The sequence below is a fragment of the Micromonospora sp. NPDC000663 genome, assembly GCF_042898105.1.
Classification (GTDB): Bacteria; Actinomycetota; Actinomycetes; order Mycobacteriales; family Micromonosporaceae; genus Micromonospora.
On sequence record NZ_JBIAYR010000001.1, the window covers coordinates 282,206 to 338,946 of the forward strand.

The following is a 56,741-nucleotide window of genomic DNA, read 5'->3' on the forward strand; positions in this document are numbered from 1 at the left end:
CTGGGTGGTGGCCATCGCCGACGCCGGCCTGTCCACCCCGGCGGCGTACCGCGAGTTGGACAGGCTGCGTGAGGCGGGCACCGCCGGTGTGCCGCTGGGCAGCACCGACGCGCTGCTGGGCGCGCTGCGTCAGCGGGATCCCCGGGTGCTCGCCCGTACGCTCGGCAACGACCTTCAGGACGCCGCGCTGGCCATGCGCCCGGCGCTGGCCGACACCCTCAAGGCGGGCGAGGCGGCGGGCGCGCTCGCGGGTCTCGTCTCCGGCTCCGGCCCGACGTGCGTCTTCCTCGCCGCCGACGCGGCGAGCGCCGAACGGATCGCCGCCGAGCTGACCAGCGCAGGAGTGTGCCGGGAGGCCCGGGTCGCGCACGGTCCGGTCGCCGGCGCCCGGGTCGGCTGACGGCGGGTCCCGCCAGCCCGGCGCGGGCCGCGGGCGCGCGGCGCGGGTGACCGGGACGCCCGCGTACCCTTGGGTCAGGCGTCCCGAGGTGCCCGCCGGCACCCGGACGCCTTGATCTTGAAGGGTGGAACGTGGCCAACATCGTCAATCTGGACCGGGTGTCCAAGGGGTACGGCGCCGCCGGGCGGCTGCTCACGGACGTCTCGCTCGGCCTGGACGACGCCGACCGGATCGGTGTGGTCGGCCTCAACGGCGCCGGCAAGTCCACCCTGCTGCGCCTGCTCACCAAGCAGGAGGATCCCGACGACGGCCGGGTCACGCACCGCCGTGACCTGCGCGTGCTCTGGCTGCCCCAGCAACTCACCCTCGCCCCCGACGCCACCGTCCGGGACGTCGTGCTCGGCACCGCCTGGCTCGGCGAGGGCATGGGCGCCGAGCACGAGTGGGCGGGCGACGCTGGCGTCCGCAACATCCTCGACGGCCTCGGCATGCCGCACCTCGGCCTCGACCAGCCGGTCGGCCCGATGTCCGGTGGCGAACGGCGGCGGGTGGCGCTCGCCGCGCTGCTCGTCCGCGAATCCGACCTGCTCATCCTCGACGAGCCCACCAACCACCTCGACGTCGGTGGTGTCGACTGGCTGGCCCGGCACCTGGTCGGGCGCCGGGGCGCCCTGGTTGTGGTCACGCACGACAGGTGGTTCCTGGACGCGGTCTGCACCAACACCTGGGAGGTCGCCGACCAGACCGTGCGCGCGTACGAGGGCGGCTTCGCCGCCTGGACCCTCGCCCGCGCCGAACGTGAGCGCGTCGCCGCCGCCACCGAGGCCCGCCGGCAGAACCTGCTCCGCAAGGAGATCGCCTGGCTGCGCCGCGGCCCGCCGGCCCGTACCTCCAAGCCCCAGTTCCGCATCGACGCCGCGAACGCGCTGATCGCCGACGTGCCGCCGGCCCGCGACACCATGTCGTTGCAGCGGATGGCGGTGTCGCGCCTGGGCAAGCAGGTGTACGAGCTGGAGAACGTCGAGCTGCACGCCGGCCCGAAGGAGATCCTGCGCGACGTCACCTGGCTGGTCGGCCCCGGTGACCGGATCGCCATTCTCGGCGCCAACGGCGCCGGCAAGACCACCCTGCTGCGGATGCTCGCCGGCATCACCCGTCCGGACGGTGGGCGCCTCAACACCGGCTCCACGGTGCGGCCCGCGTTCCTCTCCCAGGAACTCGCCGAACTGCCCGGGCACCTGCGGGTCCTGGAGGCCGTCGAGGAGGTCGCCCGCCGGGTGCAGCTCGGCGACCGGGAGGTCTCCGCAGCCCAGCTCGCCGAGGTGTTCGGCTTCGACGACCGCCGCCTCTGGACCCCGGTCAGCGACCTCTCCGGCGGTGAACGTCGCCGGTTGCAGATGCTGCGGCTGCTCGCCGGCGAACCCAACGTGCTGCTCTTCGACGAGCCCACGAACGACCTGGACACCGACACCCTCGCCGCGCTGGAGGACCTGCTCGACTCGTGGCCGGGCACGATCATCGTGGCCAGCCACGACAGGTACCTGATCGAGAGGGTCACCGAGACGGCGTACGGGATGTTCGGCGACGGCCGGCTCGTGCACCTGCCGGGCGGCGTCGACGAATACCTCGCCAGGACCGCGGAACGGGCCGGCTCTCCTCGGGCGGGCGTGACCTCGACCTCCGAGCCCGCCGCCTCCTCGGGAGGCGGCATGTCCGCCGCCGAGGTGCGTCAGGCCCGCAAGGAGCTGACCCGCCTGGAACGCCAGCTCGGCAAGCTCGACCAGCGTGAGGCCACCCTGCTCGACCAGCTCGCCGCCGACGCCACCGACTACGCCCGGGTCGCCGAGCTGGACACCCAGCTCAAGGACCTGCGGGCCGAGCGGGAGCGGATCGAGGAGACCTGGATGACGCTCGCCGAGGAGCTTCCCGAGAGCTGATTCGGCCGGGCGCGCCGGGCCGGGGGCCGTGTGCGGCGTCACACCGCCACATGCGGGACAATCGTCGGCGACACCTCACCCCACGGCGTTGGAGACTCAGACATGGCCCACACCCCCGTCAACCACCCCGCGCGGCCGATCTACCGGGCGATCGGCGGGCTGACCGGTCTGTACCTGGTGGTCTTCGGTGTGCTCGGCATCATCGCGAGCGCCGGCAACGAGATCCTGGCGCAGGATGACACGAAGGTCCTCGGCCAGGGCACCAACCTTGGCTTCTCGCTGCTCAGCGTCCTGCTCGGGGTCGTCGTGCTGATCGGCACCGGTCTCGGCCGCAACATCGACGTGGCGATCAACCAGTGGCTGGCGTACGCCCTCATGGTGATCGGCCTGGCCGGTCTCGCGTTCATCCGGACCGACGCGAACATCTTCAACTTCAGCATCACCACTGTGGTCGTGGTGCTCTCGGCCGCCCTGGTGCTGCTCATGGTCGGCATGTACGGCAAGGTCGGGTCGGACGAGGAGGCGGAGGCCTTCCAGAAGGCCCGCCTGGTGCTCTGAGGTTGCTGTTGCGGTTTTCGCCGGAGCCCGAGCTGCTCCGGGCGGTCAGGCTTGATCCCTGCGCAGCTCGGGCTCCGGCGAAAACCTGACCTGGTCCTGCCATTCGGCGGACCGCCTCGGCTTTGTGGTTCCTCGGACAGTTGGCGCTGCCTCGGGGGACAATCCTCCTGAATCGGTCAATTCAGGGGGTCTGGGTATGCCGCACTTTCCGGTGAACCATCCGGCTCGGCCGATCTACCGGGTCCTCGCCGGTCTGATCGGCGTCTACATCCTGGTCTTCGGAGTCTGGGGTGTCGCCGAGACGTTGGGCGACCCGCTCTTCGACAGGGGCAGCCACTGGGCGCTCGGACTGCGCACCAACCTGGCCTTCTCGCTCGCCTCGGTGGTCTTCGGGGTGGTCCTGATCATCGGGGCGTCCCGGCGCACCAACCTCGGCCACTACATCAACCTCACCGCGGGTGTGGTGTTCCTGGTGACCAGCATCCTGATGATGTCGGTGCTCCAGACCGAGGCGAACTTCCTCAACTTCTCGATGTCGACGGTGGTCGTGTCGATGCTGTTCGGGTTGGTCCTGCTCGGCACCGGCCTGTACGACAAGGTGGGCCCCCCGGAACACGCCGAGGCGGAACTGGAACTGCGCAAACACCCGGTGGCCGACTCCCACCGCCGCTGAACGGGGTCAGCCCCGCCGAGTGGTGATCAGCGTCGGCTTCGCCTCCAGGTGCGACAACCCGTTCCACGCCAGGTTGACCAGATGCGCCGCAACCGTCTCCTTGCGCGGCTTGCGGACCTCCAGCCACCAGCGGCCGGTCAACGCGACCATGCCGACCAGCGCCTGCGAGTACAGCTCGGCGAGCTTGGGGTCGTACCCGCGGCTCTTGAACTCGGCGCCCAGGATGTGCTCGACCTGGTGCGCCACGTCGTTCATCACGCTGCTGAAGTTGGCGGTGCCGGACATCAACGGCGACTCGCGGACCAGCACCCGGAAACCGCTTGTCTCTTCCTCGATGTAGCCCAACAGCGCCAGCGCCGCCTGCTCCAGCAGCTCCCGGGGGTGCCCTGCGGTCAGCGCCGTGGTGATCCGGTCCAACAGGGCCCGCACCTCCCGGTCGACCACCACCGCGTAGAGCCCTTCCTTGCCGCCGAAGTGCTCGTACACCACAGGCTTGGAGACCTTGGCGCGGGCCGCCACCTCCTCGATGGAGGTGGCGTCGAAACCCCGCTCGGCGAAGAGCTGCCGGCCGGTCGCGATCAACTGCTCCCGCCGCTGGGCCGCCGGCATGCGGACCCGGGGGGTGGGCTTGGACTTCGGTGCCGGGACCGGCGGCGTCGCCCGGCCGTTGGCACCGTCACTGACCTCGGACATGTCGCCGCCTCGCTGGCGCTTGGTGACGCCCTGCCGTGGGATGGTGCCTCCGTCGTGCCCGTTCACGTCGTCGCCTCACCGGCGGGCGGTCCAGCCGCCCCGCCACGCCGTCCGACCGTGCCCGGATCGGGCTCGGCTCCCCGTCTGCCGAGCCGTCCGGTCCCCCCGCGTCGCTCGGTCACCCGGCCATCCTGCCAGGCGGCCTCCCCGTGCACCGCCCGCTTTACTGCGTTGCGACGGGCTTCACCAGCTTGGCCTCGAGGCGCTCCGGCTTCGGCCAGCGCACCTGCGAGGCCGCGCCGACCTTCTCGAACAGCCAGATCACCCGGGCGGAGATGTCCACCTGGCCGCGCAGCACGCCGTGCCGGGCGCAGGTCGGGTCCGCGTGGTGCAGGTTGTGCCAGCTCTCGCCGAAGGACAGGATCGCCAACGGCCAGAAGTTCGCGGCGCGGTCACCCTGACGCATCACGAACGGGCGCTCGCCGTACACGTGGCAGACCGAGTTGATCGCCCAGGTGACGTGGTGCAGCAGGCCGATCCGGACCAACCCGGCCCAGAAGAACGCGGTGAGCGCGCCCTGCCACGACCAGCTGATCAGGCCGCCCATCACCGCGGGGCCGAGCAGCGAGATGGCCACCAGCACCGGGAAGAGCCGGTCCACCCGGCTGATGTCGCGGTCGGCGATCAGGTCCGGTGCGAACCGCTGCCGGTTGGACAGCTCGCGCCGGAACAGCCAGCCCACGTGCGCGTGGAACAGGCCCCGGGTCAGCGCCCAGAAGCTGGTGCCGAAGCGCCACGGCGAGTGCGGGTCACCCTCCAGGTCGGAGAAGGCGTGGTGCCGACGGTGGTCGGCCACCCACTGGATGATTTCGCCCTGCACCGCGAGCGAACCCGCGACGGCCAGCGAGGCGCGCAGCCAGCGCTTGGCCTTGAACGACCCGTGGGTGAAGTAGCGGTGGAAGCCGACCGTGATGCCCAGCCCGGACACCACGTACCAGACCAGGGCGATGATCACGTCGGTCCAGCCCAGCCAGCCACCCCAGGCCACCGGGACGGCGACCAGCAGGGCCACGAAGGGGATCACCACGAACGCCCAGAGGGCGGCCAGGATCCCGGAGGACTGGCTGCCGTCGGTGAGCGGTTTCGGGCCGGGGGCGGCGGTGTTGGGTTCGAGCACGGTGGTCATGGAACCTCGCAGAGGGGGGAGAAAGCGATCACGAAGCTACGCCTACGTCACCGTAACTTACGGCACCGTAGATCGCACGGTGAAGTTCCGATTGGCCCCGACAAGCTGCCCAAATAACCAGGTCAGAAGCCTCTGGTGTGGAGCGGCCGACAGCGTCTCGTCTCGTCCAGGCCGCTCGCCCGGACGCTCCCCGCGCCTGTCGAGTTGGGCGGGACGAAATGAGCGGTGGCGTCCGACGCTCGGGGCGCTAAGGTGTAGCGCGGGATGCCCATCCCCTGACGCGACGCGCTCACGTCGATGATCGGCCGTGGTGTAATTGGCAACACCCGGGTCTTTGGTACCCGTATTTCAGGTTCGAACCCTGGCGGCCGAGCTGCTCCCCAAAGTCCGTTTTAGGTTCTACTGGGGGTAAGAGGGAACCGTGCCGGGCCCCGTGGTTAGCATGGCCGCGAGAGTGTCCGCCGTCCCGACGGGAGCCACACCGTGCCCCAGTCCCACAGTCGTACCGTCGTCGTGCTCGCCGCCGGTGAGGGCAAGCGGATGAAGTCGACACTGCCCAAGGTGCTGCACCCCCTGCTCGGTCGTACGCTGCTCGGCCACGTGCTGAGCGCGGCCGCGCCGCTGGCCGCGGACCGCACCGTCGTGGTGGTGGGGCACGGCGCCGACCAGGTCCGGGGCCACCTGGGCGAGATCGCCCCGGACGCCACCCCCGTGCTCCAGGCCGAGCAGCTCGGCACCGGTCACGCCGTACGCATCGCGCTGGAGGCCGTCCCGGAGGGCGCCGGCACCGTCGTGGTGATCAACGGGGACGTGCCGCTGCTGCGCCCCGAGACGGTTGGTGCGCTGGTGACCGCGCACGAGGAGGCCGCCGCCGCGGCGACGGTGCTGGCCGCCGAGGTCCCCGACCCGACGGGCCTCGGGCGGATCGTCAGGGACGCCGACGGGCGGCTGGAGCAGATCGTCGAGGAGCGCGACGCCGACCCGACGCAGCGCGCCATCCGGGAGATCAACGCCGGGATCTACGCGTTCGACGCGGCGCGGTTGCGCGATGCGCTCGGCAAGCTCTCCACCGACAACGACCAGGGCGAGGAGTACCTGACTGACGTCTTCGGCCTGCTGCGCTCGGCCGGGGAGCCGGTCGCGGTGCACGTGGCCGCCGACCACGTCGAGACGTTGGGCTGCAACGACCGGGTGGAGCTGGCGTCGCTGCGGGCTCTGCTGCGCGACCGGGTCAACGAGGCGTGGATGCGTACCGGAGTGAGCCTGCTCGACCCGGCGACCACCTGGATCGACGTGACCGTCGCGCTGGACCGCGACGCGGTGGTCGACCAGAACACCCAGCTGCGCGGCGCCACAGTGGTCGGCTCCGGCGCGCTGATCGGCCCGGACGTCACGCTCGTCGACACGATCGTCGGTCCGGGGGCGTCGGTGGTCCGCAGCCACGCCGTCGGCGCCGAGGTCGGCGAGGGCGCCAGCGTGGGGCCGTACGCGTACCTGCGGCCGGCGGCGCGACTGGCCGGCAAGGCGAAGGTCGGCACCTTCGTCGAGGTGAAGAACTCGCAGATCGGCACCGGCTCGAAGGTGCCGCACCTGACGTACGTCGGCGACGCCACGATCGGCGAGCAGACGAACATCGGGGCCGCCTCGGTCTTCGTGAACTACGACGGGGTCAACAAGCACCGCACGGTGATCGGCAACCACGCCCGTACGGGAGCGGACAACATGTTCGTGGCACCGGTCGAGGTGGGCGACGGCGCGTACACGGCGGCCGGCTCGGTGATCGTGGACGACGTGCCGGCGGGCGCGATGGGTGTCGCCCGGGCGCGCCAGCGCAACATCGAGGGTTGGGTGGTGAAGCGGCGGGCCGGTACGGCGGCGGCCGAGGCCGCGCAGCGGGCCGGCGACGCGAAGGGTGCGTCGGATGTGGCACCCGCCGCAAGCGACAGTGAGGCAATGCACGGGCGGGCCGAGACGGTGGGCGGTGCGTCCGGCGCGGGAGATACTGCAACCGACTAGTCCCCGACCCACCACCACCGGGCCGGGTACCGCCGACAAACGGGAGCAGACGGGCCCATGGGCAGCATCGTCGCCGAAAACCGCAAAAGCCTGATGCTCTTCTCCGGACGGGGTTTTCCGGAGCTGGCCAAGGAGATCGGCGAGGTGCTCGGCGTGGCGCCGACGCCGGCCGACGCGTACGAGTTCGCCAACGGCGAGATCTTCGTACGCTTCAAGGACTCGGTGCGTGGATCGGACGCCTTCGTGGTGCAGTCCGTGACGCACGGGGTGAACACCTGGGTCATGGAGACCCTGATCATGGTGGACGCGCTGAAGCGGGGTTCCGCCAAGCGGATCACCGTGGTGTTGCCGTTCTACCCGTACGCCAGGCAGGACAAGAAGCACCGTGGTCGGGAGCCGATCTCGGCCCGGCTCGTGGCGGATCTGCTGAAGACGGCAGGCGCGAACCGGATCCTCACCGTCGACCTGCACACCGCGCAGATCCAGGGCTTCTTCGACGGCCCGGTGGATCACCTCTTCGCGATGGACATCCTGGCGGAGTACGTGGAGCACCGGTACGCCGGCCGGCCGATGACAGTGGTGGCACCGGATTCGGGACGGGTGCGGGTGGCCGAGCGGTGGACCGACCGGCTGGGCGGCTGCCCGCTGGCGTTCATCCACAAGACCCGCGACCCGATGAAGCCGAACCAGGTGGTGGCGAACCGGGTGGTCGGTGAGGTGGAGGGCCGGGTCTGCCTGATCGTGGACGACATGATCGACACCGGTGGCACGATCGCCAAGGCGGCGGACATCCTCAAGGAGTCGGGCGCTGCGGAGATCGTGGTCGCCTCCACCCACGCGCTGCTGTCCGACCCGGCGATCGAGCGGCTGAAGAACAGCTCGATCAGCGAGATCGTGGTGACCAACACGCTGCCGTTGCCTCCGGAGAAGCAGCTGGACAAGCTGACAGTGCTGTCGATCGCGCCGCTGCTGGCGCGGGCGATCCGGGAGGTGTTCGACGACGGCTCGGTGACCACCCTCTTCGGTGGCCTGAGCTGATCGTGGCGTGCGGGCCCCGTTTCCGCCAGTTGCCGTGCCGGTACGGGTCCGGGCTGACAAACTGGTCGAAACGGGGCCGACTCGCTGGCGGGAACACCGCCGGCGCGCCGGCTTGGAGCTGTGATCGGGGACTGCCGGAAACCGTGGAATCAGCTCGGGTAGACTGGTGCGGTTGCCACGGCGAGGGTGCCCGGCGGGCCGCTGAATAGCGCCGCACGGAGGCACCGTCATCGACGCGGTGCTCCGGGCAGTCGTTCATGACGCATGAGCCCCAGCGAGCCCCTCGCCCCAGCACCGCCAGACGACAAGCCGCCGCAGCGAAAAGCATCAGGAGTTTCCCCGTGTCCGAGGTAAAGATCAGCGCCGAGCCCCGTACCGAGTTCGGCAAGGGTGGTGCCCGCCGTACCCGCCGGGCCGGCAAGGTGCCCGCCGTGCTGTACGGCCACGGCGAGAAGCCCAAGCACATCGCGCTGCCGTCGCGGGAGTTCGCCGCCGCGATCCGCAAGGGTGGTGCCAACCAGCTCTTCGCGATCGACATCACCGACGGCACCCAGGTGCTGGCGCTGCCGAAGGCGATCCAGCGTGACCCGATCAAGGACACCTTCGAGCACGTCGACCTGCTGCTGGTCCGTCGCGGCGAGAAGGTCACCGTCGAGGTCCCGGTCCAGCTGACCGGCGAGGCCGCACGGGACACCCTGATCGTGCACGACCACGACACCCTCTCGGTGACCGCCGACGCCACCAAGGTGCCGGACCACCTCGAGGCGTCGATCGAGGGCCTGGAGGCCGGTTCCCAGGTGACCGCCGGCGACGTGCAGTTGCCGGCCGGTGTCGAGCTGGTGGGTGACTCGGACCAGATGGTCGCCTCGGTGACCGCCGCCCCGACCGCCGAGCAGCTCGAGGCGACGCTGCCCGAGGTCGAGGCCGCCACCGACGAGGCCGAGGCCGAGGTCGGCGAGGGCACCGAGGGTTCCGAGGGCGCGGACGCCCCGGCCGCCGAGGGCGACGAGACGACCGAGGCGCGCACCGAGGCCTGATCGGTTCGTACTGTGCGACAGGCGTCCCCGGAGGATCGGGGGCGCCTGTCGGCGTATCGGGAGTCGGTGGGACGGGCGTCGGAAAGGACGGGTCGTGACGGACGAGGCGGGGCCGTGGCTGGTCGTCGGCTTGGGCAATCCGGGCCGGGAGTACGCCGGGAACCGGCACAACGTGGGTTTCATGGTGGCCGACCTGCTGGCCGGTCGGGTGAGCGCGCGGTTCGGTAGGCACAAGCGGGCGGTCGCCGAGGTGGCCGAGGGGCGGCTGGGTTTCGGTGGGCCGAAGCTGGTGCTGGCCAAGCCACTGACGTACATGAACCTCTCAGGTGGGCCGGTGGCGGCGCTGTCGCAGTTCTACAAGGTGCCGCCGGCGCAGGTGGTCGCGGTGCACGACGAGCTGGACATCGGTTTCGGCCAGGTGCGGGTCAAGTGCGGCGGCGGCGAGGGCGGGCACAACGGCCTGCGCTCGATGTCGAAGTCGTTGGGTACGAAGGACTACGTCCGGGTGCGGTTCGGCGTCGGCCGGCCACCGGGGCGGCAGGACCCGGCGGATTATGTGCTGTCGGATTTCGGCACGGCGGAGCGCAAGGAGCTGGATTTCCTGGTGGACCGTGCTGCCGACGTGGTGGAGTCGGTGATCCTCAAGGGCGTGGAGCCCACCCAGAACCTCTACCACGGGGCCTGAGCCGGGCGGGGCGTACCGGATCAGCCGCACCGGGCCGGTAGTCTGCGCCTCTTGGCGGGCCGCGACCGGCGAGTGCCTCGCGGTGGGTGCCCGTGCGGGTACGGACCGCGGCGAGGTGACGGGAGCGGACACAGATGGGCAGTCCTCCGATGATCGACGGCGCATTCGCCAGGTGGCTGGCGGCCCGGGCCGGTCAGGCGTTGCTCGACCTGCGTACGGAGTTGGGCTTCACGGACCCCGGCGCGCTCAAGTCGGCCGGGGACAAGGTGTCGCACGACCTGATCCGTACGGAGCTGGCGAAGTGGCGGCCGGGCGACGCGGTGCTCTCCGAGGAGGACGAGGGGTCGCGGCTGGCCTGGGCGGCGGAGGTCAACGCCGGGGCGGTGTCGCGGCTGACCGCCGACCGGGTGTGGATCGTCGACCCGTTGGACGGCACCCGGGAGTTCGCCGAGGAGGGCCGCTCGGACTGGGCCGTGCACATCGCGCTCTGGGCACGTAACGCGCCGAGTCCGCACGGGCTGGTCGCCGGGGCAGTGGGTCTGCCGGCGCAGCACCGGGTGCTGGGCACGGACTACCCGCCGGCGTACCCGCCGATGACTGTGGAGGCGGCCACCGCGGGTGCCCGGGTGATCCGGTTGGCGGCGAGCCGGAGCCGGCCGCCGGTGTTCCTCACCGACCTCGCCGAGGACGTGGGGGCGAAGTTGGTGCCGATGGGTTCGGCCGGAGCGAAGATCGCCGCGGTGGTCACCGGTGAGGTGGACGCGTACATCCACGCCGGCGGTCAGTACGAGTGGGACTCGGCGGCGCCTGTCGCTGTGGCGACGGCCACCGGACTGCACGCTTCCCGGATCGATGGTTCTGCGCTGGAATACAACGAGGCGGATCCACGCCTGCCGGACCTGCTGGTCTGTCGCAAGGATCTCGCCACCCGGTTGCTTGCAGCGCTGCAGAGACATTCCGGGTAGCCTGAGCGGACTTTCTTGACATGCCCGACCGGAAAGGTCTGGAAATCGGATGAGCGAGCGAATCGAGCCGGTGTCATGACCACGCCCGCCGCCTACCGGGTCTCCCACCTGGACACCCTGGAGGCGGAGAGCATCTTCGTGATGCGCGAGGTGGTCGCCGAGATGGAACGCCCGGTGCTGCTCTTCTCCGGCGGCAAGGACTCGATCGTCATGCTGCGCCTGGCGCAGAAGGCGTTCGCCCCGGCCAACATCCCCTTCCCGGTCATGCACGTCGACACAGGGCACAACTTCCCCGAGGTCCTCGAATACCGCGACCAGCGGGTCGCCGAGCTGGGGTTGCATCTCGTGGTGGCGAGCGTGCCGGAGGCCCTGGCCAGCGGCATGGTCCGCGAGTCCGGCGACGGGATGCGCAACCGGATCCAGACGCCGGTGCTGCTGGACGCGGTGGAGAAGCACCGCTTCGACGCGCTGTTCGGCGGCGCCCGCCGGGACGAGGAGAAGGCCCGCGCCAAGGAACGGGTGTTCAGCTTCCGCGACGAGTTCGGCCAGTGGGATCCGAAGAACCAGCGGCCGGAGCTGTGGGCGCTCTACAACGGCCGGCACCACCCGGGCGAGTCGATCCGGGTGTTCCCGCTGTCGAACTGGACCGAGCTGGACGTGTGGCACTACATCGCCCGCGAACGCATCCCGCTGCCGTCGATCTACTACGCGCACGAGCGCGAGGTGATCGAACGGGACGGGATGTACTACGCGGTGAACGAGTTCTTCCGCCCCCGCGCGGGCGAGGAACGGTTCAAGGCGCAGGTGCGCTACCGCACCGTCGGCGACGCCTCCTGCACCGCGGCGGTCCGCTCCGACGCGGACACCGTGGAGAAGGTCATCGAGGAGGTCGCGGCGACCCGGATCACCGAGCGGGGCGCGACCCGTGGTGACGACCGGGTCAGCGAGGCCGCCATGGAGGACCGCAAGCGGGAGGGCTACTTCTGATGACCACCGAGATCGTGACGTCCGCGAATGCGGAGGCCCGGGCTGTTACCGGGGCCGGGCCGGAGGCCCGGCCCATGGACCTGCTGCGCTTCGCCACCGCCGGCAGCGTCGACGACGGCAAGTCGACACTCATCGGCCGGCTGCTCTACGACACCAAGTCGCTCTTCACCGACCAGTTGGCCGCGGTGGAGGCGGTGAGCGCGGCCCGCGGCGACGAGTACACCAACCTGGCGCTGCTCACCGACGGCCTGCGCGCCGAGCGGGAGCAGGGCATCACCATCGACGTGGCGTACCGGTACTTCGCCACGCCCCGGCGCAAGTTCATCATCGCCGACACTCCGGGGCACATCCAGTACACCCGCAACATGGTCACTGGGGCGTCCACCGCCGACCTGGCTTTGATCCTGGTGGACGCGCGCAAGGGTCTGGTCGAGCAGTCCCGCCGCCACGCGTTCCTGTGCTCCCTGCTGCGGGTGCCGCACCTGGTCCTCTGCGTCAACAAGATGGACCTGGTCGACTGGTCGCAGGAGGTCTTCGAGCGCATCGCCGACGAGTTCACCGCGTTCGCCGCGAAGCTCGACGTACCGGACCTGACAGTGGTGCCGATCTCGGCGCTGCGCGGCGACAACATCGTGGCCCGCTCGGAGAACATGCAGTGGTACGAGGGTCCGTCGCTGCTGCACCACCTGGAGCGGGTGCACATCGCGAGCGACCGCAACCTCGTCGACGTCCGGTTCCCGGTGCAGTACGTGATCCGTCCGCAGTCCACGACTGTGACCGACTACCGTGGCTACGCCGGCCAGGTCGCCTCCGGCGTGCTCAAGCCTGGTGACGAGGTGATGGTGCTGCCGTCCGGCTTCACCAGCCGGATCGCCGCGGTGGAGACCGCCGACGGGCCGGTCGCTGAGGCGTTCCCGCCGATGTCGGTGACGGTACGACTGGCCGACGAGATCGACATCTCCCGGGGTGACCTGATCTGCCGCCCGAACAACGCGCCGGCGGTGGCCCAGGACATCGAGGCGATGGTGTGCTGGATGGACGAGACAGCCCCGTTGCGGGTCGGCGGCAGGTACGCGATCAAGCACACCACCCGTTCGGCGCGGGCGATAGTGCGTGGGCTGCACTACCGGCTCGACATCAACTCGCTGCACCGGGACGAGTCGGCGGACGAGTTGCGACTCAACGAGATCGGTCGGGTGCGGCTGCGCACCACTGTGCCGCTGCTGGCCGACGAGTACCGGCGCAACCGCACCACCGGAGGCTTCGTCATCATCGACGAGACCACCAACCGCACGGTGGGCGCCGCCATGATCGTCGAAGCCAGCTAGCGCCGCCCACCCGCCCGCCCCACCGCTCCCACCCTCGACCTCGTCGGTGATCAAGAGGTTTGCGTCAGAATCCGGGCTCGGACTGACGCGAACCTCTTGATCAACCCGGGTCAGTCGAGGCGGGTGGCGCCGGGGGCGGGGAGGACCGTCAGGGTGTTCGGGGCGGTGAAGCCCCGCTCGGCGTAGGCGGCCGTGACGGCTGCGGCCACCGCGTCGGACCGGTCGGTCTCGACCAGCGCCAGGACGCAGCCGCCGAAGCCGCCGCCCGTCATCCGGGCCCCGAGCGCGCCTGCCGCCAGCGCCGCCTCGACCGCGGTGTCGATCTCGGGCACGGTGATCTCGAAGTCGTCGCGCATCGAGACGTGCGAGGCGGTGAGCAGCGGGCCGATGTCCCGTACGCGGCCGGCGCGCAGCAGCGCCACAGTGTCCAGCACCCGCTGGTCCTCGGTGACTACGTGCCGGACGCGGCGTCGGGTCTCCTCGTCGTCGATCCGGGCCAACGCGGCGTCGAGCTGGTCGACTGACACGTCCCGCAGCGCGGCTACGCCGAGCGCCTTCGCACCCGCTTCGCAGGACCGGCGGCGGGCCGCGTACTCGCCGTCGGCGTGCCGGTGCGGTGCCCGACTGTCGACGACGAGCACGGCCAGGCCGGCGGCGTCCAGGTCGAAGGGGATCTGCTCGACGGACTCGTCGCGGCAGTCGAGGAAGAGCGCGTGCCCGGCCCGGCAGCGGATCGACGCGGACTGGTCCATGATCCCGGTCGGGGCGCCGACGTAGACGTTCTCGGCCCGCTGCGCCAGCCGCGGCAGTCGCTCGGCGGGCAGGTCCAGCCCACCGAGGTCGAGCAGGGCGGTGAGGACCGCCGACTCCAGGGCGGCCGAGGACGACAGGCCCGAGCCCAGCGGCACGTCGGACGCGATCGCCAGGCGGGCACCGGGCGCGGCGTGGCCGGCGTCGCGCATCGCCCAGACCACCCCGGCCACGTACGCGCCCCAGCCGGTGACCCGACCCGGCTCGGCCACGTCGTCGGCACCGAAGGTGATCGTCTCGTCGGACAGCTCGGACCAGACCGTCCACTGCTCGCCGTCCTGCCGGTCGGCGGCGACGACGGTCCGCAGCGGCAGCGCGAAGGGCAGCACGAACCCGTCGTTGTAGTCGGTGTGCTCGCCGATCAGGTTGACCCGGCCGGGGGCCGCCCAGCGGCCGGCCGCGTCGCCGCCGTACCGGCTGGTGAAACCCTCGGCGGCCCGTGCGGCGACGTCGCCGGTGGGGTTTGTCACGGTGCCTCCTCGGTTGGCTGCTCCAGGACGTGCGCGCGGTAGAAGGCCCAGGCGTCGCCGACCATGTCGTGCAGGGTCGGCTTCTGCGGCACCCAGCCCAGTTCGTCGCGGGCCAGCGCGGAGGAGGCGACCAGCTCGGCCGGGTCGCCCTCGCGGCGTGGGGCCACCTCGACCGGCAGGGGTTGCCCGGTGACCTCGCGGACCACGTCGACGACCTGGCGGTTGGTGAAGCCGTTGCCGTTGCCCAGGTTGTAGATCCGGTGCTGGCCGGCGGTGGCGGCGTCCAACGCCAGCAGGTGGGCGCGGGCCAGGTCGGCGACGTGGATGTAGTCGCGGACGCAGGTGCCGTCCACAGTGGGGTAGTCGTCGCCGAAGAGCTGGAGCTTCTCGCGCCGGCCGGCCGCGACCTCAAGCGCGATCGGGATCAGGTGTGTCTCCGGGTCGTGCCGTTCGCCGAGCGGGACGGTGCCGTCGAGGTACGCCCCGGCCACGTTGAAGTAGCGCAGCGAGACCGCGGCCAGCCCGTGCGCGACCGCCTCGGAGGTGAGCGCCATGTCGGCGGCGAGTTTCGTGGCGCCGTACGTGTTGGTGGGCGCCTTGACGGCGGTTTCCGGGATGGGCAGTTCGGTGGGGTTGCCGTAGACGGCGGCGGTGGAGGAGAAGACCATCCGGGGCACCCGGGCAGCCCGTACGGCGTCGATCAGGGCGAGCGTGCCGACCGTGTTGTTCTGCCAGTACAGCTCGGGCTTGACCATCGACTCGCCGGCGGCGATCAGGGCGGCGAAGTGCAGCACGCCGTCGAAGCCGGCCTCGGGGGTGACGATCCGTGCGGCGTCGTGGATGGACGCCTCGACATGGGTGGCGTCGGGGGCGAGTGCCTCGCGGTGGCCGGTACGCAGGTCGTCCAGGACGACGACGTCGTGCCCCGCGTCCAGCAGCATCCGGGTCACCACGCTGCCGATGAAGCCGGCGCCCCCTGTGACGAGCAGTTTCACGTCGTTGCCTCCTGATTCGACCCCGCCCGGGGCTGGCCCTTCGGTGATCACCCTACGGCTGCGGCGGCACCCCGACCGAGCGCGCCGCCAGCACCATTCCATCATAATCTTTCACGATCGAACAGACTCGCACAATCCCGGTGGAGTGGGCGGCCGGTGTCTACCATCTCTGTCATGCGGGAAGCTGCCCGTGCCGGGCTCCGGCGACGCGCGCGGGGGCGGCCCCGCCGCGACCCCGGCCCGCTCGCGCGGGCCGTCGCCCGGGTGCTGGTCCGCACCGCCGACGGCGCCAGCCGCCTCGTCACCGACCTGCTCGGCGCCGGCCCGGCGGCCGGCCGGGAACGCATCACCGAAGACGAACTGCGGGACCTGGTGGCGGCGAACACCGTGCTCGACCCGGACGAGCGGCGGATCATCGACGAGGTCCTGGTTGCCGGCGCCAGCCTCGTCCGCGAGGTGATGATGCCCCGCACCGAAGTGGTCTTCCTCCCCGCCCGACTGACCATCGCCGAGGCCGCCCGGATCGTCCGCGCCGAGACGCACACCCGCTATCCGGTCACCGACGGCACCCACGACGACGTGGTGGGCTTCGTGCACCTGCGCGACCTGCTGCTGCGCCCGGACGTCGACAGGTGCGCCACTGTAGGCGAGCTGAGCCGCGAGGTGAAGCGGCTGCCCGCCAGCAAACGGGTGCTTGCCGCGCTCACCGAGATGCGCCGCGAGGGCCAGCACCTGGCCGTGGTGGTCGACGAGTACGGCGGCACGGCCGGGATCGTCACCCTGGAGGACCTGATCGAGGAACTGATCGGCGAGATCCACGACGAGTACGACGACGCCCCCGACCCGGTGCACCCCGGTCTGCCCGCCGTGGTGGACGGACGGCTCAACCTGTCCGACTTCGCCGAGCGGACCGGTGTGGTGCTGCCCGCCGGGCCGTACGAGACGGTGGGTGGCTTCGTGATGGCCGCGCTGGGGCGGCTGCCGGTCACCGGAGACGAGGTGCCGGTGCCCGGTGAGCCGGTCGACGCGGGTGCTCCCGACCCGCCCGGCGGCTGGTCGCTGCGGGTGCTGGCGCTGGACGGACGGCGGGTGGCCCGTCTCGCGGTCGCCGCCGTGCGGACCGTGGAGCAGCGGCAGGACGTCGTCGGCGGGAACCCTCGGGATCCGGTGGCGGGGCAGCGGGGCCGCGCCCCGGCCCGACCGGCCCGCAGGAAGGACGCGGGGGAGCCGTACGAGGTCAGCGCCCCCGCACCGGCGGGCCGGGGCCGACCCGCCGGCCCGTCATGACGGACCGGGTTGCTTGCTGACAGAATTATCGCCATGTCCGACGTACCCGCCCGTCCCCGCGTCTTCTCCGGCATCCAGCCGACGGCCGACTCGTTCCACCTCGGCAACTACCTCGGGGCGGTACGGCACTGGGTAGCCCTTCAGGAGACCCACGACGCGTTCTACTGCGTGGTGGACCTGCACGCCATCACCGCTGGGCACGACCCGGCGGTGCTGCGGCAGCGGACCAGGGTGGCGGCCGCGCAACTCTTCGCGGTCGGTCTGGACCCGGAGCGCAGCACCCTGTTCGTGCAGTCGCAGGTGCCCGAGCACCCGCAGCTGGCCTGGGTGCTCGGCTGCATCACCGGCTTCGGCGAGGCCAGCCGGATGACCCAGTTCAAGGACAAGTCGCAGAAGCAGGGCAACGAGCGGGCCAGCGTCGGGCTCTTCACCTACCCGATCCTGCAGGCCGCCGACATCCTGCTCTACCAGGCCAACGCGGTGCCGGTCGGCGAGGACCAGCGCCAGCACCTGGAACTCTCCCGGGATCTGGCCCAGCGGTTCAACTCGCTGTTCGGTACGACGTTCACGGTGCCGGCGCCGCACATCGTCAAGGACACCGCGAAGATCACCGACCTGCAGGAGCCGACGGCGAAGATGTCCAAGTCGTCGTCCTCGCCGGCAGGCATCATCGACCTGTTGGACGACCCGGCCCGTTCGGCCAAGAAGATCCGCTCGGCGGTGACCGACACCGGCCGGGAGATCGTCTTCGACACCGAGACCAAACCCGGCGTGTCCAACCTGCTGACCATCCACTCCGCGCTCAGCGGTCGCGGCATCGACGAGCTGGTGGCCGCGTACGCCGGTCGCGGTTACGGCGACCTCAAGAAGGAGTTGGCCGAGGTGGTGGCGGAGTTCGTCCGCCCGATCCAGGAGCGCACCCGCACGTACCTGGACGACCCGGCGCAGCTGGACAAGCTGCTCGCCGCCGGTGCCGAGAAGGCCCGGGCGGTGGCCGGGCCGACGCTGCGGTCCGCGTACGAGCGGGTCGGTTTCTTCCCGCCGGTGCGCGGCGAATAGCGCCGCGGGACAGGTGGGGGCGGGTCGGTGGCCGAGAAGGCGGCGCGGAGCGTGGATCGCAGTGGCGGAGTGCCGCCCACCGGCGACACCATCCAGATCGGCATCGCGGTGGACATCCCGGAGCCGTGGGGCGGCCAGCTCACCCGTCGACGGATCGAGGCAGGTGACCCGCTCGCGGTGCCCGCGCACGTGACGCTGCTCGGGCCGACCGAGATCCCGACGGCCAACCTGCCCGCCATCGAGCAACACCTGGCCGCCGTCGCCGCCGCGCACCTGCCGTTCGCGCTGCACCTGCGGGGCACCGGCACGTTCCGTCCGGTGACGCAGGTGGTCTTCGTCGCGGTGGCCGCCGGGATCAGCGAGTGCGAGCTGCTGGCCGCGGCCATCGCCGCCGCGCCGGGCCTGCACCGTCAGACCCGCTTCCCGTACCATCCGCACGTCACCGTCGCGCAGGACGTCGCGCCCGAGGCACTGAACAAGGCGTACGAGGATCTTGCCGACTTCTCGGCGATGTTCGAGGTCGAGGCGTTCACCCTCTTCTCGCACAGCGGGCAGGCCCGGTGGCAGCCGCGTCGGGACTTCCGGCTCGGCGACTGACCGGCCGGCGACGCGCCGGTCGGCGAGCATCGCAAGCCGGGTTGCCACTACGGCGGTGAAAGATCGGCGAGGATGATCGCGTGAACGTGATCGGCCAGATCGAGGCGGGCATCGACCGCTGGGTGAGTGCCGCGCGGGGCCGCTCCGGTCTCTTCGACCACCTGTGGCGGGCCGGAACGCTCTACGGCGAGGTGCTGGCCGGGCGGCTGGCGGCGGCGATCGCCTACTACGGCTTCTTCGCGGTGTTCGCCCTCGCCCTGGTCGCGTACTCGATCTTCGGCGCGATCCTTGAGGACAACGACGAGGTGAGCGCGGCGGCTGCCGACTTCCTCAAGGAGAACCTGCCGTTCCTCGACGCGCAGCAGATCGCCAACTCCAGCGGCACGGTGGGCGTGGTGGGTCTGGTCATCCTGGTCTTCACCGGGATCGGCTGGGTGGAGGCGATCCGCTCCTCGCAGCGACTGATGTACGCGCTCAACCAGCAGCCCGGCAACCTGGTGATCCGACGGCTTGTCGACCTCGGCGTGATGATCGGCGTCTTCGTGCTCCTGGGCGTCTCGGTGGCGGCCGTGGACGCGCTGGAATCGCTGCTGCGCTTCCTGCTGCGCAGCACCGGATCGGTGGGGCTGACCACTGTCAGCGCGGTGCTCAGCGTGCTGGTCAACGCGGTGCTCGCCACCGCCCTGCTGCTCGCGGTGCCCCGGCTGCGGATGAGCCGGTCCCGACTGCGGCCGGTGGTGCTGCTCGTCGCGATAGGCATCACGCTTCTCAACACCGTGGGCCGCTACTACGTGGTGCGCACCGAACGGAACCCGGCGTACACCGTGGTGGCCGGCGCCGTCGGTCTGCTGCTCTACCTCTACCTGCTCAACCAGTTGGTGTTGTTCGGGGCCGCGCTGCTCGCGACCAGCACGAACGGGCGGGTGGTGGACCTGGCGGAGGGCGCCCCGGCGGCGAAACTCGACGAGGACACCGATCCCGGTACGCCGGGCGGCGCGGGCTGATGGCGGAGGGTGTGCAGGTGCTGATCTCAGTCGACCCGGACTCGTCGGTGCCCCCGTACGAGCAGGTACGCGTACAACTCGCCGAGTTGATCGGCGACGGTCGGCTCCCGGTGGGCAGCCGACTGCCCACCGTCCGGCAGCTCGCCGCCGACCTGCGGCTGGCAGCGAACACGGTGGCCCGGGCGTACCGCGAGCTGGAGACGGCAGGTCTGCTGGAGACCAGGGGGCGCAACGGCACCTTCGTCGCTCCGGGCCGGGACGACGCGGTGGACCGGCTCCAGCGGGCTGCCGCCGGCTACGCGGCCGAGGCGGCCCGGCTGGGCGTACCGCCCGCCACCGCTCTCGCGCTGGTCCGTGCCGCTCTGGACGCGGCCCGCCCCGGCTGACCGCCCCGGATCGGCAGCCGGACGGGCGGTCCTGCGGGGAAACCGTGTCCGGCGCTCTCGTTCGCGGCGATGATGAGCCGGTGGGCGCACTCATGACACTTGACCTGCCGGCCGACTCGCCGCTGCTCGGGCTTCCGTGGATCATCACCTTCGGCCCGCTCGGCGATCTCGACGAGTGGGAGCCGGTGGTCTGCGGGCCGTACGAGCGGCCGCACGCGCTGGCGCTGGCCGAGGCGGTGGTTGCCGAGGAGCAGCTGATGGCGGTGGTGGAACCACTGCTGCCGGCGCTGTCCGCCGACGAGATCCGCAGCGAGATCGCCGCAGCGCAGGTCGCCGCCGAGGACGAGGCCAGTCAGGTCGAGGGGACCGACCTGTACGGCGACTTCGAGGACGTGATCGACGAGGAGTTGGACGCCGCCGCCGACGAGGCGGGTCACGGCGAGCCCGCCGAACCGCCGGACGAGGCCGAGGTACGCGAGGGCTTCACCCGGATCGCGGCGCTGCTCACCGCGAAGTGACGCGGCTGCTCAGCGGGTCGGCGGGCCGTCCAGCACGCAGAATTCGTTGCCCTCGGGGTCGGCGAGGACGGTGAAGCCCTCGGTGCCGGTCTGCCCGACGTCGACGTGTCGTGCGCCGAGGTCGGCGAGGCGTCGTACCTCGGTCTGCGGGTCGTCGTCGGCGACCAGGTCGAGGTGCAGACGGTTCTTGCCCCGCTTGGGGGTGCCGGAGCCCTGCAACCAGATGGTGGGCGCGGGCCCGGACGGCTGCCCCGACGGCCACAGCTTGGCGCTGCCGTCGTCGCCCTGTTCGACCTCGTAGCCGAGTGCCGCCGACCAGAACGCGACCATCAGGTCCAGGTCCTCGACGTCGATCGTGCACTGTGCCACGCGTACCGCCATGGGTCACCTCCGTAGCGTCGGTGCCCGGTGCGGTACCCACTGCGGCGCCGCCGCACACGTCGGTGCAGACGGACACCGGCGCCGCGCGGAGTCAACTCCGCGTGGCGCCGGCGCCACCTCACCCCCCACCACAAGGGGCCGGTAGCCCAGTCGCCCGTTGGCGCGGGGCACGACGGACGACCAGGTCGAGAACGGGTTACCCGCTCAGCGGCGTTCCAACCAGGCGGCGGCGTCAACTCCGAGCAGATGGCCGGAGCCCTGCCCGGTGAGCGTGTCGCTGGCGACGACCGGCTGGCCGTACCCGTCGATCAGTACCGGCGCTCCGCTGAGGTTGACCACGCAGGTCAGCACCGCTTCGCCGTTGGCGCGGGAGAAGGCGAGCACCCCGGGGCCGGTCTCCAGCCAGGTGACCCCACCGGCGTCGGCGGCGAGCGCCGGATGGTCGCGGCGGATCCGCAGCGCGGTCCGGTACAGCTCCAGCGTCGAGCCGGGCACGCCGGTCTGCGCGGCGACGGACAGCGCCCGCCAGGTGGCGGGGGCGGGCAGCCAGCTCAACTCGCTGCCGGCCGGGCCGAAGCCGTACGGCGCCAGCTCGCCGGTCCACGGGATGGGCACCCGACAGCCGTCGCGGCTCTCGCCGGTGCGCAGGAACGCCGGGTCCTGGCGCAGTTCGTCGGGCAGGTCGAGCACCTCGGGAAGGCCCAGCTCCTCACCCTGGTAGAGGTAGGCGCAGCCGGGCAGTGCGAGCATCAGCAGGCTGGCCGCGCGGGCCCGGCGCAGACCCTCGGCCCCGTCGCCGTAGCGGGTGACGTGGCGCTGCTTGTCGTGGTTGGACAGCACCCAGGTGGTGGGTGCGCCGACCACTGTCGCCTCGGCCAGCGCGGTGTCGATCACCTTGCGGAACGAGTCGGCCGACCAGGTGGCGTCCAGGAAGTCGAAGCTGAAGGCCTGGTGCAACTCGTCCGGGCCGATGTAGCGGGCGAGCCGCTGCGGGGTCTCCGCCCACGCCTCGGCCACCGCCATCCGGCCGCCGGGGTAGCTGTCCAGGATGGGCCGCCAGGCGCGGTAGATCTCGTGCACCTCGTCCTGGTCGAAGTAGGGCAGGCGGCCCTTGCCGAGCAGTTCGACCTGACGCTGGCCGGTGGTCATCGTGCTGAAGCCGACGTCCGGCAGCCCCTCGGCCTTGATCATGCCGTGGGCGACGTCGATGCGGAAGCCGTCCACGCCCCGGTCGAGCCAGAACCGCAGCACGTCCTCGAACTCGGCGCGTACCTCCTGATGACGCCAGTTGAGGTCCGGCTGGGCCGGGTCGAACAGGTGCAGGTACCACTGGCCGTCGGCGACGCGGGTCCAGGCCGGGCCGCCGAAGATGCTCTCCCAGTCGTTCGGCGGCAGCTCCCCCCGCTCGCCCCGACCGTCGGCGAAGAGGTAGCGGGCCCGCTCCGGTGAGCCCGGGCCGGCGGCGAGGGCGTCGACGAACCAGCGGTGCGCGCTGGACGTGTGGTTGGGCACCAGGTCGACGATGATCCGCACGCCGAGGGCGTGCGCGTCGGCGATCATCGCGTCGAAGTCGGCGAGCGTACCGAACATCGGGTCGACGTCGCGGTAGTCGGCGACGTCGTAGCCGCCGTCGACCATGGGGGACGTGTAGAAAGGGGTCAACCAGAGCGCGTCCACCCCGAGGTCGTGCAGGTACGGCAGGCGTTGCCGGATCCCCTGGAGGTCGCCGACGCCGTCGCCGTCACTGTCGGCGAAGCTGCGGACGTACACCTGGTAGACGACCGCGGCGCGCCACCAGTCGTCGGCGGGGTGGGTCGGGGTGGCGGTGCTTGCGGTCATGGGTTGACGTTCCCCGTCTGTCTCGTGCTCGGGCGCGACTGTCTGAGCAATATGCCGGCCGCGCCCTGCAAGAGTCAAGCAGATCTTGCGTAAGGGAATCGCACGGCAGCCGGGGAGACAGCCGTCGAGCCGCGCACCACCAGCTCCGGGCGGAACAGGTACTCCGAGTGCGGGGCGCCGTGCCCGTTGATCTCGTCCACCAGGGCCCGGACCGCCGCGACAGCCATCGCGGTCACCGGCTGGCGCATGGTGGTCAGCGGCGGGTCGGTGAAGGCCATCAATGGCGAGTCGTCGTACCCGAGCACGGAGAGGTCACCCGGAACGGTCAGGCCGCGCTGCCGGGCCGCCCGGACCGCGCCGAGCGCCATCAGGTCCGAACCGCAGACCACCGCGGTGACGCCACGGTCGAGCAGGCGGCCGGCGGCCGCCTCGCCACCCTCCACACCGAACAGTGACAGCTCGGCGAGCAGGCTCAGGTCGGCCTCGGCCACGCCGGCCAGCCGGGTCATCGCCGCACGCCAACCGGTCACCTTGCGCTGCACCGGGACGAACCGGTCCGGGCCGGTGATCAGGCCGATCCGCCGGTGGCCGAGTGCGACGAGGTGGGCCACGGCCAGTTCGGCGGCCTCGCGGTCGTCGCAGGAGACGAAGGGCGCGCCGATGCCAGGCACGTACCCGTTGATCATCACGACCGGCAGCGGGCGGGCGATCAGCGCCCGGTATCGGTCGTGGTTGGCGGCGGTGTCGGCGTGCAGGCCGGAGACGAACACGATCCCGGAGACCTGCCGGTCCAGCAGCATCTCCACGTACTCGTCCTCGGTGACACCGCCGGCGGTCTGGGTGCACAGCACAGGGGTGAACCCACTCTGCGCCAGGGTCGATTCGATGACCTGCGCGAAGGCGGGGAAGATCGGATTGTCCAGCTCCGGCACGACCAAGCCGACCAGCCCGGCGCTGCGCTTGCGCAGCCGTGCCGGGCGCTCGTAGCCGAGAACGTCGAGGGCGGTGAGGACGGCCTGTCGGGTCTCCGGGGCTACGCCGGGGCGGTCGTTGAGCACCCGCGACACCGTGGCCTCGCTGACTTCGGCCTGTTGGGCGATGTCGGACAGTCGAGCGCGCATGGCGGCACTTTAGCCCACGGGCAAGTTCTTGCGGTGACCCTTGCAAGCGCTTCCATAATTTGCAACCTCTTGCTAACGTGCCCGCAACATGCGAGAGCAGCGGCGCAGCGTCTCTGCGCTGGTTGACAAGAACTTCCAGAGGTTCCCACTGTCGGGTCGCCCTTCCCCCGGCGAACCCGCCATGACGACAGGAGTACCGATGCGCATCCGTACCGCGGGTGTGGTCGCCGTTCTCGGCTTGGCGCTTGCCGCCTCCGGCTGCGGTGGCGACAGCGACGAGCAGGCCGCGAAGGAGTCCCCCAAGGCCGCCGGCGGCAAACTGGTCATCTGGGCGGACGACAAGCGGACCGCGGCCCTCAAGCCGTTCGCCGAGAAGTTCGGCCAGGAGAACGGCGTCACCGTCGAGGTGCAGGCCGTCCCGAACGAGGACCTCCAGAACAACTTCGTGACCGTGTCGAGCCAGGGCGGTGGCCCGGACGTGGTGATCGGCGCGCACGACTGGATCGGCAACCTGGTCCAGAACGGTGCCATCGACCCGGTACAGCTGCCCGACGAGCAGAAGGCCGCCTTCAACGAGACCGCCATCAAGGCCGTCACCTTCAACGGCCAGCTCTACGGCGTGCCGTACGCGCAGGAGAACCTGGCGCTGATCCGCAACACCGAGCTGGCCCCCGAGGCGCCGAAGACCATTGAGGACCTGGTCGCCACCGGCAAGCAGCTCAAGGCGCAGAAGAAGGTCACCGAGACGCTGTGCCTCCAGGTCGGCCAGAAGGGCGACGCGTACCACATCTACCCGCTGTACGCCTCGGCCGGCGGTTACCTCTTCGGCACCACCGCGAACGGCGACTACGACCCGAAGGACCTGGGCGTGGGCAAGCCGGAGTCGATCGAGGCGTTCAAGAAGATCGCCGCGCTCGGCGAGAAGGGCGAGGGCGTACTGAAGCGCTCGATCGCCGACACCAACTCGACCGCCACCTTCACCGGCAAGAAGTGCGCGTACCTGGTCTCCGGCCCGTGGGCGGTCGCCGACGTCAAGAAGGCCGGCATCACGTACGACGTCTCAGCCATTCCCGGCTTCGCCGGTGGCAAGGCGGCCGCGCCGTTCGTGGGCGTGCAGTCCTTCTACGTGGCGGCCAAGGGCAAGAACAAGGCCCTCGCCCAGGAGTTCGTCGTCAACTACGTCGCCAAGCCGGAACTGGCCGTGGCGCTCTACCAGGCCGACCCGCGCCCGCCGGCGCTGACCGCCGCGCTGGACCAGGTCAAGGGCAGCGACCCGGACCTGGCCAAGTTCATCGAGGCGGGCAAGGACGGCCAGGTGCTCCCGGCCATCCCGGCCATGGCCGCGATCTGGGACCCCTTCGGTAAGGCCGAGGCCGCCGTCATCGGCGGCGCCGACCCGGCCAGCACGGTCACCGCGGCCGGCAAGACGATCGCCGGCTCGATCAAGTAATGAGCACACCGCTGTCCGGCCCGGGGTCTGCCCAGCAGGCCCCGGGCCGGGGGCCCGTGGGCACCGGGTCCCCGCGCACATCCCGTTCCGCGCGGAACCACGCGCCGATCACCGCGGCCGGCCTCGCCGCGAAGGTGGTCCTGCTCGGCCTGGTGGCCGGCATCGCGATCTGGGCGGCCTTCCCGCTCGTGGAAGCCGAGAAGTGGGTCTGGTTGGCGGTGCTGGTGCTGACCACCGGTGCGCTGTTCTACCTGTACCTGGGTGGTCGCCACGTGCCGGCGAAATACCTCGTACCGGGCACGCTCTTCCTGATCGCGTTCCAGGTCGTGCCTGTGCTCTACACCGCGAGCACGGCATTCACCAACTACGGCGACGGCCACCGCGGCAGCAAGGACGACGCGATCGTCGCGATCCAGAGTTCCTCGGTCAAGCAGGTCCCGGGCTCCGCCCAGTTCCCGATGTCAGCGGCAACCAAGGGTGACCCCGCCACCGGCGCCCTGGTCTTCCTGGTCACCGACCCGCAGACCAACACGGTCTCCGTCGGCGACACCCGGGGCCTGCGCCCGCTCGACGCCGGCGCGGTCACCGTCGCCCCCGGCGGGAAGGTCACCGCCGCCGACGGCTACACGGTGCTGACCATCGGCCAGGCCAGCGCCCGCAGCAAGGACATCACCGACCTGGTGGTGCCGACCGCCGGCGGCGCGCTGCGCTCCTCCGGCCTGTCCCGGGTGTACGAGGGCAAAGCCGTGCGGGCGTACGACGCGGGCTGTGACTGCGTCTCCGACAGCGACAGCGGTAAGACCTGGACGGCGGACGGCGAGGTCGGCGCGTTCGTCGCCGCCGACGGCGAACGCCTGGCCCAGGGCTGGAAGGTGAACGTCGGGCTGTCCAACTTCACCCGCGTGCTCACCGACGAGCGGATCTCCGGGCCGTTTCTCGCCACGCTGATCTGGAACTTCGCCTTCGCGATCGGTTCCACCGGCGGCACGTTCATCCTCGGCATGCTTATCGCGCTCGCGCTGCACTCGCCCCGGATGCGGGGCACCAACCTCTACCGGATGTTGCTGATCCTGCCGTACGCCATGCCGTCCTTCGCGATGCTGTTGGTCTGGCGGGACATGTTCAACACCGACTTCGGGCTGATCAACAACCTGTTCGGGTTGGGCGTCGACTGGTTCGGGCAGGACTGGTCGGCCCGCGCGGCGGTGATCCTGGTGCAGCTCTGGCTCGGCTACCCGTACATGTTCCTGGTGGCCACCGGCGCGCTCCAGGCCATCCCGCGGGAGCTGACCGAGGCCACCTCGGTCGACGGGGCGTCACCCTGGCAGTCGTTCCGGGCGGTCACCCTGCCGCTGCTGCTTGTCGCGCTCTCACCGCTGCTGATCTCGTCGTTCGCGTTCAACTTCAACAACTTCAACGCGATCTATCTGACCACCGAGGGCGCGCCGTTCCCGGCGGACAACCCCACCAACGGCGCCACCGACCTGCTGATCACCTACACCTACCGGCTGGCGTTCGGTGGGCAGGCCGCGCAGTTCGGCTTCGCAGCGGCGATCTCGCTGTTCATCTTCGCCATCGTCGCGGTGGTCTCGGCGGTCAGCTTCCGGCGGACCCGCCAACAGGAGGAGGTGTACTCGTGACCACACTCACCGGCGCGGGCCGCCCGACGGCGGTCGACCGTACCGCGGGGAGGCGGAGGAACCGCTGGCTCGCCCAGGTCGGCTGGCGGCACCTGGTCGGCCTGCTCGGCGTGCTGTTCAGTCTCTTCCCGCTCGTGTTCGTCGTCTCGGCGGCGCTCAACCCGCTCGGCACCCTCTCCTCGACCGAGTTGGTGCCGACCGGCGGGGTGTCGTTCGGGAACTTCGGGGACCTGTTCGCGCGAACCGGGTTCGCCAACTGGTTCCTGAACTCGCTGCTCGTCGCCGGGGGTGCCTCGTTCGCCTCGATCCTGCTCTCCGCGCTCGCGGCGTACGCCTTCTCCCGGATGCGGTTCAGGGGGCGGCGGGTGGGGTTGCTGTCGCTGCTGTTGATCCAGATGTTCCCGCAGTTCCTGGCGATCGTGGCGATCTTCCTGATCTTCGGCTCGATCACGGACCTGTGGCCGGCCATCGGCTTCAACACCTCGTGGGGCCTGATGCTGCTCTACATGGGTGGCGCGCTGGGCGTGAACACCTGGCTGATGAAGGGGTTCTTCGACACGTTGCCCCGGGAGTTGGACGAGTCGGCCACCATGGACGGTGCCTCGCACGCCCAGGTCTTCTTCCGGATCCTGCTGCCGCTTGTAGCGCCGATCCTCGCGGTGACCGGGCTGCTCGCCTTCATCAACACCATCAACGAGTTCCTGATGGCGAGCGTCTTCCTCACCGACACCGACGCGAAGACCCTCGCGGTCGGCATGCGGGGCATGTTGCAGGGCGGCGAGCGGAACACCAACTTCGGGATCTTCGCCGCTGGCACCCTGCTCACCGCGATCCCCACGGTGCTGGTGTTCCAGTTCCTCCAGCGCTTCATCGTCTCCGGCCTCACCAGCGGCGCCGTCAAGGGGTGAGCCCACGACGACGCGCCGACCGGCGGACCCCACTACTACAAACTGTCGTTGATAGGGGAGGATGGGCGGCGTGGAAGCACTGAGACTGATTCTCCTCTATGTCCATCTGGTCGGCTTCGCTCTGCTGCTCGGCGGCGCGATCGCCCAGTACGTCACCGGCAAGCTGCGGATCAACGCCGCCATGCTCTGGGGCGCGGTGATCCAGTTGCTGACCGGCATCGGGCTCTCGGCGCCTCTGCGCGGCGGCGGTGACGCCGAGCCCGACCCGGCGAAACTTGTGACGAAGTTGGTCATCGCGCTGCTGATCTTCGTCATGGTCTTCTTCTCCCGGAAGCGGGACGTGGTCAACCGCGGCCACTTCCTCGCGATCGTCGGCCTGACCCTGGTCAACGCGGCGGTGGCGGTCTTCTGGCGGTAGCGTCCGCGCGGGGGGTCAGCCCTCCGCGAACCGGACGTTCGGGACGCCCGGTGCTCACCTACCAGCACTAACAGTGATTTGTCCCACCCAAGGGTTACACCCGGGTAACAGGCGCTCAACAGTCGTGCACGATTGTCGGCCGGTGGGTGGGCGCGGGCGTACGCTCCCGTCCGTAACGTGGGACAGCCGGCGGCACACCCGCAGGTCGGCTGATGGGCTGCCACCGCACTAGGCGCGGTGTGCAATGGGAAGGAGACGTCTTGCGCTCGGTGCGTGGGATGCGGATCGCCTCGATCTTCGCGGCGGGTGGGCTTCTGCTCACGGCCGCCGCTTGTGGCGAGGCCCCCGATGATGACAACAACGCCGGCAGTGGCGCCAAGAAGTTCAGCGCCTGCATGGTGACCGACGTCGGCGGCATCGACGACAAGTCGTTCAACACCTCGGCCTGGAAGGGTCTGCAGGAGGCCAAGGCCGCCAACGACAACATCGACATCAAGTACGTCGCGTCGAAGGCCGAGGCCGACTACGAGCCGAACCTGACGCAGTACGTCAACCAGAAGTGCGACTTCATCCTGGCCGTCGGTGGCCTGATGGGCGACGCCACCTCGAAGATCGCCAAGGCGAACCCGAACCAGCAGTTCGGCATCGTCGACGCGAACCCGGGTGACGCCAACGTCTACCCGATGCAGTTCGACACCGCCCAGGCCGCGTTCCAGGCCGGCTACCTCGCCGCCGGGATGAGCAAGACCGGCAAGGTGGGCACCTACGGCGGCCTGCCGATCCCGCCCGTGACCATCTTCATGGACGGCTTCGTCGACGGCGTGGCGCACTACAACAAGACCAAGGGCAAGAACGTCCAGGCGCTGGGTTGGAACAAGGAGACCCAGAAGGGCTCCTTCACCAACGACTTCGCCAAGCAGGACGAGGGCAAGAAGGTCTCCGACGCGCTGGTCGCCCAGGGCGCGGACATCATCATGCCGGTCGCCGGCGGCTCCGGCCTCGGCACCACCGCCGCGGCCAAGGCCTCGGGCGGCAAGTACAGCACCATCTGGGTGGACGTCGACGGCTGCGAGAGCACCCCGGACTGCTCGGCGATCGTCACCACGGTCGTCAAGAACATCCCGGAGGCCGTCAAGGAGGCCGTCGTGAAGGCCGCCGGTGGCGAGAAGCTGGAGGCCAAGCCGGGCTTCGTGGGCACCCTGGCCAACACCGGCGTCTCGATCGCCCCGTACCACGACTTCGACAGCAAGGTTCCGGCCGAGCTGAAGGCCGAGGTCGACAAGATCAAGGCGGACATCGCCGCCGGCACCATCACCGTCACCTCGAAGGCTCAGCCGACCAAGTGACGCCCGGCCGATCCGTCCGGTGAGATCATCGGACGGTCGGCGGGAAACAGGCAGGACCGACCGGCCGCTCTGGCCCTGCGGGGTGACCCGTGGGGTCGGGGCGGCCGATCGCGCACCAACGGTGGCCGGGCCGGTCGGGCCAGGTTGACGGCAGCTACGCTGCACCATCGCTCGCACTCCAGGAGGTTGCGCTGAGACTCGAACTGCGCGGCATCACCAAACGATTCGGTGATCTGGTCGCCAACGACCACATCGATCTGACGGTGGAGCCTGGAGAGATCCATGCCCTGCTCGGCGAGAACGGCGCGGGCAAGTCGACACTGATGAACGTGCTCTACGGGCTCTACCAGCCCGACGAGGGCGAGATCCTGGTCGACGGCGCGCCGCTGAAGCTGAAGGGCCCCTCCGACGCGATCGCGGCCGGGATCGGCATGGTGCACCAGCACTTCATGCTGGTGCCCGTGTTCACCGTGGCCGAGAACATCATGCTCGGCGCCGAGCAGGTCAAGGGCGGCATCGCCGGCTTCCTGGACCGGCGACGCGCCCGGCGCGAGGTCACCGAGGTGTCCGAGCGCTACAACCTGCGGGTCGACCCGGACGCGGTGATCGAGGACCTGCCGGTCGGCATCCAGCAGCGCGTGGAGATCGTCAAGGCGCTGACGCGGGACGTCGACCTGCTCATCCTGGACGAGCCGACAGCGGTGCTCACCCCGCAGGAGACCGAGGAACTGCTGACCGTCATGCGGTCGCTCAAGGCGGCGGGCAAGTCGATCGTCTTCATCACCCACAAGCTCGGCGAGGTCAAGGCCATCGCCGACCGGATCACGGTGATCCGGCGCGGGAAGACAGTCGGCACCGCCTCGCCGGAGGCCAGCCGGGACGAGCTGGCCGCGCTGATGGTCGGCCGCAACGTCCGGCTCACCGTGGACAAATCCCCGGCCACGCCTGGTGAGCCGGTGCTGGAGGTCGAGGGGCTCGTCGTCGACGACGACAGGCAGATCCGCGCCGTCGACGGGGTGGACCTGACCGTCCGTGCCGGCGAGGTGCTCGGCGTGGCGGGCGTACAGGGCAACGGTCAGACCGAGCTGATCGAGGCGATCATGGGCCTGCGCCCGGTGCTGGCCGGCACGGTCAGCCTGGCCGGCGACCGCATCGACGGCTGGAAGACGAAGAAGGTGCTCCGCGTGGGCGTCGGCTACGTGCCCGAGGACCGCAGCGTCGACGGCCTGGTCAAGGAGTTCAGCGTCGCGGAGAACCTCGTGCTGGACATCTACGACCGCCCGCCGTTCGGCAGCGGGCTCGCGCTCAAGCCTGACGCGATCGCCTCGTCGGCCAAGGAACGGATCGAGCAGTTCGACGTCCGTACCTCATCGGCGGAGGCGCCGGTGGGCACCCTCTCCGGCGGCAACCAGCAGAAGGTGATCGTGGCCCGGGAGTTGTCCCGGCCGCTGAAGCTCTTCATCGCCGCCCAACCGACCCGCGGCGTCGACGTCGGGTCCATCGAGTTCATCCACAGCCGGATCATCCACGAGCGGGACGTCGGAACCGCCGTCATGGTGGTCTCCAGCGAGCTGGACGAGGTGATCGGGCTCGCCGACCGGATCGCGGTGATGTACCGCGGCCGGATCATCGGCATCGTCGGCCCGGACACCCCGCGTGAGGAGATCGGCCTGCTGATGGCCGGCATCAGCCCGGACGCCGTCCACGAGCACGGCACGGACACCGAGCCGACCGACGGCGCGGCCACCGACGGGAGCCCGGCGAGCGACGCGGGCTCCGCGAACGAGGACGAGGCATGAGCGACCCCACCCCGCAGTCCGGCTCGCCGGACAAGGAACCGGCGAGCGAGGCGCAGGCCGCGCAGAACGCGCTCGGCAACACCGAACAGGCCGAGTCGGCGACCGAACCGACGGGCCCGGCGTCGTCGAAGCCCGACCCGGAGGCGGAACCGAAGCCGTCCCTGGGCCGGTTGTTCCTGGACAACCTCTGGGCCGCCAACACGTTCACTGTGACCCTGCTGTCGTTGGTGCTGGCGATCGTGGTCGGCGCGGTGCTGATGATCGTTTCCGATCCGGACGTGCTGCACACGTACACCTACATCACCGCCCGCCCGAGCGACGCGCTCAACGCGAGCTGGACGCTTGTCAGCGAGGCGTACGCGAACCTGTTCAAGGGTTCGGTCTTCGACCCGGAGGCGTTCTCCGGCTGGTTGAACGGCAGCAACGGCTGGCAGGCCGTGCTGGCGCCGATCTCCGAGACGCTCACCTACACCGCGCCGCTGGTCTTCACCGGTCTGGCGGTCGCGCTGGCCTTCCGCGGTGGCCTGTTCAACATCGGCGCGCAGGGTCAGGCGACCATCGGCGTGATCCTGGCGGCGGTGGCCGGTTTCCTGCTGCCCCTGCCGCCCGGCCTGCACCTGCTGGTGGCAGTGCTCGCCGGCGCCCTCGGTGGTGCGCTCTGGGGATTCATCCCGGGCATCCTCAAGGCACGCGCCGGCGCGCACGAGGTGATCAACACGATCATGCTCAACTACGTCGCCACGTACTTCCTGACCTGGTTGATCGTGCAGAACGGCGTGCAGGACCCGAACCGTACCGACGCGATCAGCAGGGCCGTGGACAGCTCCGCCCAACTGCCCCGACTGCTCGGCGACAACCTGCGGGTGCACGCAGGCATCCTGCTCGCCGTCGTGGCCACCTGGGCGGTCGCCTGGCTGCTCAACCGCTCGACGCTCGGCTTCGAGCTGCGGGCGGTGGGCGCCAACCCGGACGCCGCCCGTACCGCTGGCATCAGCGTCACCAAGACGTACGTCCTGATCATGGTGTTCTCCGGGATCCTGGCCGGCCTGGGCGGCTCGAACATGGTGCTCGGCTCCACCGCCAGCGCCCTGACGCCGCTTGTCGTCGCGCAGATCGGCTTCGACGGCATCCTCGTGGCGCTGCTCGGCCGGGTGAAGCCGTGGGGCGTGCTGCTGGCCGCGCTGCTGTTCGGCGCGCTCCAGGCCGGCGGCAACCGGATGCAGTCGTACTCGGGGATCTCCCTGGAGTTGGTGACGGTGCTCCAGGCGCTGATCGTCATCTTCATCGCCGCGCCGGCCCTGGTGAAGGCGATCTTCCAGCTCCGGGCCGCACGGGCCGCCCGGTTGCAGACGAGCCTGGCGAAGGGCTGGTAACTCATGTCCACCATGGCTGTCCCGGACGTCGCGGTCGCCCCGGTCGACGAGGGCTTCTGGACCCGTAGCCGCAAGGTCGGCCTCACGTTGCTGGCGCTCGGTCTGCTGGCGGCGGTGCTCTTCGGAGCCCTCGCCACCGACCAGCAGGCCCGGTTCACGCTCAGCGACGACGCCGCAGGTACCGCGCTGGAGATCAACGGCACCATCGGGGCGATCCTGTTCGGGATCATCGCGATCGCCGCCGGTGCGGCGCTGCTCGCCGGAGTGCCGAAGCGGTGGTTCCTGCCCGTGCTCGCCGTCGGGCTGGTCGGCTTCGTACTCTCCTTCCTCTGCTGGCAGGTCTCCGCGGCTCCGGCCGGGCAGAACTTCATGCCGCTTGTCAACATCATCCGGGGCACCTTCATCCTGGCCCTGCCGTTGATCTTCGGTGCGCTCGCCGGGGTGCTCTGCGAGCGCTCCGGTGTGGTCAACGTGGCGATCGAGGGCCAGTTGCTGATGGGCGCGTTCAGTGGCGCGCTGTTCGGCAGCCTCTCCGGAAACGTGTGGGTGGGCCTGGTCGCCGCCGCGATCGGCGGCGCGTTCATCTCGCTGCTGCTCGCCGTCTTCGCCATCCGCTACCTGGTCGACCAGGTCGTCATGGGCATCGTGCTGAACCTGCTGGCGGTCGGCGTCACAGGCTTCCTCTACGAGCGGCTGATGCAGACCGACGCGGACAAGTACAACAGCGCGCCTCGCTTCAGCAACTGGGAGATCCCGCTGCTCAAGGACATCCCGGTGCTCGGGCCGGCGCTGTTCCGCGGCAACATCTTCCTCTACCTCGGCCTGCTGCTGGTCCTGGTGATCCACATCGGGCTGTTCCGCACCCGGTGGGGGCTGCGTACCCGCTCGGTCGGCGAACACCCGACCGCCGCCGACACCCTCGGCGTCAAGGTGCTGCGGGTGCGCTACCGCAACGTGCTGCTGGCGGGCGTGGTCGCCGGCATCGGTGGCGCGTCGTACACCCTGGCGCTCTACTCGTTCACCAAGAACATGATCGGCGGCAAGGGGTTCATCGCGCTGGCCGCGCTGATCTTCGGCCGGTGGAACCCGACCGGGGCGCTGCTCGCCGCGCTCTTCTTCGGCTTCGCCGACCAGCTCGCGACCTACCTGGGCGCCATCAACAGCTCGATCCCCAGCCAGTTCCTGGCCATGCTGCCCTACCTGGCGACGATCCTGGCGGTCGCCGGTCTGGTCGGCCGGGTCCGGGCGCCAGCCGCCGACGGCAAGCCCTACATCAAGGGCTGACGCCTGAGCTGTGCCCGGCGGGACTCCCGTCGGGCACAGCGAGGTCGGCGCCGTTCATCACGACTTCGCCGGCCTCTCACCACCGGGGTTCGGGCTGCTGGCGGGTGCCGGCGCGATCCGGAACGCCGGGTAGCGTGCCGCGATCGCCGCGAACTCGGTCAGCGGAGCGTGCCGGTCGACGGGGATGTGCGGCCGCGCTCCGCGCCGGGCTCGCGGAACCGGCCCTGCCCGCTTCTGACCTGGGGTGCTTCGGCAGAATGATGGGATGACCGACATTGACTGGGCGCGGTTGCGGGCCGCCGCCATCGAGGCCATGCGGCACGCGTACGCGCCGTACTCGACGTTCCCGGTCGGCGCCGCCGCGCTGGTCGACGACGGCCGCGTGGTGGTCGGCTGCAATGTGGAGAACGCCGGGTACGGGGTGACGCTGTGCGCCGAGTGCGGGGTCGTCTCCAGCCTGTACGCCACGGGTGGCGGTCGACTCGTCGCGCTCTCCTGCGTCGACGCGACAGGTGAGCCGCTCATGCCGTGCGGCAGGTGCCGCCAGTTGCTCTGGGAGCACGGCGGGCCGGAGTGCCTGATCGAGACCAGGACCAACCCGCTGCGGATGGCCGAGTTGCTCCCGCACGCCTTCGGTGTGCAGGACCTGGAGGCCGTCACCGGTGAGACTCCGGTGCCTGTGGTGCCGGAACGGCTGGCCGCGTGGCGCGGACGGGGCACCGTCTTCGTGCACCCGGACATGTCCGCGGGCCAGCAGGTCTGGACGGCGTACTGGGAGCGGTCGGCCGGAGACGACGCCGGTGCCGAGACAGGTGTGCTGGAGGAGGCGCCGAGCTGGGACGACACGGCCGAGGCGATCGCCTGGGGCCTGGCCCGCTCGCCCCGGGTGGTCGTGGTCGACGAGACCGGCACGATCTTCTGGGCCGGTGAGGGGGAGCCGCCTTTGGAGATCCCGGTTCGGTGGTCTGGTGGCTGAGCTTGGGGGATTGGGCCGACCGTGCCCGGCTCCGGGCGGTCAGGCTTGATCCCTCCGCCGGGCACGGTCGGCCCAATCCCCTCGGTGCTTGCGGTCGGTCCGTGGGCCGGGATTTCCAAAGACTAGGGAAGATCTTCTGATGAGTTTTGCTGCTGTTGACGTCATTCGGGTCAAGCGGGACGGGGGCGTGCTGTCGGACGCCCAGATCGACTGGGTGGTCGACGCGTACACCAGGGGGGTTGTCGCCGACGAGCAGATGTCCGCGCTGGCCATGGCGATCCTGCTGAACGGCATGACCGGGCCGGAGATCGCCAGGTGGACCGCCGCGATGATCGCCAGCGGTGAGCGGCTGGACCTGTCGGCGGTACACCGGCCCACTGTCGACAAGCACTCCACGGGCGGCGTCGGCGACAAGATCACTCTGCCGCTCACCCCGTTGGTGGCCGCGTGCGGCGCTGCCGTTCCCCAGCTCAGTGGGCGCGGCCTCGGGCACACCGGCGGCACGCTCGACAAGCTGGAGTCCATCCCCGGCTGGCGGGCCACGGTGAGCAACGAGGAGTTCATCGCCCAGCTCGACGAGGTCGGCGCTGTGATCTGCGCGGCCGGCGCCGGGCTCGCCCCCGCCGACCGCAAGCTGTACGCGCTTCGCGACGTGACAGGCACCGTGGAGGCGATCCCGCTGATCGCCAGCTCGATCATGAGCAAGAAGATCGCCGAGGGCACCGGCGCGCTGGTCCTCGACGTCAAGGTCGGCTCCGGTGCCTTCATGAAGTCCGTCGACCAGGCACGCGAACTGGCCCGGACGATGGTGGAGTTGGGCGGCGCGCACGGCGTACGGACCGTCGCCCTGCTCACCGACATGTCCACCCCGCTGGGCCTGGCGATCGGCAACGCCGTCGAGGTGACCGAGTCGGTCGAGGTGCTGGCCGGCGGTGGCCCGGCGGACGTGGTGGAGCTGACGGTGGCCCTGGCCCGGGAGATGCTCACCGCCGCAGGCCTCCCGGACGCCGACCCGGAGGCGGCGCTGCGCGACGGCCGGGCGATGGACTCGTGGCGGGCGATGATCCGGGCGCAGGGCGGCGACCCGGACGCCCCGATGCCCACCGCCGCCGAGGTAGAGGTGGTCCGCGCCGAGCAGGACGGGTACGTCGCGTCCGTCGACGCGTACGCCATGGGGGTTGCGGCGTGGCGGCTCGGCGCGGGCCGGGCCCGCAAGGAGGATCCGGTGAGCGTGCCGGCCGGTGTGGTGCTGCACAGGCGCCCGGGTGACGCCGTACGGGCCGGTGACCCGCTGTACGAGTTGCGCGCGGACGACGCCACGCGGATCCCGGCGGCGCTGACCGAGGCGGCGCGCGCGGTGCGGATCGCGTCGACCGCGCCTACCGTGACGCCACTTGTCATCGAGCGGATCGGCTGACCGGAGGCGGGTCGGGGTGGGCGTGGTGCCGGTCACCTGGGGGCGCTATTGTCGCAGGCCAAGGGGGGATAACCGGCCCTGCGCCGGCGTGATCAGACAGGAAGTTGCCCCGTGACCGTACCTGCCCCCGACCCGCGTGAGGTGCGTGAGGCGAGCCTGGACGAGCTGTCCCGGCTCGGCCTGCCGCTGCCGCCGGCCCAGTTTCCGCTCGTGTGGGAGCCGGGCGATGCGATCGAGTTGCGTCCGACGCCGGAGATCGAGGCGCGGATCGCCGTCCTGCACCTGATCCTGGCCCGCTGTTTCGGGATGCCACCGCAGGCGGCGATGAGCTGGCTGCTCGGTTCGCATCTGGTCGACATGGTCACGCCGCCGGAGTGGCAGTTCGTCATGGGCGGCAAGGGTGACCACCGCTCGTTCGTGCTGCACCACGACGCGCTCTTCGCGCTGGCCTGGGTGCTCGGGTTGAGCAAGCAACTGGACCCGACCCTGGCCGTGGACGAGCGGCTGGTGGAGCGGTTGCCGCACATCGCCGAGGGGGAGACCTTTCCGCGTTGGCAGGCACGCATCCTCACCGCGCCGCAGCATCCGGCGGACGCGGCTGCGCTGCTGGACCTGCACTACTGCCTGGACTGGGCCTACCTGGAGACCGAGCGCGCCGGCCGGCGGGCGCCGGGGCTGGTCGACGCGAACGCGATCGGCCAGCGGCGGTGGGCGCTGGAGTGGGCGGTGATCCTGCGCGGGCCGTACCACGACGAGCCGCCCGGCTGGGAAGAGGTCGACCTCTCCACGTGAGGTCAGCGGGGCCGGTGGGCGTCGAGCCGGACGGCGACTGTCACCCGGACCGGCTCGGGCAGCGCGGCCATCCGGTCGGCGAGGGCGTGCGGGTCGGTGTGCCAGGCACTCGGACCCATCCCCACCAGGGTGGCCACCTCGGTGCGGGTGAGCGTCAGCTCGGCGCGGTGCACTGTCGAGCTGGCCGGGGTGAAGTGACCGCCCAGGTTGGCGGCCACCCGGTCGGCCTTGTCCGGGTCGACCCGGAGCAGGTCGAGGGCGTCCACGAGTTCGGCGAGGTGGTCGGCGGCGGGGGTGACCACCAGAAGCGTGCCGGCCGGGTCGAGCACCCGGTGGAACTCCGGCCCGTTGCGGGGGGCGAAGACGTTCAGCAGCACGGCCGTCGAGCCGTCGGCCAGGGGCAGCCGCTGCCAGGTGTCGGCGAGGGCCGCTGCGGCCCGTGGATGCGACCGGGCGGCGCGGCGCAGCGCCGGCTTGGAGACGTCCAGGGCCAGACCCACGGCGTCGGGCAGCGCCGCCAGCACCGCGCCGAGGTACCGGCCGGTGCCGGCGCCGGCATCCACCACCAGGGGGTACGCCCCGAGGCCCGGCACGGCCTGTGCCGCGGCGTCGGCGAGGGCGCCGGAGATCAGGTCGTAGTGCCCGGCGGCGAGGAAGTCCGATCGGGCGGCCACCATCTCGGCGGTGTCCCCGACGTGCGGGGCGCGACCGGCGAGCAGGTTGACGTACCCCTGGCGGGCGATGTCGAAGCTGTGCCGGCGCGGGCAGCGCAGTGCGCGGGCGGTACCGGCGGTCGCCTCGGCCAGCGGCTCCCCACAGACCGGGCAGCGCAGCCGGTCGAGGATGTGCGGGTCCACGTCAGGCCTCCGTGCCGCGTCGGGGGCGTGGCGCGCGGTTCTGCGCGAGGTGGTCGACGACCCGATGGGTGAACGCGCCGAGCGCCTCGACCTCGGCCGGGGTGAGCAGGTCGAGGAAGTGCTGACGGACTGCGGTGACGTGGCCGGCGGCGGCGGCCTCGATGGCGTCCCGACCGGCCGGGGTGAGTACGACGATCGCGCCGCGCGCGTCGTCCGGGCACTCCTCCCGGGTCACCAGACCGCGCTGCTGCATCCGGGTCAGGTGGTGCGAGAGCCGGCTGCGCGACCACAGCATCCGGTCCGCCAGTTCGCTGAGGCGCAGCCGGCCCTGCGGCGTCTCGGACAGGTCGGAGAGCACGTCGTAGTCCGGCTCGGACAGGCCGGCGTCCTGGGTCAGCTCCCGGGCCAGCTCCAGGTCGAGCAGGCGGCGCATCCGGCGGTAGCCACGCCAGGCGCGGTCCTCCCGTTCGTCGAGCCACCTGGTCCCCTCCATGCCGCTCAGCCTAGCGTCTTGGTTGACATGTCATCCAATCGCCTCCTACGGTCGATGACATGTCAACGAATTTGCTGTGGGACCTCTTCGGCGCCCGGGGGCGCGGCGTGCTCGTCACCCTGCGCCGCGACGGCCGACCCCAACTGTCCAACCTCGACTACCTGGCCGAACCGGGACTGATCCGCTGCTCCACCACCGACGGCCGGGCGAAGGTCCGCAACCTGCGCCGCGACCCGCGGGCCAGCTTCCACGTCACCACCGCCGACGGCGGCGCGTACGCGGTCGCCGAGGGGACTGTGACGTTCACCGAACCGGCCACGGCCACCGGCGACGCCGCGGTCGACGAACTGGTCGAGGTCTACCGGGGGATCCGCGGTGAACACCCGGACTGGGCGGACTACCGCGCCGCAATGGTCGCCGACGGGCGGGTCGTCCTGCGGCTCGCCGTCGACCGGGTCTACGGCAGGCCCGGTTGAGCGGGCTGGCGTGGCCGGCCTCGGCGGGCTGACTAGGGTCGGAGCATGGTCGCAACTATCCGGTACGAGGACATTGTCAAGGTCCCGAAGGCGCTGCTGCACGACCACCTCGACGGCGGACTGCGGCCCGCGACGATCGTCGAGCTGGCGGCTGAGGTCGGCCACGAGCTGCCCACCACCGACCCGGACGCTCTCGGACGCTGGTTCGTCGAGGCGGCCGACTCCGGCTCGCTGGAGCGCTACCTCGAGACGTTCGCGCACACGGTGGCGGTCATGCAGACCGCCCCGGCGCTGCGCCGGGTGGCCCGCGAGTGCGCGCTCGACCTGGCCGCCGACGGGGTGGTCTACGCCGAGGTGCGCTTCGCCCCCGAACAGCACCTGGAGAGGGACCTGAGCCTCGACGAGGTGGTCGAGGCCGTCCTCGCCGGGTTCGCCGAGGGCACCGCCCAGGCCGTCGAGGTGGGTCTGACCATCCGGGTGGGCACCCTGCTCACCGCGATGCGGCACGCCGCCCGCTCCCAGGAGATCGCCGAGCTGGCGGTACGGCACCGCGACGCAGGGGTGGTCGGCTTCGACATCGCCGGCGCCGAGGCGGGCTTCCCGCCCACCCGGCACCTGGACGCCTTCGAATACCTGCAACGGGAGAACTTCCACTTCACCATCCACGCGGGCGAGGCGTTCGGCCTGCCGTCGATCTGGCAGGCGATCCAGTGGTGCGGCGCGGACCGGCTCGGGCACGGCGTACGCATCGTCGACGACATCGCGCCCGACGGCACGCTGGGCCGGCTGGCCGCGTACGTGCGGGACAAGCGCATCCCGCTGGAGCTGTGCCCGTCGTCGAACGTGCAGACCGGCGCGGTGGACTCGATCGCCGACCACCCGATCGGCCTGCTGCGGGACCTGCGGTTCCGAGCCACCGTCAACACCGACAACCGGCTGATGAGTGGCACCTCGATGTCACGCGAGATGTCGCTGCTGGTGGAGACCTTCGGCTACGGCTGGCGGGAGTTGCAGTGGTTCACCATCAACGCGATGAAGAGCGCCTTCATCCCGTTCGACGAACGGCTGCGGATCATCGACGAGGTGATCAAGCCGGCGTACGCCAAGCTGCTGGCCTGACTCCTCAGCCGTGCGGGTGGCTGGCGAGCAGGCCGGCCACCCGGCGCAGCACCTCCCGCGCGCGGGCCGCCTCGGCGCCGAGCCCGGTCTGCCGGCGCAGCACGGCGGGCTCGGCCCGCAGCAACGCCACCCCGCGCCGCACCAGCACCCGGGGAGCCTTGCGCTGTTCGGCGAGATCGCGGGCCAGCCGGCGGACGAATGTCGCTCCGCGCGGGCGGCGCAGCGCGTACGCACCGGCGAGCAGCCCTCGGCGGCGGCACTCCTCGACGATCTCGGCGGCGAAGATGCCCTCCGCTACGAAAATTGGCGATCCGGCGACATCAAATGGCCGGGTGGCCACCCTTCGATCTGCGCCGATCGCATAAACCGGCACATCGGCCCGTCCGTGGCGCGCCAGTTGGGCAATGGTTTCCACGGCAGTCAGGGAGTCCCAGGAGTCGGGTGATTCCCAATCGACCTGGCCGTTTCGGTGCGGCAACGTAGGGTCATCGCCGTCTTTGTAGAAGTCGTCCAGGCAGAGCACCGGCAAGCCGGTTTGCTGCGCTATGTACGACTTTCCGGAGCCAGAAGGGCCGGCGAGCAGGACAACGCGGTGCGGATGTTTCATTACCTTCAGTTACTCCGGCCAGACGGACTGCTATCAAATCGTATCAACATCTCATCACACCTTCGGCGGGTGACAACCTGGGCTTTCTTCTTGCCGGGCGTCGTGATGGAATCTCGGGGGTCCGACCCGCCGGGTCGGTCGCTGAGCGTTGCCCGGGGCAACGCGTTCAAGCTGTAATCGCGAGGGCGGTGACGTGAGCAAACGGCCAAAGACGGCGGGCTCCTTCCTGTCGCGGCTGCGCCGGCCGGCCAGCCGGCTCCGGGACATGCCGATCTGGTCAAAGCTCGGTCTCATCATGATCGTGCCGACCATCGCCACGGTCGTCGTGGGCACCAGTGGTCTCGTCGACCACCTGGAAACCCTCAGCAATGCCAACCGAGCGGGCGACCTGGCCAACCTGTCGAGCTACTCGGGCGACCTGGTCGACACACTGCAGGACGAGCGGACAGCCGCCGTGCTGCTGCTCCAGGCAGCCGGGACCCAGCCGAAGGCCCAGTACCAGGAGGCCTACAACCGGGTGAACTCCCGGGTGGACCAGAGGACCGGCCCCTACCGGCAGCAGCGCGCCGAGGTCGAGGACCTGCCGAGCAGCCTGGAGAGCCAGCTCGACGGGATCGACCAGTCGCTGAAGGACCTGCCGGGCGTCCGCAGCCAGGTGTTCAGCGGCAAGCTCAAGCTCACCGAGACGATCCAGGCGTACGAGGGCCTGATCAGCGACCTGCTCGCCATCCGTGACTCGGCCACGCAGCTCGCCGGTGACAACGACCTGAGCGACCGGATGCGCGCCTCCGCGGCGGTCGCCCGGGAGAAGGAGTTCCTCTCCGCACGCCGGGTCGTCGTCCACCGTGCGCTCGGCCAGCAGCGGATGACCCCTGTGCTGCGCACCGACTACATCGCCAGCGGCACCGGTCAGCAGCAGGCGCTGCAGAGCTTCAAGGCCGTCGCCAGCCCGGACGAGGCGAAGTTCCACGACCAGACGGTCGCCGGCGGTGACCGCCGGGAGGCACAGAACTACACCGGCTGGATCGACGGCAACGTCACGGGCGACATGCGCGGCGCGCCGTTCGGCCCGGACCAGTGGGAATCCGCCATGACGGCGAACGCGAAGCTGATCCGCTCCGTCGAGACGAAGCTCGACAAGGACGTGGTCGCCGAGGCCGACAGCCTGCGCTCCGACGTCCAGCGTCAGGTCTTCCTGGAGACCGGCCTGCTGCTCAGCATGCTGCTGCTGGCCATCCTCTTCGCCTACCTGGTCGCCCGCTCGATGGCCCGTTCGCTGCGTGAGCTGCGCCAGGGCGCCCTGTCCGTCGCCCAGTACGGCCTGCCGCAGGCGGTGGCCCGGCTGCGCGACCCGCAGGTCGTCGGACAACTCTCCCCGGTGCAGCTGGCCAACCAGATCGCCGAGCCGCTGCCCGTCCGCAGCAAGGACGAGTTCGGCCAGGTGACCGAGGCGTTCAACGCCGTCCACCTGGAGGCGGTCCGCACCGCCGCCGAGCAGGCGGCGCTGCGCGCCTCCGTCGCGACCATGTTCGTCAACCTGGCCCGCCGTTCCCAGATCCTGGTCGACCGCCTCATCGGGCACCTCGACCGGCTGGAGCGCGGCGAGGAGGACCCGGACCGCCTGGCCGAGCTGTTCCAGCTCGACCACCTGGCCACCCGGATGCGCCGCAACGACGAAAACCTGCTGGTGCTCGCCGGCGCCGACTCCACCCGCGTGCAGCGCGAGCCGGCAGCCCTCATCGACGTGCTGCGCGCCGCGCAGTCCGAGGTCGAGCACTACACCCGGATCGAGTTCGGGGTCATCGACCGTGACATCGAGGTCGCCGCGCACGCGGTGAACGACCTCGTGCACCTCGTCGCCGAGCTGTTCGACAACGCCACCGCGTTCTCGCCGCCGGACTCGCAGGTGATGGTCGAGGCCCGCCGGGTCGGCGACCGCGCCTCGCTCTACGTCGAGGACCGCGGCATCGGGATCAGCCGTGAGCAGTTGCAGGACCTCAACGAGCGACTGGCGACTCCGCCACAGGTGGACGTGGCAGTCTCCCGGATGATGGGCCTGGTCGTGGTCGCCCGACTGGCGTCCCGGCACGGCGTCCGGGTCGAGCTGCGTCCCGGCTCCGACCGGGGCACCGTCGCCGACGTCACCCTGCCCACCTCGGTGCTGGTGCCCCGCGCGCTCTCCGGTCGGGTGCAGCAGCCCCCGGCCCTGCCCGCGGTCGGCGGCGGCGCCCAGCAGGGTGGGCCCGTGCCCGCTTACGGCGCCCAGCAGGGTGGGCCCGTGCCCGCTTACGGCGCCCAGCAGGGTGGGCCCGTGCCCACCTTCGGTGCGCTGCCCGCGCTGGGCAACGGTCCCCGCCCCAGCGAGTCGTCCGGCAACCAGGTCACCCTCGGCGGTCGGCCGTTCGACCCGGCGCCGCGCAACGGCACCGGTACGCCCGCCAACTCCGGTGGGTACCGCTCAATGCCCGCCTGGTCCGACCTGACCGGCGCGGCCGGTACGAACGGTGTCAACGGCGGCGACGGGTTCACGCCCCGGACGGCCAACGGCCAGCCGATCGACCCGCTGCCGCAGCGCCGGGCCGGCGACGACTCCTCGACCACCGGCCAGCAGCAGTCCATCCCGCGCCAGCTGCCCAGCAGCCCGGAGGCACACCCGTACTCGGCGCCGCCGGTCTCCGCGCAGCCGTACTCCGGCGCGCCGGTCTCCGCCTCGCCGGCATCCGGTCAGCCGTACTCCGGCCAGCCCTACTCGGGTGCGCCGTACGGTGGCCCGCCGGTGTCCGCCGCCCCGGCCTCCGGTCAGCCGTACGCCGGTCCGCCGGTGTCGGCGTCCCCGGTGTCGGCCTCGCCGGCGTCCGGTCAGCCGTACTCGGCGCCGCCGGCCTCCTCGGGCCAGTCGTTCAGCGGTTTCGTGCCCCGTTCCGCCCCGCCCGCCCAGGCGCCCAGCGCTCCGGCACCTCCGGCCTGGCCGCCGGTGCCGGGTGGCGAGCGCGAGGCGGCGACCCCGCCGGTGCCCGAGCGGCTCGCCGCCGCCCTGGACATGACGACGGAGCTGCCGCGGGTGCCCCGCCCCGGCGACCAGCCGGCCGCCGCGGCCCAGCCGCCGGCCCCGGCCCCCGCTCCGGCGGCACAGAGCCGGCCGGCGCCGCAGCAGCCGCAGGCCCAGAACCGGCAGCGGTACGCGGACGAGACGATGGAGCTGCCGATCTTCCGGGAGCTCGAGTCGGCCTGGTTCCGCACCCGCCGCCCGGGTCCGGAGGAGGCGGCGGCAACCGCCAAGCCGGCGACGACCGGCGGCGGCGCCGCGACGCAACAGTTCGCCACGGTCGAGGCGAGCGGACCGGCAGTCCACAAGACACCACCCGGGACGACAGGTAACACACCGATGGCAGACACTCCGACGGCCGGAGGAGCGCCGCGGGACAACGGGTCGACAGCGAACGGGGGCGCACGCCCCAGCCTCGCCGAGAGCCTGCCGAACCGCCGGCCCCAACAGCAGCAGCAGACCAACGGCTGGCAGACCGCCGCCGACGACGGCTGGCGTGCCGCCTCGGCAGCGGCAAGCGCGGTGCCCGTGGCCGAGACCACGACTACCGGTCTGCCGAAGCGCAAGCCGATGGCGCAGCTCGTGCCGGGCGCGGTGGAGAAGCCCACCACCTCGGTCCAGCGGCGCTCCCCGGAGGCGGTCCGTGGCCTGCTCTCCGCCTACCACCGGGGCGTGCAGCGAGGGCGTAGCACCTCGGACAACCCGACCAGCCCGGAGGCGACTCCGGGAGGGCAGCAATCCTCGCAGTCTGGCTCAGGCCCAGCGGCCGGGAGCGGGCAGAAGGAGCAAGAAGGATGACAACTACGCAGGATCTTGGTTGGCTGCTTGCCAACTTCGCCGACCGGGTACCCGGTGTCGCACACGCGGTCGCCGTCTCGGCGGACGGCCTGCTCCTCGCGTCGTCACGGGACCTGCCACGGGACCGGGCCGACCAGTTGGCCGCCATCGCGTCCGGCCTGGTCAGCCTCACCCAGGGAGCAGCCCGCTGCTTCGAGGGAGGCGCTGTGCTGCAGACCGTCGTGGAGATGGACAATGGCTTCCTGTTCCTGATGTCCATCTCGGACGGCTCGTCCTTCGCCGTGCTGGCCGCTCGCAGCTCCGACGTGGGCCAGGTCGGCTACGAGATGGCGCTGCTGGTCGACCGGGTGGGCGACGCGTTGACCCCGCAGCCGCGTGCGGCCGCGGGGATGCTGGGCTGACGCTCGGCCGATCGTGAGGTCGGCGCAACTGCAAGGACGACAACGACGAGTTCCACCGGTGGGAGCCGGTACCGGGTGCGAAGGAGGTGAGCGGCGACATGGCCGATCGTGACGAACCGACCGGAGCGTTGGTCCGTCCATACGCCGTGACCCGTGGTCGCACCCGCCCCCGGCTGGACATCGCGCTGGAGGCGCTCGTCGAGACGACGGTGCGCGGTCGCGCCGCTGCCAATGGCAACGGTGGTGGTCGCGAACACCAGTACATCGCCGCGCTGTGTGACGGACGCGTGCAATCGCTCGCCGAGATCGCGGCGCGGATGCAGCTCCCGCTCGGTGTGGCCCGGGTGCTCATCGCCGACATGGCGACGGACGGCCTGGTCGCGGTCCACGAGCCGACCATCCTGGACGACTCCGACGACGCGGTGGGCACTGAACTGCTGGAGAGGGTGCTGAGTGGACTTCGCAGGCTCTGACATGTCGCACCGCCCGCCGAACCCGAGCGGCCGCGTGACGTCGGCGAAGATCGTTATCGCCGGTGGATTCGGCGTCGGTAAGACGACGCTGGTCGGCTCGGTCTCGGAGATCACGCCGCTGACCACCGAGGCCATCATGACCTCGGCCGGTGTGGGCGTCGACGACACCCGGCAGGTGCCGGGTAAGACGACGACCACGGTGGCCATGGACTTCGGCCGGATCTCGATCGACCGTGACCTGATCCTGTACCTGTTCGGTACGCCGGGTCAGACCCGGTTCTGGTTCATGTGGGACGAACTGGTCCGGGGTGCCATCGGCGCTGTCGTGCTGGTGGACACCCGCCGGCTGGCGGACTGCTTCGCGGCGATCGACTTCTTCGAGCACCGGCGGCTGCCGTACCTGGTGGCCATCAACTGCTTCGACGGGATGCAGTACCACGACCCGCAGGACGTCCGGGACGCCTTGGCGATCTCCAGCGACGTGCCGGTGGTGGCCTGCGACGCCCGTAACCGGGAGTCGACGAAGCACGTGCTGATCTCGCTTGTCGAGTACGTGCTCACCATGCGCCGTACGCGCGCCGTCGCCCCGGCCTGACCGGGACGGGTTCACGCCCGGTGGTGGCTCCGGCCGCCACCGGGCACCGCAGCCTGCCCAGCGCCGGCCGTCACGTCGACGGCCGGCGCAGACGTGTGCGTGGTCCTGCTCGCGGCTCACCCGGTACACGAATCGCGCCCCCAGTCGGCTGACTGAGGGCGCGTTCGGCGCTTGAGGACTGTGGGGTCAGGACTGGTAGCCGGCGGAGCGGTACTCGTACTCCCGATCGTCGTCGCGGTCACCGTGGTCGCGGCTGAAGTCCCAGCCGCCGGCGGCCTCGCGACCCGGCCGGCCGCCCACCGCGAACCCGCCGATCTCCTGCCCGCGGCGCCAGCCACGGAAGTAGCCTGTGGTGTTCTCCGCGAGGCTCGCCGCGTCACGCACTATCCGCAGTGGACGCTCCTCGCGCAGCGGGGAACCGGGGACCAGGTTGGCCTGTGGCACCCGCTTCGGCAGCCCCGCCGTCGTCTCGGCGCCCACCGCCGGTCGGGCCGCCTGCTCGGCTGCCTGCCATCCGGTGTCGGCGGTGGTTGACCAGTCCAGGTCGGTTTCCTCGGTCTGGCCGACGAACCAGGCCGACTTCGCCTGCGCAAAAATCAACAGGTCGCCGTCGCCCTCGTCGGCCACCGGTGGCGGCCGGTGCTCGACAGGCGGCGACGGCCGGTGCTCGGCCACCCGCTCGGCGCGCGGCGCGGGACGGCCGCCGCGAGCTGCCTGCTCCCGGTCGACAAGCCGCAGCGGCGGCGTGTCCAGGTGCGCGTCGGCGGGCTGGTTGAGCCCTTCGCGCAGCGCCCGGTCGGCCAGCGGCGGCGGCTCCACCAGGCGCAGCATGGGCGGCTCCTGGGGCAGGTCGTCAGCGAGCCAGGGCGGGGTGACCCGGCCGTCGGCCCGACCCGGGTCGGTCGGGGCGTCGACGCCCCGACTCCCGCCGTACGGGTAGGCGACCGGGTTGTTCGCCGAGCTGTCGCTCGGGTCCTCCGGGTTGTTGACCAGCGGCCAGTTGGCCCGGGACCCCGGCGGCGGAGACTCCTGGCCGGGCCGGGGCGCCGGCACGGGGATGCTGAGGTCGGTGACGCTGAACCCACCGGTCGGCGGCTCGTCCACCGGGCGCTGCTGGTGGCTCGGCCGGGGTTCGCCGTTGGTCTTCGGGCGGGGCGGGATGACTGTGCGTTGCCGCTCGGCCCGCGCGTGGTTGATCGCGGCGGTGGTCAGCGTCGGACGGAACGGTTCGCCCGCCTCGGCCGGCGGCACCGCGCCGCGCTGCGTCGGGGCGATCGGGGTGATCCCGGGTGGCGGGGGCGGCGGCGAGGAGACCGGCCGGTTGGTCGGACCGTCGATCCGACTCGGCTCGCCGCGCACCGGCAGTGGGGACACCGGCGGGCCGGCGACGGCGGCCGGAGCCACCGGTGCGGGTGCGACAGGGGGAGGGGTGACGGGAGCCGGGGCGACAGGCGGTGGCCCGAGCGGGCGGGGCGTGGCCAGTGGCGCGCTGCCCGGGGCGGGCTCGGGACGGCTCCGTCGGCCCACGCTGGGGGCCTGCTCGGCGGCGGCCGGCGTCGGCCGGACCGCCCGCAGGCCAGCGCTGGTGTTGTTCAGGCCGGCGCCGGCGCTGCCCAGGCCGGACAGCTCGCCGACCGATTCGCCACGGCGGGCGGCGGCGCGTCGACCGGTGGCCGGCGCGGGCGCGCTCACGCGGGCGCCGAGAGCGCTCACCAGCGCCTCGCAGCCGGCGTCGCAGGCCCGGACCGAGGCGACCGCCTGGCGGACCGTCTCGGCCACCGCAGAGGTGAGCGCCCGGTTCACCGCCGCCCGGCGGGGCGTCTCGGAGATGGCGACCCGCAGCGCGGTCACCGCGTCGTTGATCTCGTCGGCGTCGGCCACCCCGTCCGCGGCGAGGTGCGCGGCGATGGCGTCCGCCGCGACGGACACCTCACGGCCGCGGGCCACTGTGCCGCCGAGCATGCCCGGCTCGGGAAGCGCGTCAAGCACCGCCAGGGAGACCGGCTCGGCCGGATCCGGGTACGCGCGCAGCGCCGCCGGGTACAGCTCGCGCAGGACCTCGCGCAGCGCCACGGCGGCGGAGTGCCGACCGCTGGCAAGCGCGGCGTGCGCGGCGAGCACCTGCTTGTAGCCGGCCAGATCCCGGGGTGCGGGCAGCGTGACAGCGGAGAGCGCGCCCGCCTGCAACGCGCGGGCCAGGCCCACGGCGCGTCGTTCGGCAGGCGGTGACTGCATCTCCTCGAGCGAGTCGTCGTCGGCGAACCGCTCGGCGAAGTCGTCCACCGAGTCGTCGTCGGCGATCGCCAGGGGTCGACCCGCCGCGCTCAACAGCGAGGTGACCGTGTGGTCGTCGCTGTCGGCGGCGATGGCCGCACCGCTCGGCCCGCCCGACCGCTCCACGAGCAGCGCGACGAGCTGAGCGTAGCCAGCGGCGTCGTCGCTGATCTCGCAGACATGCAGCAGACGGCCTGCGTCATCGACCACAGCGGACGTCAGCGTCGAACCGGCCGAGGCCGCTCGGTCAGCCGAATCCGCCGAGGCCAGACCGCAGTACACGCGCACGAGCGCCACGGCGTCGTCCTCCTCCCGGGACAGGTCTTTCCTCTGCCAGCAACTGATGCTCCCCGGAACGGGTCAGTCGCGCCAGTCCACCACCGCAGAGATCTTGCCGACAATGGTCCGCCAGCCCAGACTTGCGGTCTGCGCCCCGATCTTCTTCAGCCGCCGACGGCCCATGAAGCCGCCGATCCCGCCGCTGACCGTCGCCCGTAGCGCCTCGTCCAGGTTGTCGAGGCTGGAGCCGGCGGAGAGCATGTCGAGTACCGCAGGCAGCCGCAACGCGTACGACAGGTCACGAGCGATCTCGCCGGCCTCGATCAGCAGGGTCGAATCCCAGGCGTCGTGACCGCCGCGCAGGTTCTCCACGACGAGGTCCAGCTCGTACGTGTCCTCGTCGAGCGGCGCGATATCTGCCGGCTCCACCCGTTCGGACAATTCATTCCAGCTGTCCAGTTGAGACAGATCGTTTGGCGCACCGGACCGGATGAAGCTGACAAGCGACTCGGGCGTCTTGAACAGCAGCAGCTTGCCCCGGTGGCTGAGGAAGACGGGCACCTCCTCGTCGTCCGCCTCGTCCGCGGCGTCCTCGTCCTCGTCGTCCTCGTCGGTCTCGTCGGTCTCGCTGTCGCCTGTCGCGTCGGCGTCCCGGCGGCGCCGCGACGGCTCGTCCTCGTCGCTCTCGGCGAACTCCTCGGCCAGCTCTTCGTCGAGGATGACTACCGTCTCGTCGTCCTCCTCGATCACCTGACGGCGGGCGAGGAACGGGTCGTCCTGGTCGCGTTCGGTGACGTCGGTGGGGGTCAGCTCCCCCGCGGGCCGGTACGCGCGCAGCGTGAAGCCGGTGCCGGCGGGCAGGGCGATCTCCACCGGGTCGATCCGCACCTCGTCCCAGAGCGACCGGTCGGCCGACGTCGACGCGCGGCCGGCGTCCTCGGTGTCATCTGGCTCGGCCACGCCGGTGGTGTCGTCGAGCTCGGGCTCGTCGGCGTCGGGCCGTTGGGGCGACTGGCGGGCCACGCTGACCTCCGTGTGCTTCGGGTTGCCCACCCGCCGGTGTCTCGGGCCGGCGAGTGACTCTGGGCACATACCCTAGTCGGCTGCTCGGGAAGACCGGAGCCCGCACCCCGATGGCGTCTTCCCGTACCGCCCGGGCCTGCGGATCGCCACCGGTAGCGCACCGGCCTCCTAACAAGTAGCGTAGCTACACATGAAGGCCCAGGCGCTGCACGGCCACCTCGACGCCCTGCTGCTCGCCGTCCTCGAAAAGGGCGCGCTGCACGGGTACGCCATCATCGAGGCCCTGCGGGCGCGCAGTGACGGCAGCCTCGACCTGCCCACCGGCACCATCTATCCGGCGCTGCGGCGGCTGGAGCGGGCCGGGCACGTGGCGAGCACGTGGAGCACCGTCAACGGGCGGGAGCGGCGGACGTACCAGCTCACCGACGCCGGCCGGCGGGCGCTGGCCGGGGAGCGCGCCGGCTGGCGCGAGTTCCAGTCGACGGTCGGCCGCTTCCTCGACCCCGGCACCGCGCCCGGCGCCCCGGTCTGAGTCCCGGTGCGGCCGCGCACGTCTCAGCGCGCGGTGGCCAGCACCCAGCCGCGTGCCGCGCGGGCCAGCGAGAAGTAGGCGGCCCCGGCCAGCACCACGCCGATGATCATCGGAGGCCAGCTCAACGCCGCGTCCCAGAGGCCGAGCGACCAGGCGAAGAGCGCCCCACCGGCGAGCACCCCGAGGACCAGCACACCGGTCAGGCCGGCACCCACCGCGCGCTGCGCGGCGGCCAGGCCCGGTCGTGCCGTACGGGCACTCGCCGCGACCACCAGCAGGCCGGCCACGGAGAGCAGCAGCGCGCCCACCCAGATCCAGTTGACCGTGGCGGAGAGCAGCAGGTAGACGGCCGGCGGGCGGGGACCGTCGCTCCAGCTCGCCCCGCGCCAGGTCAGGTCGCCGGCGGCCACCCCCACCCCGGCGATCGCCAACATCCGCAGGGCGAACCCGCGCAGGGCGGCCGTCGCCAACTCGGCCTGCCAGGACGGCAGCAGCTGCGCCGGCGAGCCGAACTCGGCCACCGCCCGGCGCTGCGCCTCGGTGGGCGGCACCCCGCTGTCCCGGTACGCCTCGACGGCGTCCAGCAATCCGTGCCGGGCCTCGGTGAGCAGGTCGGACTTCAGGCGCGCCGGGCCCTGCAACCTGGCGGCGAGTTTGCGCAGGTGCTCGTCGACCAACACGTCCTCACAGCGCGGCATGGCACCACCCTGCCACGACTTCGAGGCGCCGACGTCCGGGGGAACCCTGGTCCGTCCCCGAGCCGGCTCAGGGGGCGAGCGCCAGGTACCCGCGTTCGGCAGCCTCCTGGAGCAGCCACTGGTCCCGGTACCAGCCGGGGGTGGCGACCAGGTCCACGTGCCGGCCGCGCTGGATCACCCGGCCGCCGTCGAGGACGACGATCTCGTCCAGTTCGGCCAGGCCGCTGAGCCGGTGGCTGATCAGCAGCACCGAGTGCCCGGTGGGGGTGGCGGCCAGGGCGGAGGCGAGCACCGCGTCCGCCGCGGCCGGGTCCAGTCCCTCGGTGGGCTCGTCGAGCACCAGCACGGGTGGCGCGGCGAGCAGCGCCCGGGCGAGCGCGAGGCGTTGCCGCTGACCACCGGAGAGCTGGCCGCCCTCCTCGCCGACCAGGGTGTCCCAACCCGCCGGCTGGGCGCGTACCCAGTCCAGCAGGCCCGCGGCGGCGGTGGCGGCGGCCAGCTCGTCGTCGCCCGCGTCCGCGCGCCCGAGCAGGAGGTTCTCCCGCACTGTCGCGTGGAAGACGTACGCCTCGGCGAGCAGCCCGCCGACCGCGCGGGGCAGCTCCTGCTCGGTGTACGCCGACAGGTCGCGGCCGCCCAGCTCGATCCGCCCGGACGAGGGCCGGATCGAACCGGTCAGCACGGCGGCCAGGGTGCTCTTGCCGGCGCCGCTCGGGCCGACCACCGCGATCCGTCGACCGGCGGGCAGGTCCAGGTCGATGCCGTCCAGGGCGGGTGCGGCGCCGGCCCGGTACCGCACGGTCAGCTCGACGAAGCGCAGGTCGTACGGGCCGGCGGGGTGGGCGCTGACCTCGGCGGTCGGGGGAGTGGGCGTGTCCTCGTCGAGCAGGGCGGCCACCCGGGTCAGTCCGGGGCGCAGCTGGGTCCACTGTCGGGCCGCCGCGACCAGGGCCAGCGCCACCTCGACGGCGGCCAGCGAGCCCACGGCGAGCACACCAACCAGCACGCCCGGTACGTCGGCGGCCAGCGCGGCGAGCACCACCGCGCCGGCGGTCAGCCCGGCGACAAGGACCCCTGCCGCGTCCACCGCGAACCCGGTGGCGGCCAGCCGGCGTTCCAGCCGGGCCAGCCGGTCGGCCCGCTGCCCGGCGGCGCGCAGGGCGGCGTCGGTGGCGCCGAACGCGGCCAGGTCGGCGGCGCCGTGGGTGAGGTCGACCGCGTCGGTGGCGAGCGCGCCGCGCAGCGGGGCCACCTCTGCGGCGCTGCGTCTGGTGACAACTGTGGCCAGTGCGGGCAGCGCCACCCCGGCGACGAGCAGCCCGACGGCGAGCGCCGCGCCGGCCAGCGGCGAGATCAGCGTCGCGCCTCCCACGGCCAGCACACCGACAAGCGCCGCCGCCGAGCCGGGCACCAGCACCCGCAGCAGCAGGTCCTGGACGGCTTCGACGTCGGAGACCAGCCGGCTCAGCACGTCCCCCGAGCGGTGCCCGGCGGTGCGGCGGGCGGCGAGGGTGGCGAAGACCCGGGCCCGTACGTCGGTGATCATGCGGAGCACCGCGTCGTGCCCGGCGAGCCGTTCGGTGTAGCGGAAGACGCCCCGGCTGATCGCGAGGGCCCGGACCGCGACGATCGCCACGGTGAGCCGGTCCAGGGGCGGCTGGCCGGCGGCGCTCATCAGCAGCCAGGTCGCGGTGGCCATCAGGGCGAGCCCGGCGAACTCGGTGGCGGCGGCGAGCAGCCCCGCGCCGACGAGCCGGCCCAGGTACGGCCGGGCCAGTCGCAGTACCGCCCGTTCGGCGGCCGTCCGCCCGGCCGGTGGCGAGCCGATGTCCGGCGTGGGGCCCACCGGGGCCGGCCCGAGGGTAGGTGGCCCGGGTGCCGCGGTCATCGGGCCACCTTTCCGGTCGGCGCCGGTGTCAGCTCGGTGAGCCGACCGTCCTCGATCCGCAGGATCCGGTCGGCGTCTGCCAGCAGTGCGGGCCGGTGCGCGACGAGCAGCGCCGTCCGTCCGGCGACCAGCCGGCGGGTGGCGTCGAGCACCACCGTCTCGGAGGCGGTGTCCAGGCGGGCGGTGGGCTCGTCGAGCAGCACCACCGGGGCGTCGCGCAGGAACGCGCGGGCCAGGGCCACCCGTTGCCGTTGCCCGCTGGACAGCCCGTGGCCGCGTTCGCCGAGCAGCGTGTCCAGGCCGTCCGGCAGAGCGGCCACCACGTCGTCGAGGGCGGCGTCGCGTACCGCAGCGGTGAGCGCCTCGGTCGGGGTGTCAGGTGCGCCGAGGCGGATGTTGTCGGCCAGCGACGCGGCGAAGAGGTGGGCGCGCTGCGGCACCCAGGCGAGCTGCCGACGCCAGGCGTCCGGGTCGGCGGCGGCGAGGTCCACGCCGTCCACGGTGATCCGGCCGCTGGTCGGGGTCACGAAGCCGAGCAGCAGGCCGAGCAGCGTGCTCTTGCCGGCGCCGCTCGGGCCGATGATCGCGATCCGCTCACCGGGCCTGATGGTCAGGGTCACGTCGCGCAGCGCTGTGGTCCGCTCGTACGCCACGGTCACCGACTCGAACCGGATCTCGCCCCGCCCGTCGGGGGTGGCCGCGCCCTCGGCCGCCCGGGGCGGGGTGGGCGTCGCCGAGATGGTGAGCGCCTCGTCCAGCGCGGCCAAACCCTCCATGCTGGCGTGGAAGCGGCTGCCGGCGGCCCGCAGCGGTAGGTACGCCTCCGGGGTGAGCAGCAGCACCAGCAGCGCCGTCTGGAGGGCCAGGCCGCCGCCGAGCAGCCGGATGCCGACCGGCACCGCGACCAGCGCCACCGACAGCGTGGCGACCAGCTCCAGCACCAGCGCGGACAGGAACGCGATCCGCAGGGTCTTCATGGTGGCGACCCGGTGCCCGTCGGCCATCCGGCGGACGACCTCGGTCTGCGCCCGGGCGCGGCCGAACGCGCGCAGCGTGGGCAGCCCGGCGACCATGTCCAGGAAGTGCCCACCCAGCAGGGAGAGCCGGCGCCACTGCCGTTCGGTGGCGGCCTGCGCCTGCCAGCCCAGCAGCGCGCCGAAGACCGGGATCAGCGGCAGCGTCAACGCGATGATCAGCGCCGAACTCCAGTCGGCGAGGACGATCCGGGCCAGCACGGCGAGCGGCACCGTCACGCTGAGCACCAGCTGAGGCAGGTACCCGGTGAAGTACGCGTCAAGAGCGTCCAGTCCACGCCCGGCCAGGGTGGCGAGCTGACCGGCCCGCTGCCCGGCCACCCAGCCCGGCCCGTGCCGGCCGACCGCGCCGAGCAGGTCGGCGCGCAACGTGGCCTTGACCGTGGCGGCGACCCGCGCCGACACCGTGCCCTGCGCCCAGACCAGCGCCGACCGGGCGGCGACAGTGGCCAGGAAGCCGGCCAGCGCCGGCCGGTCCAGCCGCCCGTCGAAGGCGGTGGCCAGCACCGCCGCCAGCGCGGTGGCCTGCGCCACGATCAGCCCGGCGGCGAGCACACCCAGCAGCGCGAGCACGGCAAGGTCGCGCCGGGCCGCGGGGACCCGGCGCAGGAGACGCGGGTCGAAGGGACGGCGGTTCACCAGTACACCGGTGCCCTGCCGTCGGTCCGTCCCCGGAAAACCCACAAGCACATTGCCTGGAAGCCTAGTAGGGCCGGCAGCAGCGGCAGCGCCACCCAGGCGAGCAGCCGTAGCGTCGGCGTGCTCGCGGCCGCGTCGGCCACTGTCAGCGAGGCGGCCGGGTCGGTCGTGGACACCAGCACGTAGGGCCACAGGGCCGCGCCGACCAGCGCCACAGGCATCGCCAGGGCCATGCCCGTCGCCGCCAGAGCCCACCCCGGCCGCCGTCGGCCGAGCGCCGCGCGGGCCGCCAGCAGCGCCGCCGCCAGCAGCACCGGCAGGAGTACGGCCACCGCCGGCAGTTGGACGCTGTCGCGTACCCGAACGGAGAGCAGGCCCACGACGGTGGCCACGGCGACCGCGGTGAGCGCCACCGGCACCAGCCGGCGGGCGGTGCGGCCGACCACGGCGGCGTCGGCGGCCGGCAGTCGCAGCGTGAGGAATGTCGCACCGTGCACCGCGACAAGCGCGACCATGGTCAGCCCGGCGGCGGCCGTGAACGGGGTGGCCAGGTGCGCCACACCGCTCACGTGCCCGTCGGCCTGGCGGGGAACACCCTGCAGCAGCGCGGCGAGCAGGGCGCCCCAGCCCAGCGCGGCGAGCACGCTCCCGATCACCACGACCCGGTCCCAGCGCGCCCGGACCCGCTCGTCGGCCGGCCGGCTGCGCAACTGCACACCGACGGTGACCAGGACGACCCCGACCAGCGCTCCGGCGACCGCCGGATAGCAGCCGGACAGCAGCTCGCCCTCCAGCATCGGGAACGCGCCGAAGAGGATCCCCACCGCCGCCACCAGCCAGACCTCGTTGCCGAGGAAGAACGGGCCGAGTGCGGTGAGGGCAGCCCGCCGCCCGGCCGGGCCACCACCCCGGGCGAGCAGCAGCCCGACGCCGTAGTCGAAGCCGGCGAGCACCAGGTAGCCGGCGAAGAAGAGGCCGAGCAGGGCGTACCAGGCGAGGTCCACGGGTGATCTCCTCAGGCGAGGGCGGGTTCGGGATGGGCCGGCTCGGTGGGCGGCGCCGGGGGACGGCCGAGCGCCGGGTCGTCCGCGCCGCGCGCCGCGTGTCTGGCGAGCAGCACCCAGTTGGTGACCGCGAGGGTGCCGAGCAGCAGGCTGAAGCCGATCAGCGAGGCGAGCATCACCGGTGCGCCGACCGGGGAGACGGCCTGTTCGGTGGGGAGCAGCCCGTACGCCACCCAGGGCTGACGGCCTACCTCACGGGCGATCCAGCCGAGGATCACCGCGACGAACGGAAGCGGCAGGGCGAGCAGGATCAGCCAGAGCGGGAAGCGCAGCCGGATGACCCAGTCCCGGAAGAGCAGCGGGAGCAGGAACCAGACGCAGCCGAGGGTGAGACCGATCAGGATCATGAAGCCCAGCCCGACGTTGGCCAGCACCGGCGGGGTGTAGTCACCGGGGCCGAACCGGGTGGTCCACTCGGCGACCAGCTCCTGCGCCTCCGGGCCCTGGCCGAACTTGGTGGGCTGCACCTGACCGACGGGGCCGAACTGGGCGAAGCCGAAGCCCTGCACCAGCGTGATCGCCAGCGCCGCGGTGACCAGGCCGATCCGCAGTGAGGTGCGGAAGAGCACGAAGTCGGGCGTACGGCGGATCAGGTGCCAGGCGCTGACGGCCGCCATCAGCATCCCGCCGACAAGCAGCGCCGCCGACACCACGTGCCCGAACGCCATGCCGAGGCTGGGGTTGGTGAGCAGCGCGCCGAAGTCGGTGAGGTGGGCGATCCCGTCGCGGACCTCGTACCCGACCGGGTGTTGCAGCCAGGAGTTGGCCACCATGATCCAGAACGCCGAGGCGTACGCGGTGAGCGCCACGCCCCAGAGCAGCGCGAGGTGGACGCCCCTGCGGAGCCGGTGCCACCCGAAGATCCACATCCCGAGGAACGTGGACTCCAGGAAGAACGCCACGAGCGTCTCGATGGCCAGTGGCGCACCGAAGACGTTGCCGACGTAGCGCGACAGGCCGCTCCAGTTCAGTCCGAACTGGAACTCCATCACGATGCCTGTGGCGATGCCGAGCACGTAGTTGATGACGTAGAGCTGCCCCCAGTACCGGGTGAGCCGCTCCCACCTGGGGT

The 56,741-nt window shown here is 71.6% G+C and carries 52 protein-coding genes and 1 tRNA gene (2 of these 53 running past the window's edge); 36 read left to right on the top strand and 17 right to left on the bottom strand.

Annotated features, from left to right (window positions below; translation table 11 throughout):
* The 4 genes from ACFY1S_RS01395 to ACFY1S_RS01410 form a co-directional block, all read left to right on the top strand.
* Positions 1-400, top strand: partial view of a 4-(cytidine 5'-diphospho)-2-C-methyl-D-erythritol kinase gene (locus ACFY1S_RS01395; protein WP_387111522.1) — the final stretch only. Its footprint begins 551 nt before the window's first position; the window shows 400 of its 951 coding nt (coding positions 552-951); its start codon lies off the left edge, out of view; it ends in the stop codon at positions 398-400.
* A 131-nt stretch (positions 401-531) separates the two neighbouring features.
* Complete coding sequence (locus tag ACFY1S_RS01400; RefSeq protein WP_387111525.1) at positions 532-2,337, top strand: ABC-F family ATP-binding cassette domain-containing protein; 1,806 nt, start codon at positions 532-534, stop codon at positions 2,335-2,337.
* Between the two features lie 102 nt (positions 2,338-2,439).
* Positions 2,440-2,895, top strand: coding sequence for a DUF4383 domain-containing protein (locus tag ACFY1S_RS01405; RefSeq protein WP_364368344.1), 456 nt, complete (start codon positions 2,440-2,442; stop codon positions 2,893-2,895).
* Positions 2,896-3,091: 196 nt separating this feature from the next.
* Positions 3,092-3,568, top strand: coding sequence for a DUF4383 domain-containing protein (locus ACFY1S_RS01410; protein ID WP_387111528.1), 477 nt, complete (start codon positions 3,092-3,094; stop codon positions 3,566-3,568).
* A gap of 6 nt (positions 3,569-3,574) precedes the next feature.
* On the opposite strand, the gene ACFY1S_RS01415 is transcribed toward ACFY1S_RS01410, so the two are convergent.
* The gene (locus ACFY1S_RS01415; protein ID WP_387111531.1) at positions 3,575-4,261 is read right to left on the bottom strand and encodes a TetR family transcriptional regulator; all 687 of its coding nucleotides are present in this window, start codon (positions 4,259-4,261) and stop codon (positions 3,575-3,577) included.
* A gap of 223 nt (positions 4,262-4,484) precedes the next feature.
* On the bottom strand, positions 4,485-5,447 hold the full coding sequence (locus ACFY1S_RS01420; RefSeq protein ID WP_387111534.1) for an acyl-CoA desaturase: 963 nt from the start codon (positions 5,445-5,447) through the stop codon (positions 4,485-4,487).
* Positions 5,448-5,748: 301 nt separating this feature from the next.
* Here ACFY1S_RS01420 and ACFY1S_RS01425 point away from each other — a divergent pair.
* The 8 genes from ACFY1S_RS01425 to ACFY1S_RS01460 all read left to right on the top strand — a co-directional run bounded on the left by ACFY1S_RS01425 (position 5,749) and on the right by ACFY1S_RS01460 (position 13,503).
* Positions 5,749-5,820, top strand: a tRNA-Gln gene (locus ACFY1S_RS01425).
* A gap of 110 nt (positions 5,821-5,930) precedes the next feature.
* Positions 5,931-7,463 carry a bifunctional UDP-N-acetylglucosamine diphosphorylase/glucosamine-1-phosphate N-acetyltransferase GlmU gene (glmU, locus tag ACFY1S_RS01430; protein WP_387111537.1) on the top strand — a complete coding sequence of 511 codons (1,533 nt, stop codon included), beginning with the start codon at positions 5,931-5,933 and terminating at the stop codon, positions 7,461-7,463.
* 57 nt (positions 7,464-7,520) lie between these two features.
* A complete protein-coding gene (locus ACFY1S_RS01435; RefSeq protein WP_139584190.1) occupies positions 7,521-8,501 on the top strand; it encodes a ribose-phosphate diphosphokinase in 981 nt (326 codons plus the stop codon).
* Positions 8,502-8,842: 341 nt separating this feature from the next.
* Positions 8,843-9,538, top strand: a complete 696-nt coding sequence (locus ACFY1S_RS01440) for a 50S ribosomal protein L25/general stress protein Ctc (RefSeq protein ID WP_387111540.1) — start codon at positions 8,843-8,845, stop codon at positions 9,536-9,538.
* Between the two features lie 94 nt (positions 9,539-9,632).
* Positions 9,633-10,223 carry an aminoacyl-tRNA hydrolase gene (pth, locus tag ACFY1S_RS01445; RefSeq protein WP_364368329.1) on the top strand — a complete coding sequence of 197 codons (591 nt, stop codon included), beginning with the start codon at positions 9,633-9,635 and terminating at the stop codon, positions 10,221-10,223.
* Between the two features lie 134 nt (positions 10,224-10,357).
* Positions 10,358-11,188 carry an inositol monophosphatase family protein gene (locus ACFY1S_RS01450; protein ID WP_387111543.1) on the top strand — a complete coding sequence of 277 codons (831 nt, stop codon included), beginning with the start codon at positions 10,358-10,360 and terminating at the stop codon, positions 11,186-11,188.
* Between the two features lie 75 nt (positions 11,189-11,263).
* Positions 11,264-12,175 (top strand): sulfate adenylyltransferase subunit CysD, encoded by a 912-nt coding sequence (gene cysD, locus ACFY1S_RS01455; RefSeq protein ID WP_387111546.1) that lies wholly within the window; start codon positions 11,264-11,266, stop codon positions 12,173-12,175.
* A gap of 74 nt (positions 12,176-12,249) precedes the next feature.
* Positions 12,250-13,503 (top strand): sulfate adenylyltransferase subunit 1, encoded by a 1,254-nt coding sequence (locus ACFY1S_RS01460; protein WP_387114206.1) that lies wholly within the window; start codon positions 12,250-12,252, stop codon positions 13,501-13,503.
* 110 nt (positions 13,504-13,613) lie between these two features.
* Here ACFY1S_RS01460 and galK read toward each other — a convergent pair whose 3' ends face one another.
* The gene (galK, locus tag ACFY1S_RS01465; RefSeq protein ID WP_387111549.1) at positions 13,614-14,783 is read right to left on the bottom strand and encodes a galactokinase; all 1,170 of its coding nucleotides are present in this window, start codon (positions 14,781-14,783) and stop codon (positions 13,614-13,616) included.
* Complete coding sequence (galE, locus tag ACFY1S_RS01470) at positions 14,780-15,778, bottom strand: UDP-glucose 4-epimerase GalE (protein ID WP_387111552.1); 999 nt, start codon at positions 15,776-15,778, stop codon at positions 14,780-14,782. Before galE ends, galK begins: the two co-directional genes overlap by 4 nt.
* 174 nt (positions 15,779-15,952) lie before the next feature.
* On the opposite strand from galE, the gene ACFY1S_RS01475 reads away from it, so the two are divergent.
* From ACFY1S_RS01475 to ACFY1S_RS01500, 6 genes are all read left to right on the top strand, one after another.
* A complete protein-coding gene (locus ACFY1S_RS01475) occupies positions 15,953-17,065 on the top strand; it encodes a hemolysin family protein (RefSeq protein ID WP_387111555.1) in 1,113 nt (370 codons plus the stop codon).
* A 33-nt stretch (positions 17,066-17,098) separates the two neighbouring features.
* Complete coding sequence (gene trpS / locus ACFY1S_RS01480) at positions 17,099-18,124, top strand: tryptophan--tRNA ligase (protein ID WP_364368312.1); 1,026 nt, start codon at positions 17,099-17,101, stop codon at positions 18,122-18,124.
* Positions 18,125-18,151: 27 nt separating this feature from the next.
* Entirely contained in the window at positions 18,152-18,721 is a 570-nt protein-coding gene (locus ACFY1S_RS01485; RefSeq protein WP_387111558.1) for a 2'-5' RNA ligase family protein, read from the top strand.
* Between the two features lie 80 nt (positions 18,722-18,801).
* Positions 18,802-19,725, top strand: a complete 924-nt coding sequence (locus ACFY1S_RS01490) for a YhjD/YihY/BrkB family envelope integrity protein (RefSeq protein ID WP_387111561.1) — start codon at positions 18,802-18,804, stop codon at positions 19,723-19,725.
* Positions 19,726-19,742: 17 nt separating this feature from the next.
* On the top strand, positions 19,743-20,111 hold the full coding sequence (locus ACFY1S_RS01495; protein WP_377601239.1) for a GntR family transcriptional regulator: 369 nt from the start codon (positions 19,743-19,745) through the stop codon (positions 20,109-20,111).
* A gap of 80 nt (positions 20,112-20,191) precedes the next feature.
* Positions 20,192-20,629, top strand: coding sequence for a hypothetical protein (locus ACFY1S_RS01500; RefSeq protein WP_387111564.1), 438 nt, complete (start codon positions 20,192-20,194; stop codon positions 20,627-20,629).
* Between the two features lie 9 nt (positions 20,630-20,638).
* Here ACFY1S_RS01500 and ACFY1S_RS01505 read toward each other — a convergent pair whose 3' ends face one another.
* From ACFY1S_RS01505 to ACFY1S_RS01515, 3 genes are all read right to left on the bottom strand, one after another.
* Complete coding sequence (locus ACFY1S_RS01505) at positions 20,639-21,010, bottom strand: VOC family protein (protein ID WP_387111566.1); 372 nt, start codon at positions 21,008-21,010, stop codon at positions 20,639-20,641.
* Positions 21,011-21,214: 204 nt separating this feature from the next.
* The gene (locus ACFY1S_RS01510; protein WP_387111569.1) at positions 21,215-22,849 is read right to left on the bottom strand and encodes a glycoside hydrolase family 13 protein; all 1,635 of its coding nucleotides are present in this window, start codon (positions 22,847-22,849) and stop codon (positions 21,215-21,217) included.
* Between the two features lie 74 nt (positions 22,850-22,923).
* The gene (locus ACFY1S_RS01515) at positions 22,924-23,970 is read right to left on the bottom strand and encodes a LacI family DNA-binding transcriptional regulator (RefSeq protein WP_387111572.1); all 1,047 of its coding nucleotides are present in this window, start codon (positions 23,968-23,970) and stop codon (positions 22,924-22,926) included.
* Positions 23,971-24,169: 199 nt separating this feature from the next.
* Here ACFY1S_RS01515 and ACFY1S_RS01520 point away from each other — a divergent pair, with 199 nt between their 5' ends.
* From ACFY1S_RS01520 to ACFY1S_RS01570, 11 genes are all read left to right on the top strand, one after another.
* Complete coding sequence (locus ACFY1S_RS01520; protein ID WP_387111574.1) at positions 24,170-25,420, top strand: extracellular solute-binding protein; 1,251 nt, start codon at positions 24,170-24,172, stop codon at positions 25,418-25,420.
* Complete coding sequence (locus ACFY1S_RS01525) at positions 25,420-27,060, top strand: ABC transporter permease subunit (RefSeq protein WP_387111576.1); 1,641 nt, start codon at positions 25,420-25,422, stop codon at positions 27,058-27,060. The genes ACFY1S_RS01520 and ACFY1S_RS01525 overlap by 1 nt, the downstream gene beginning before the upstream one ends.
* The gene (locus ACFY1S_RS01530; protein WP_387111578.1) at positions 27,057-27,968 is read left to right on the top strand and encodes a sugar ABC transporter permease; all 912 of its coding nucleotides are present in this window, start codon (positions 27,057-27,059) and stop codon (positions 27,966-27,968) included. The genes ACFY1S_RS01525 and ACFY1S_RS01530 overlap by 4 nt, the downstream gene beginning before the upstream one ends.
* 70 nt (positions 27,969-28,038) lie before the next feature.
* The gene (locus ACFY1S_RS01535; protein ID WP_387111581.1) at positions 28,039-28,386 is read left to right on the top strand and encodes a hypothetical protein; all 348 of its coding nucleotides are present in this window, start codon (positions 28,039-28,041) and stop codon (positions 28,384-28,386) included.
* A 278-nt stretch (positions 28,387-28,664) separates the two neighbouring features.
* Positions 28,665-29,732: a BMP family protein gene (locus ACFY1S_RS01540; protein ID WP_387114209.1), complete on the top strand. Its 1,068-nt coding sequence runs from the start codon at positions 28,665-28,667 to the stop codon at positions 29,730-29,732.
* A gap of 251 nt (positions 29,733-29,983) precedes the next feature.
* Complete coding sequence (locus ACFY1S_RS01545) at positions 29,984-31,531, top strand: ABC transporter ATP-binding protein (RefSeq protein ID WP_387114212.1); 1,548 nt, start codon at positions 29,984-29,986, stop codon at positions 31,529-31,531.
* Positions 31,528-32,904 carry an ABC transporter permease gene (locus ACFY1S_RS01550; RefSeq protein WP_387111584.1) on the top strand — a complete coding sequence of 459 codons (1,377 nt, stop codon included), beginning with the start codon at positions 31,528-31,530 and terminating at the stop codon, positions 32,902-32,904. Before ACFY1S_RS01545 ends, ACFY1S_RS01550 begins: the two co-directional genes overlap by 4 nt.
* A gap of 3 nt (positions 32,905-32,907) precedes the next feature.
* The gene (locus ACFY1S_RS01555; RefSeq protein WP_387111586.1) at positions 32,908-34,188 is read left to right on the top strand and encodes an ABC transporter permease; all 1,281 of its coding nucleotides are present in this window, start codon (positions 32,908-32,910) and stop codon (positions 34,186-34,188) included.
* Positions 34,189-34,453: 265 nt separating this feature from the next.
* Positions 34,454-35,164, top strand: a complete 711-nt coding sequence (locus ACFY1S_RS01560) for a cytidine deaminase (protein WP_387111589.1) — start codon at positions 34,454-34,456, stop codon at positions 35,162-35,164.
* 136 nt (positions 35,165-35,300) lie between these two features.
* Positions 35,301-36,581: a thymidine phosphorylase gene (locus ACFY1S_RS01565; protein ID WP_387114215.1), complete on the top strand. Its 1,281-nt coding sequence runs from the start codon at positions 35,301-35,303 to the stop codon at positions 36,579-36,581.
* Between the two features lie 111 nt (positions 36,582-36,692).
* Complete coding sequence (locus ACFY1S_RS01570) at positions 36,693-37,373, top strand: DUF4272 domain-containing protein (RefSeq protein ID WP_357989575.1); 681 nt, start codon at positions 36,693-36,695, stop codon at positions 37,371-37,373.
* A gap of 2 nt (positions 37,374-37,375) precedes the next feature.
* Here ACFY1S_RS01570 and ACFY1S_RS01575 read toward each other — a convergent pair whose 3' ends face one another.
* Positions 37,376-38,230, bottom strand: coding sequence for a putative RNA methyltransferase (locus tag ACFY1S_RS01575; RefSeq protein ID WP_387111592.1), 855 nt, complete (start codon positions 38,228-38,230; stop codon positions 37,376-37,378).
* Position 38,231: 1 nt separating this feature from the next.
* The gene (locus ACFY1S_RS01580) at positions 38,232-38,723 is read right to left on the bottom strand and encodes a MarR family transcriptional regulator (protein ID WP_364368260.1); all 492 of its coding nucleotides are present in this window, start codon (positions 38,721-38,723) and stop codon (positions 38,232-38,234) included.
* 59 nt (positions 38,724-38,782) lie between these two features.
* Between ACFY1S_RS01580 and ACFY1S_RS01585 the strand changes: the two genes are divergently transcribed.
* Together ACFY1S_RS01585 and ACFY1S_RS01590 are read left to right on the top strand one after the other, a co-directional pair.
* Positions 38,783-39,199, top strand: a complete 417-nt coding sequence (locus ACFY1S_RS01585; protein WP_387111596.1) for a PPOX class F420-dependent oxidoreductase — start codon at positions 38,783-38,785, stop codon at positions 39,197-39,199.
* 45 nt (positions 39,200-39,244) lie between these two features.
* Positions 39,245-40,318: an adenosine deaminase gene (locus ACFY1S_RS01590; protein WP_387111599.1), complete on the top strand. Its 1,074-nt coding sequence runs from the start codon at positions 39,245-39,247 to the stop codon at positions 40,316-40,318.
* Between the two features lie 4 nt (positions 40,319-40,322).
* Here ACFY1S_RS01590 and ACFY1S_RS01595 read toward each other — a convergent pair whose 3' ends face one another.
* Positions 40,323-40,658, bottom strand: coding sequence for a hypothetical protein (locus ACFY1S_RS01595; RefSeq protein ID WP_387111602.1), 336 nt, complete (start codon positions 40,656-40,658; stop codon positions 40,323-40,325).
* A gap of 460 nt (positions 40,659-41,118) precedes the next feature.
* Here ACFY1S_RS01595 and ACFY1S_RS01600 point away from each other — a divergent pair, with 460 nt between their 5' ends.
* The 4 genes from ACFY1S_RS01600 (at position 41,119) to ACFY1S_RS01615 (ending at position 46,238) form a co-directional block, all read left to right on the top strand.
* Positions 41,119-44,769: a nitrate- and nitrite sensing domain-containing protein gene (locus ACFY1S_RS01600; RefSeq protein WP_387111605.1), complete on the top strand. Its 3,651-nt coding sequence runs from the start codon at positions 41,119-41,121 to the stop codon at positions 44,767-44,769.
* Positions 44,766-45,170, top strand: a complete 405-nt coding sequence (locus ACFY1S_RS01605) for a roadblock/LC7 domain-containing protein (protein ID WP_007455462.1) — start codon at positions 44,766-44,768, stop codon at positions 45,168-45,170. The genes ACFY1S_RS01600 and ACFY1S_RS01605 overlap by 4 nt, the downstream gene beginning before the upstream one ends.
* Positions 45,171-45,268: 98 nt before the next feature.
* Positions 45,269-45,643, top strand: coding sequence for a DUF742 domain-containing protein (locus tag ACFY1S_RS01610; protein ID WP_354817333.1), 375 nt, complete (start codon positions 45,269-45,271; stop codon positions 45,641-45,643).
* Between the two features lies 1 nt (position 45,644).
* Positions 45,645-46,238, top strand: coding sequence for an ATP/GTP-binding protein (locus ACFY1S_RS01615; protein WP_007455465.1), 594 nt, complete (start codon positions 45,645-45,647; stop codon positions 46,236-46,238).
* A 186-nt stretch (positions 46,239-46,424) separates the two neighbouring features.
* On the opposite strand, the gene ACFY1S_RS01620 is transcribed toward ACFY1S_RS01615, so the two are convergent.
* Entirely contained in the window at positions 46,425-48,833 is a 2,409-nt protein-coding gene (locus ACFY1S_RS01620) for a transposase (protein WP_387114218.1), read from the bottom strand.
* A 39-nt stretch (positions 48,834-48,872) separates the two neighbouring features.
* Positions 48,873-49,844, bottom strand: coding sequence for a DNA primase (locus ACFY1S_RS01625; protein WP_387111609.1), 972 nt, complete (start codon positions 49,842-49,844; stop codon positions 48,873-48,875).
* A gap of 160 nt (positions 49,845-50,004) precedes the next feature.
* Between ACFY1S_RS01625 and ACFY1S_RS01630 the strand changes: the two genes are divergently transcribed.
* Complete coding sequence (locus ACFY1S_RS01630; protein ID WP_387111611.1) at positions 50,005-50,346, top strand: PadR family transcriptional regulator; 342 nt, start codon at positions 50,005-50,007, stop codon at positions 50,344-50,346.
* 23 nt (positions 50,347-50,369) lie between these two features.
* Here the strand turns inward: ACFY1S_RS01630 and ACFY1S_RS01635 are convergent, their stop codons facing one another.
* The 5 genes from ACFY1S_RS01635 to ACFY1S_RS01655 all read right to left on the bottom strand — a co-directional run.
* Positions 50,370-51,044, bottom strand: a complete 675-nt coding sequence (locus ACFY1S_RS01635; protein WP_387111614.1) for a permease prefix domain 1-containing protein — start codon at positions 51,042-51,044, stop codon at positions 50,370-50,372.
* A gap of 67 nt (positions 51,045-51,111) precedes the next feature.
* The gene (gene cydC / locus ACFY1S_RS01640; protein ID WP_387111617.1) at positions 51,112-52,932 is read right to left on the bottom strand and encodes a thiol reductant ABC exporter subunit CydC; all 1,821 of its coding nucleotides are present in this window, start codon (positions 52,930-52,932) and stop codon (positions 51,112-51,114) included.
* Positions 52,929-54,605: a thiol reductant ABC exporter subunit CydD gene (cydD, locus tag ACFY1S_RS01645; protein WP_387111620.1), complete on the bottom strand. Its 1,677-nt coding sequence runs from the start codon at positions 54,603-54,605 to the stop codon at positions 52,929-52,931. Before cydD ends, cydC begins: the two co-directional genes overlap by 4 nt.
* Positions 54,602-55,609 (bottom strand): cytochrome d ubiquinol oxidase subunit II, encoded by a 1,008-nt coding sequence (locus tag ACFY1S_RS01650; protein ID WP_387111623.1) that lies wholly within the window; start codon positions 55,607-55,609, stop codon positions 54,602-54,604. The genes cydD and ACFY1S_RS01650 overlap by 4 nt, the downstream gene beginning before the upstream one ends.
* Before the next feature lie 11 nt (positions 55,610-55,620).
* Positions 55,621-56,741 carry the 3' portion of a cytochrome ubiquinol oxidase subunit I gene (locus ACFY1S_RS01655; RefSeq protein ID WP_387111626.1) on the bottom strand. The gene runs 130 nt beyond the window's last position, so only the last 1,121 of its 1,251 coding nucleotides appear in the window; the start codon falls outside the window, past its right edge; it ends in the stop codon at positions 55,621-55,623.

Excerpts from the sequence above, each read along its gene's own strand:
- ACFY1S_RS01525 (WP_387111576.1), top strand. The coding sequence starts at position 25,420 with ATGAGCACACCGCTGTCCGGCCCGGGGTCTGCCCAGCAGGCCCCGGGC.
- ACFY1S_RS01435 (WP_139584190.1), top strand. The coding sequence starts at position 7,521 with ATGGGCAGCATCGTCGCCGAAAACCGCAAAAGCCTGATGCTCTTCTCC.
- cydC (WP_387111617.1), bottom strand. The coding sequence starts at position 52,932 with ATGACCGCGGCACCCGGGCCACCTACCCTCGGGCCGGCCCCGGTGGGC.
- ACFY1S_RS01635 (WP_387111614.1), bottom strand. The coding sequence starts at position 51,044 with ATGCCGCGCTGTGAGGACGTGTTGGTCGACGAGCACCTGCGCAAACTC.
- ACFY1S_RS01585 (WP_387111596.1), top strand. The coding sequence starts at position 38,783 with ATGTCAACGAATTTGCTGTGGGACCTCTTCGGCGCCCGGGGGCGCGGC.
- ACFY1S_RS01450 (WP_387111543.1), top strand. The coding sequence starts at position 10,358 with ATGGGCAGTCCTCCGATGATCGACGGCGCATTCGCCAGGTGGCTGGCG.
- ACFY1S_RS01555 (WP_387111586.1), top strand. The coding sequence starts at position 32,908 with ATGTCCACCATGGCTGTCCCGGACGTCGCGGTCGCCCCGGTCGACGAG.
- ACFY1S_RS01540 (WP_387114209.1), top strand. The coding sequence starts at position 28,665 with ATGCGGATCGCCTCGATCTTCGCGGCGGGTGGGCTTCTGCTCACGGCC.
- ACFY1S_RS01510 (WP_387111569.1), bottom strand. The coding sequence starts at position 22,849 with ATGACCGCAAGCACCGCCACCCCGACCCACCCCGCCGACGACTGGTGG.
- ACFY1S_RS01475 (WP_387111555.1), top strand. The coding sequence starts at position 15,953 with ATGCGGGAAGCTGCCCGTGCCGGGCTCCGGCGACGCGCGCGGGGGCGG.
- ACFY1S_RS01505 (WP_387111566.1), bottom strand. The coding sequence starts at position 21,010 with ATGGCGGTACGCGTGGCACAGTGCACGATCGACGTCGAGGACCTGGAC.
- cysD (WP_387111546.1), top strand. The coding sequence starts at position 11,264 with ATGACCACGCCCGCCGCCTACCGGGTCTCCCACCTGGACACCCTGGAG.
- ACFY1S_RS01560 (WP_387111589.1), top strand. The coding sequence starts at position 34,454 with ATGACCGACATTGACTGGGCGCGGTTGCGGGCCGCCGCCATCGAGGCC.
- ACFY1S_RS01580 (WP_364368260.1), bottom strand. The coding sequence starts at position 38,723 with ATGGAGGGGACCAGGTGGCTCGACGAACGGGAGGACCGCGCCTGGCGT.
- ACFY1S_RS01410 (WP_387111528.1), top strand. The coding sequence starts at position 3,092 with ATGCCGCACTTTCCGGTGAACCATCCGGCTCGGCCGATCTACCGGGTC.
- ACFY1S_RS01415 (WP_387111531.1), bottom strand. The coding sequence starts at position 4,261 with ATGTCCGAGGTCAGTGACGGTGCCAACGGCCGGGCGACGCCGCCGGTC.
- ACFY1S_RS01405 (WP_364368344.1), top strand. The coding sequence starts at position 2,440 with ATGGCCCACACCCCCGTCAACCACCCCGCGCGGCCGATCTACCGGGCG.
- ACFY1S_RS01630 (WP_387111611.1), top strand. The coding sequence starts at position 50,005 with ATGAAGGCCCAGGCGCTGCACGGCCACCTCGACGCCCTGCTGCTCGCC.
- ACFY1S_RS01515 (WP_387111572.1), bottom strand. The coding sequence starts at position 23,970 with ATGCGCGCTCGACTGTCCGACATCGCCCAACAGGCCGAAGTCAGCGAG.
- ACFY1S_RS01520 (WP_387111574.1), top strand. The coding sequence starts at position 24,170 with ATGCGCATCCGTACCGCGGGTGTGGTCGCCGTTCTCGGCTTGGCGCTT.
- ACFY1S_RS01615 (WP_007455465.1), top strand. The coding sequence starts at position 45,645 with ATGTCGCACCGCCCGCCGAACCCGAGCGGCCGCGTGACGTCGGCGAAG.
- trpS (WP_364368312.1), top strand. The coding sequence starts at position 17,099 with ATGTCCGACGTACCCGCCCGTCCCCGCGTCTTCTCCGGCATCCAGCCG.
- ACFY1S_RS01420 (WP_387111534.1), bottom strand. The coding sequence starts at position 5,447 with ATGACCACCGTGCTCGAACCCAACACCGCCGCCCCCGGCCCGAAACCG.
- ACFY1S_RS01610 (WP_354817333.1), top strand. The coding sequence starts at position 45,269 with ATGGCCGATCGTGACGAACCGACCGGAGCGTTGGTCCGTCCATACGCC.
- ACFY1S_RS01550 (WP_387111584.1), top strand. The coding sequence starts at position 31,528 with ATGAGCGACCCCACCCCGCAGTCCGGCTCGCCGGACAAGGAACCGGCG.
- ACFY1S_RS01590 (WP_387111599.1), top strand. The coding sequence starts at position 39,245 with ATGGTCGCAACTATCCGGTACGAGGACATTGTCAAGGTCCCGAAGGCG.
- ACFY1S_RS01460 (WP_387114206.1), top strand. The coding sequence starts at position 12,250 with ATGGACCTGCTGCGCTTCGCCACCGCCGGCAGCGTCGACGACGGCAAG.
- ACFY1S_RS01605 (WP_007455462.1), top strand. The coding sequence starts at position 44,766 with ATGACAACTACGCAGGATCTTGGTTGGCTGCTTGCCAACTTCGCCGAC.